Origin of the sequence: Pseudomonas putida S13.1.2, from assembly GCF_000498395.2 — a bacterium.
In the GTDB taxonomy this organism is placed as follows: Bacteria; Pseudomonadota; Gammaproteobacteria; order Pseudomonadales; family Pseudomonadaceae; genus Aquipseudomonas; species Aquipseudomonas putida_Q.
On record NZ_CP010979.1, the window covers coordinates 4287097 to 4344767 of the forward strand.

The 57671-nt window shown below is 57.7% G+C and carries 44 protein-coding genes, 8 tRNA genes, 3 rRNA genes and 3 pseudogenes (1 of these 58 running past the window's edge); 16 read left to right on the plus strand and 42 right to left on the minus strand.

Annotation, left to right across the window (positions count from 1 at the left end):
- Positions 1 to 101: 101 nt before the first annotated feature.
- Positions 102 to 764: an SLATT domain-containing protein gene (locus N805_RS30575; protein ID WP_155412703.1), complete on the plus strand. Its 663-nt coding sequence runs from the start codon at positions 102 to 104 to the stop codon at positions 762 to 764.
- Positions 765 to 872: 108 nt separating this feature from the next.
- On the opposite strand, the gene N805_RS18945 is transcribed toward N805_RS30575, so the two are convergent.
- The 5 genes and pseudogenes from N805_RS18945 to N805_RS18965 all read right to left on the minus strand — a co-directional run.
- The gene (locus N805_RS18945) at positions 873 to 1718 is read right to left on the minus strand and encodes a TIR domain-containing protein (protein ID WP_026034430.1); all 846 of its coding nucleotides are present in this window, start codon (positions 1716 to 1718) and stop codon (positions 873 to 875) included.
- Positions 1719 to 1980: 262 nt separating this feature from the next.
- Complete coding sequence (locus N805_RS30580; RefSeq protein ID WP_155412704.1) at positions 1981 to 3504, minus strand: hypothetical protein; 1524 nt, start codon at positions 3502 to 3504, stop codon at positions 1981 to 1983.
- 265 nt (positions 3505 to 3769) lie between these two features.
- Positions 3770 to 4045: a hypothetical protein gene (locus N805_RS18955; protein WP_019471217.1), complete on the minus strand. Its 276-nt coding sequence runs from the start codon at positions 4043 to 4045 to the stop codon at positions 3770 to 3772.
- Positions 4042 to 5022 (minus strand): integrase domain-containing protein, encoded by a 981-nt coding sequence (locus N805_RS18960; RefSeq protein ID WP_028614147.1) that lies wholly within the window; start codon positions 5020 to 5022, stop codon positions 4042 to 4044. The genes N805_RS18955 and N805_RS18960 overlap by 4 nt, the downstream gene beginning before the upstream one ends.
- A 1162-nt stretch (positions 5023 to 6184) precedes the next feature.
- Positions 6185 to 6814, minus strand: a pseudogene (locus N805_RS18965) (Fic family protein); the annotation flags it as partial.
- A gap of 1453 nt (positions 6815 to 8267) precedes the next feature.
- Between N805_RS18965 and N805_RS18970 the strand changes: the two are divergent.
- Positions 8268 to 8705, plus strand: coding sequence for a hypothetical protein (locus tag N805_RS18970; RefSeq protein WP_019471743.1), 438 nt, complete (start codon positions 8268 to 8270; stop codon positions 8703 to 8705).
- Positions 8706 to 8986: 281 nt separating this feature from the next.
- Here N805_RS18970 and N805_RS18975 read toward each other — a convergent pair whose 3' ends face one another.
- The 7 genes and pseudogenes from N805_RS18975 to N805_RS19000 form a co-directional block, all read right to left on the minus strand.
- On the minus strand, positions 8987 to 9967 hold the full coding sequence (locus N805_RS18975; RefSeq protein WP_019471742.1) for an IS5 family transposase: 981 nt from the start codon (positions 9965 to 9967) through the stop codon (positions 8987 to 8989).
- Between the two features lie 310 nt (positions 9968 to 10277).
- Positions 10278 to 11360: a reverse transcriptase family protein gene (locus tag N805_RS18980; protein ID WP_019471741.1), complete on the minus strand. Its 1083-nt coding sequence runs from the start codon at positions 11358 to 11360 to the stop codon at positions 10278 to 10280.
- A gap of 640 nt (positions 11361 to 12000) precedes the next feature.
- The gene (locus tag N805_RS18985) at positions 12001 to 12846 is read right to left on the minus strand and encodes a hypothetical protein (RefSeq protein WP_155412705.1); all 846 of its coding nucleotides are present in this window, start codon (positions 12844 to 12846) and stop codon (positions 12001 to 12003) included.
- Between the two features lie 557 nt (positions 12847 to 13403).
- A pseudogene (locus tag N805_RS30085) lies at positions 13404 to 14422 on the minus strand (integrase domain-containing protein).
- Between the two features lie 690 nt (positions 14423 to 15112).
- On the minus strand, positions 15113 to 16603 hold the full coding sequence (locus N805_RS18990; protein ID WP_019473264.1) for a tyrosine-type recombinase/integrase: 1491 nt from the start codon (positions 16601 to 16603) through the stop codon (positions 15113 to 15115).
- Positions 16604 to 16767: 164 nt separating this feature from the next.
- Positions 16768 to 16843, minus strand: a tRNA-Thr gene (locus N805_RS18995).
- Positions 16844 to 16913: 70 nt separating this feature from the next.
- Complete coding sequence (locus N805_RS19000) at positions 16914 to 17324, minus strand: pilin (RefSeq protein WP_016484801.1); 411 nt, start codon at positions 17322 to 17324, stop codon at positions 16914 to 16916.
- A gap of 216 nt (positions 17325 to 17540) precedes the next feature.
- On the opposite strand from N805_RS19000, the gene N805_RS19005 reads away from it, so the two are divergent.
- The 4 genes from N805_RS19005 to yacG are packed head-to-tail and all read left to right on the plus strand — an operon-like array spanning position 17541 to position 20438.
- Complete coding sequence (locus N805_RS19005) at positions 17541 to 18749, plus strand: type II secretion system F family protein (RefSeq protein WP_019473263.1); 1209 nt, start codon at positions 17541 to 17543, stop codon at positions 18747 to 18749.
- A 2-nt stretch (positions 18750 to 18751) separates the two neighbouring features.
- Positions 18752 to 19618, plus strand: a complete 867-nt coding sequence (locus tag N805_RS19010; protein WP_019473262.1) for a prepilin peptidase — start codon at positions 18752 to 18754, stop codon at positions 19616 to 19618.
- Complete coding sequence (coaE, locus tag N805_RS19015) at positions 19618 to 20241, plus strand: dephospho-CoA kinase (RefSeq protein WP_019473261.1); 624 nt, start codon at positions 19618 to 19620, stop codon at positions 20239 to 20241. The genes N805_RS19010 and coaE overlap by 1 nt, the downstream gene beginning before the upstream one ends.
- Positions 20238 to 20438 (plus strand): DNA gyrase inhibitor YacG, encoded by a 201-nt coding sequence (yacG, locus tag N805_RS19020; RefSeq protein WP_016501579.1) that lies wholly within the window; start codon positions 20238 to 20240, stop codon positions 20436 to 20438. The genes coaE and yacG overlap by 4 nt, the downstream gene beginning before the upstream one ends.
- 236 nt (positions 20439 to 20674) lie before the next feature.
- On the opposite strand, the gene N805_RS19025 is transcribed toward yacG, so the two are convergent.
- Complete coding sequence (locus tag N805_RS19025; RefSeq protein ID WP_019473260.1) at positions 20675 to 21358, minus strand: energy-coupling factor ABC transporter permease; 684 nt, start codon at positions 21356 to 21358, stop codon at positions 20675 to 20677.
- Positions 21359 to 21574: 216 nt separating this feature from the next.
- On the opposite strand from N805_RS19025, the gene N805_RS19030 reads away from it, so the two are divergent.
- The 3 genes and pseudogenes from N805_RS19030 (at position 21575) to N805_RS19035 (ending at position 23889) form a co-directional block, all read left to right on the plus strand.
- Positions 21575 to 22204, plus strand: coding sequence for a DUF1780 domain-containing protein (locus N805_RS19030; RefSeq protein ID WP_019473259.1), 630 nt, complete (start codon positions 21575 to 21577; stop codon positions 22202 to 22204).
- Positions 22205 to 22336: 132 nt separating this feature from the next.
- Positions 22337 to 22509 (plus strand): annotated as a pseudogene (locus tag N805_RS30095) (DUF3094 family protein).
- 84 nt (positions 22510 to 22593) lie between these two features.
- Positions 22594 to 23889, plus strand: a complete 1296-nt coding sequence (locus N805_RS19035) for an NAD(P)/FAD-dependent oxidoreductase (protein WP_019473258.1) — start codon at positions 22594 to 22596, stop codon at positions 23887 to 23889.
- A gap of 206 nt (positions 23890 to 24095) precedes the next feature.
- On the opposite strand, the gene N805_RS19040 is transcribed toward N805_RS19035, so the two are convergent.
- The 8 genes from N805_RS19040 to rluD all read right to left on the minus strand — a co-directional run bounded on the left by N805_RS19040 (position 24096) and on the right by rluD (position 29469).
- Positions 24096 to 24171, minus strand: a tRNA-Lys gene (locus N805_RS19040).
- Between the two features lie 5 nt (positions 24172 to 24176).
- Positions 24177 to 24253: transfer RNA gene (locus tag N805_RS19045), tRNA-Pro, on the minus strand.
- Positions 24254 to 24299: 46 nt separating this feature from the next.
- Positions 24300 to 24375 (minus strand) — tRNA-Lys (locus tag N805_RS19050).
- A gap of 6 nt (positions 24376 to 24381) precedes the next feature.
- Positions 24382 to 24458 (minus strand) — tRNA-Pro (locus tag N805_RS19055).
- Between the two features lie 3 nt (positions 24459 to 24461).
- Positions 24462 to 24537 (minus strand) — tRNA-Asn (locus tag N805_RS19060).
- A gap of 418 nt (positions 24538 to 24955) precedes the next feature.
- Complete coding sequence (gene clpB, locus N805_RS19065) at positions 24956 to 27520, minus strand: ATP-dependent chaperone ClpB (RefSeq protein WP_019473257.1); 2565 nt, start codon at positions 27518 to 27520, stop codon at positions 24956 to 24958.
- 249 nt (positions 27521 to 27769) lie between these two features.
- Positions 27770 to 28510: a peptidoglycan editing factor PgeF gene (pgeF, locus tag N805_RS19070; RefSeq protein ID WP_019473256.1), complete on the minus strand. Its 741-nt coding sequence runs from the start codon at positions 28508 to 28510 to the stop codon at positions 27770 to 27772.
- Entirely contained in the window at positions 28507 to 29469 is a 963-nt protein-coding gene (gene rluD, locus N805_RS19075; RefSeq protein WP_026034652.1) for a 23S rRNA pseudouridine(1911/1915/1917) synthase RluD, read from the minus strand. The genes pgeF and rluD overlap by 4 nt, the downstream gene beginning before the upstream one ends.
- 147 nt (positions 29470 to 29616) lie before the next feature.
- Between rluD and N805_RS19080 the strand changes: the two genes are divergently transcribed.
- Together N805_RS19080 and N805_RS19085 are read left to right on the plus strand one after the other, a co-directional pair.
- On the plus strand, positions 29617 to 30636 hold the full coding sequence (locus tag N805_RS19080; RefSeq protein WP_019473254.1) for an outer membrane protein assembly factor BamD: 1020 nt from the start codon (positions 29617 to 29619) through the stop codon (positions 30634 to 30636).
- 94 nt (positions 30637 to 30730) lie between these two features.
- The gene (locus tag N805_RS19085; protein WP_019473253.1) at positions 30731 to 30961 is read left to right on the plus strand and encodes a PP0621 family protein; all 231 of its coding nucleotides are present in this window, start codon (positions 30731 to 30733) and stop codon (positions 30959 to 30961) included.
- Positions 30962 to 31020: 59 nt separating this feature from the next.
- On the opposite strand, the gene thiO is transcribed toward N805_RS19085, so the two are convergent.
- The 5 genes from thiO to N805_RS19110 are packed head-to-tail and all read right to left on the minus strand — an operon-like array spanning position 31021 to position 33842.
- The gene (gene thiO, locus N805_RS19090; RefSeq protein ID WP_019473252.1) at positions 31021 to 32118 is read right to left on the minus strand and encodes a glycine oxidase ThiO; all 1098 of its coding nucleotides are present in this window, start codon (positions 32116 to 32118) and stop codon (positions 31021 to 31023) included.
- 54 nt (positions 32119 to 32172) lie between these two features.
- Entirely contained in the window at positions 32173 to 32562 is a 390-nt protein-coding gene (locus tag N805_RS19095; protein WP_019473251.1) for a type IV pilin protein, read from the minus strand.
- Between the two features lies 1 nt (position 32563).
- Positions 32564 to 33028 (minus strand): hypothetical protein, encoded by a 465-nt coding sequence (locus tag N805_RS19100; RefSeq protein WP_019473250.1) that lies wholly within the window; start codon positions 33026 to 33028, stop codon positions 32564 to 32566.
- On the minus strand, positions 33025 to 33663 hold the full coding sequence (locus N805_RS19105) for a PilW family protein (RefSeq protein ID WP_019473249.1): 639 nt from the start codon (positions 33661 to 33663) through the stop codon (positions 33025 to 33027). The genes N805_RS19100 and N805_RS19105 overlap by 4 nt, the downstream gene beginning before the upstream one ends.
- Positions 33660 to 33842, minus strand: a complete 183-nt coding sequence (locus tag N805_RS19110; RefSeq protein ID WP_019473248.1) for a prepilin-type N-terminal cleavage/methylation domain-containing protein — start codon at positions 33840 to 33842, stop codon at positions 33660 to 33662. The genes N805_RS19105 and N805_RS19110 overlap by 4 nt, the downstream gene beginning before the upstream one ends.
- A gap of 109 nt (positions 33843 to 33951) precedes the next feature.
- Between N805_RS19110 and N805_RS19115 the strand changes: the two genes are divergently transcribed.
- Positions 33952 to 34443, plus strand: coding sequence for a GspH/FimT family pseudopilin (locus tag N805_RS19115; RefSeq protein WP_028614146.1), 492 nt, complete (start codon positions 33952 to 33954; stop codon positions 34441 to 34443).
- A gap of 126 nt (positions 34444 to 34569) precedes the next feature.
- Here N805_RS19115 and ispH read toward each other — a convergent pair whose 3' ends face one another.
- From ispH to murJ, 6 genes are all read right to left on the minus strand, one after another.
- The gene (gene ispH / locus N805_RS19120) at positions 34570 to 35517 is read right to left on the minus strand and encodes a 4-hydroxy-3-methylbut-2-enyl diphosphate reductase (RefSeq protein WP_019473246.1); all 948 of its coding nucleotides are present in this window, start codon (positions 35515 to 35517) and stop codon (positions 34570 to 34572) included.
- Between the two features lie 14 nt (positions 35518 to 35531).
- On the minus strand, positions 35532 to 35969 hold the full coding sequence (fkpB, locus tag N805_RS19125) for an FKBP-type peptidyl-prolyl cis-trans isomerase (RefSeq protein ID WP_019473245.1): 438 nt from the start codon (positions 35967 to 35969) through the stop codon (positions 35532 to 35534).
- Entirely contained in the window at positions 35962 to 36477 is a 516-nt protein-coding gene (lspA, locus tag N805_RS19130; RefSeq protein WP_019473244.1) for a signal peptidase II, read from the minus strand. Before lspA ends, fkpB begins: the two co-directional genes overlap by 8 nt.
- Positions 36470 to 39301 carry an isoleucine--tRNA ligase gene (gene ileS, locus N805_RS19135; RefSeq protein ID WP_019473243.1) on the minus strand — a complete coding sequence of 944 codons (2832 nt, stop codon included), beginning with the start codon at positions 39299 to 39301 and terminating at the stop codon, positions 36470 to 36472. The genes lspA and ileS overlap by 8 nt, the downstream gene beginning before the upstream one ends.
- Entirely contained in the window at positions 39298 to 40248 is a 951-nt protein-coding gene (gene ribF / locus N805_RS19140; RefSeq protein ID WP_026034651.1) for a bifunctional riboflavin kinase/FAD synthetase, read from the minus strand. Before ribF ends, ileS begins: the two co-directional genes overlap by 4 nt.
- A gap of 118 nt (positions 40249 to 40366) precedes the next feature.
- The gene (gene murJ / locus N805_RS19145) at positions 40367 to 41905 is read right to left on the minus strand and encodes a murein biosynthesis integral membrane protein MurJ (protein ID WP_019473241.1); all 1539 of its coding nucleotides are present in this window, start codon (positions 41903 to 41905) and stop codon (positions 40367 to 40369) included.
- A 250-nt stretch (positions 41906 to 42155) separates the two neighbouring features.
- Here murJ and rpsT point away from each other — a divergent pair, with 250 nt between their 5' ends.
- Positions 42156 to 42434 carry a 30S ribosomal protein S20 gene (gene rpsT / locus N805_RS19150; protein ID WP_016484776.1) on the plus strand — a complete coding sequence of 93 codons (279 nt, stop codon included), beginning with the start codon at positions 42156 to 42158 and terminating at the stop codon, positions 42432 to 42434.
- Between the two features lie 224 nt (positions 42435 to 42658).
- Here rpsT and N805_RS19155 read toward each other — a convergent pair whose 3' ends face one another.
- From N805_RS19155 to N805_RS19200, 10 genes are all read right to left on the minus strand, one after another.
- A complete protein-coding gene (locus N805_RS19155) occupies positions 42659 to 44959 on the minus strand; it encodes a PqiB family protein (protein WP_026034650.1) in 2301 nt (766 codons plus the stop codon).
- Entirely contained in the window at positions 44952 to 45575 is a 624-nt protein-coding gene (locus N805_RS19160; protein WP_019473239.1) for a paraquat-inducible protein A, read from the minus strand. Before N805_RS19160 ends, N805_RS19155 begins: the two co-directional genes overlap by 8 nt.
- Positions 45562 to 46221: a paraquat-inducible protein A gene (locus tag N805_RS19165; RefSeq protein WP_019473238.1), complete on the minus strand. Its 660-nt coding sequence runs from the start codon at positions 46219 to 46221 to the stop codon at positions 45562 to 45564. The genes N805_RS19160 and N805_RS19165 overlap by 14 nt, the downstream gene beginning before the upstream one ends.
- A 159-nt stretch (positions 46222 to 46380) precedes the next feature.
- Positions 46381 to 46496: ribosomal RNA gene (gene rrf / locus N805_RS19170) — 5S ribosomal RNA — on the minus strand.
- 134 nt (positions 46497 to 46630) lie between these two features.
- A 23S ribosomal RNA gene (locus tag N805_RS19175) occupies positions 46631 to 49522 on the minus strand.
- A 244-nt stretch (positions 49523 to 49766) separates the two neighbouring features.
- Positions 49767 to 49842 (minus strand) — tRNA-Ala (locus N805_RS19180).
- Positions 49843 to 49866: 24 nt separating this feature from the next.
- Positions 49867 to 49943: transfer RNA gene (locus N805_RS19185), tRNA-Ile, on the minus strand.
- An 85-nt stretch (positions 49944 to 50028) separates the two neighbouring features.
- Positions 50029 to 51565, minus strand: a 16S ribosomal RNA gene (locus N805_RS19190).
- The 16S, 23S and 5S rRNA genes sit together here with 2 tRNA genes alongside, the layout of an rRNA operon.
- A 926-nt stretch (positions 51566 to 52491) precedes the next feature.
- The gene (locus N805_RS19195) at positions 52492 to 53985 is read right to left on the minus strand and encodes a CoA-acylating methylmalonate-semialdehyde dehydrogenase (RefSeq protein WP_012270363.1); all 1494 of its coding nucleotides are present in this window, start codon (positions 53983 to 53985) and stop codon (positions 52492 to 52494) included.
- Between the two features lie 73 nt (positions 53986 to 54058).
- Positions 54059 to 55405, minus strand: coding sequence for an aspartate aminotransferase family protein (locus N805_RS19200; protein ID WP_019472750.1), 1347 nt, complete (start codon positions 55403 to 55405; stop codon positions 54059 to 54061).
- Between the two features lie 115 nt (positions 55406 to 55520).
- Here N805_RS19200 and N805_RS19205 point away from each other — a divergent pair, with 115 nt between their 5' ends.
- From N805_RS19205 to N805_RS19215, 3 genes are all read left to right on the plus strand, one after another.
- On the plus strand, positions 55521 to 56441 hold the full coding sequence (locus tag N805_RS19205; RefSeq protein WP_026034606.1) for a LysR family transcriptional regulator: 921 nt from the start codon (positions 55521 to 55523) through the stop codon (positions 56439 to 56441).
- A 90-nt stretch (positions 56442 to 56531) separates the two neighbouring features.
- A complete protein-coding gene (locus N805_RS19210) occupies positions 56532 to 57194 on the plus strand; it encodes a TetR/AcrR family transcriptional regulator (protein WP_019472752.1) in 663 nt (220 codons plus the stop codon).
- Between the two features lie 9 nt (positions 57195 to 57203).
- A protein-coding gene (locus tag N805_RS19215; protein WP_019472753.1) for an IMPACT family protein crosses the window boundary here: on the plus strand, positions 57204 to 57671 show its 5' portion. The gene runs 117 nt beyond the window's last position; 468 of the gene's 585 nt are visible here — the first part of the coding sequence; it begins with the start codon at positions 57204 to 57206; the stop codon falls past the right edge of the window.

The window sequence follows — 57671 nt, forward strand, 5'->3', positions numbered from 1 at the left end:
AAAGTGTTATACCTCCTGTCGGCTCACCCAGTGAGTGCTGCAGGAGAGGATCTGACTGAAAACCTTAGGCGCCCCCACCTTACAATGTTTCAGGATGAACCATGTCAACGTACCTTAAAAGTCTTCAAGATGATGTCTGGCGGACATCCAGTTCCCGTTATCACGCTGCTCGTCGTTTGAAAAGGAAAGAAATTTTTTCAACGATAAGCTTGGCTTTCTTTTCTGCATTAAGCATTGCTTTAGCCGTCATACAGCAAACTTATTCTACTGAGGTAAGTGCTACACCTGGGCTGAACAACTACTTGACGTCCATTTCTATTCTATCTGGCATATTCATCCTTATTATTTCCCTAATGGAGTGGGGTGCCAGAAACGGGTCGAACGCAGATGCCCTTTACAAAAACGCGCAAGAACTGAATGCGCTTCGCAAAGAAATCAGCCTCGAAGCCTCTAGAGCGAATATATCTGAAGGCGATTCCTGGACATCCTCAAAAGAATATCTTCGCCGCTATGAGGAAGTTAAAAACCGCTGCGATATTAACCACGCACCCATTGACGATTTTTACTTTGTAAGCCAACACAGGAAATCACCAGAATTCGCGACAAAGAAAATTGAGTGGTATAGCGCTTACTGGACTTCATTCAGATGGCAGCTTTCTAGCATCTGGTATTACTTGATTCTCTGGTCCATTATTTTCATGTCTATGATCCCCGTAGTCACAAGTATCAATTTTATTTCTACAGCCTCATGCGGCAGCAGTTAAGGCTAGTTGAGACTGCAGAATGTATATCACCGACATCATCTACAAGCCTGCAAATTTGACGCCTGCGACACGCGTTTGAGTGCGTGGCGCGGCCGGGCTCTTGGCCGGTCAGAACGGTATGTCGTCATCAAATGAATCTGCGGGTTTTGAGAAAACCTTCTTAGCAGACCTCTTTTGCACGGCAGCTTTTACTTGATCTTCATTCGAAAGAATGAAATCAACTCCGTCTGACGTAACTGAATAAGTATAATATTCGTAGTCATACTCTTGATTGTATGAAACGGCTTTCTCGACAAGGCCAAGGCGCTCTAACTTAACTGCAGCTATGGTGAGGTGCGGATCGTTATTATCATGCCCAAATAATTCTTGCGCAGAAACACTCTGTGAAAAAGAAGATTTCTGGAATACGGCCATAAGAAACCGAAACTCATCATCTCCAATCACATAATCGAAGGCTGTTTTCTTTGTTCTTACTTTAATTATTTCAGAGTCTTCTGATGCCAGCCCTAGACGCTTTATTTCTTTACTAATCTTGATGCAGGGGGCATTAAGAGCCTGTGTTAAATCATTATCTGATCTATCGCCGTCATAGTCAGCAGGGGTGAGACCGAGCAAGTCTGTTGGAAAGTGCATGACAACCCCTCTCGGCTTAACAATGAAGCACCTTTCCCTACTCAAACTACCGATGAAAAGTCCAAGCTCGAACAAAACGTTATCACGAGCTACAACATGACTCTGCTCTCTGATGGTAGATACGTCATCGGGCGTGAATACAAAAACCGCAAAATCTACGGTTTTAGATTTAACCATTAATTCATCAATTGTGTATGACGACAGTCCAAAGCTGGCTTTCCAATGAACCAGTTCCACATCGTGGTCCAAGCATTCATTAATAGCGTTAGCTACGCCAAGCCCCTCAACAGATGATGCTAAGAACACTCTAGGTTTTCTCATTCTGGCACGCCTATCCTTACTAACCCTAACATTTTCTCCACGCTTGGCTGTCGTGTCAACCAGCAAAAACAAGAGGTAGCTTCAAGCTTAAATTTCGAGTGACATCAGTGAACGGGCCACCCACCTAGCTTTACTAGGGAGGCAGTAGCCCTGGTCGCTAGAGCCGCATCTAAATAACTACTAATAATAAAAACATTAGCTTGAGCTTCAGCATGCGCCCAAACATACTCCTCTTTCCCTACCAGATTTAAACACCTCAAAGTCATATGAAAGGCACAATTGAAGTTAAGAGCAATTTAAGCTCTTCTACCCAGCTTCGACTTTGCAAAGCCGTGATACCCATTGACAGAACGGCAACAAAAAGAGCCAAAACGGTTAAAACTTGTGTTTTCTTTTGCGCCTCTACGCTCTCACGAATGCTGATGATATTTGCTACTTGGTCAAAATGTTCTCGAATAGAATGTTCCTCCACAAGAATTGTATCGCTGTAATGGTCAGTGGCCTGCACAAAAAACCGCCGCAGCGATCGCAAGTCTTTCTTAGGTCCTCGACTTGGCGCACTGTAATCACCATATCGATAAAAAAAATTCGAAGAATGACTTGCGCGCCTCTTTAATTCCGATGCGATCACTGGTGCCCCTAGAGATTGATCAAAGAATTTTTGAATATCCTCAAGCACTCTCAACTGCTTTACCTTGCTGATCCTTGAGAGCCGTAAAGAGCTGCGACTGAGTTTAAGGGCTTTTAGATTCTCAGTGAGGTATCCAAGCACACTGTAGTTAGCCAGCACATCTGAAAACACTTCAACAGCGTAACTTACATACTTGCGCCCACCCTCACCATAGTGCTTGTAGTCTTGAGATTCAGTTTCCGCCTCGCAGATTGAGGAAATTAGATGTACTCCTTCACGCCGAATCCCACTTTTACCCAGAGTAAATTTTAGACCACCTTTAGAAGGTTTAGACCAAACCTCAGTAGGCCGCACGTTGAATACCAAGTCTTGCCATGACTCAAAGGGAGCACCGCGCCCCAAAAACAGTGGCTCTAGTTTTGTAACCACAAGTTCCGCTGTGGGCATCGCATCTGCAGATACCCCGCAAAAGTAACCAGGCATAGTCTTGCCGAACCACACCTTCGCCATTTCTTTAAATTCTGACCTAGCCCCCTCAACAGCCTCACGCTTCAAATCACGAGGGCCGCGACGAGAAATGACCCTCCCCCCCCTGAAGAAGCGACCTTTATATTCTTTCTTTAGCCCACAAAAATAGACATCCTTTAAACTCTCATTCAAAACAAAGGCAACCACTACACAGGTTATTGCCGGAGTAAATTGATGAATATCGACCTTCAGGAATCTCACTTCCTTCGGAAGGTCCATTTTATTATGTGTAAGAACAAACTCACGACTCTCTTTAGAGTCAGCTACAACCCCAATATTGTACCAAGCGTTGCCGCTGCCATACTCACGTTGCCTGCGCACCCAATCAGCCGCCGACTCGCGCCTTGGAAAACCAAGACCTGCGCTCCACTGGAGCTTATCTAGGCTTTCACATAAAGCGTCCACCTCACTAGGACCGTAAAATTCGGCAGCCCAAAACACCTCAACACGAGCTTCTTCATCTTGGTCAGGGAGAGTCTCAGCATTTTCCGCACGATCCAAGAGAGAATAACTTTCTCTATCTGAAGTAAAACGAGATACAAGATTTGGAAAGCACCATCTCACTCGCCAACTCAGCTGATTTCTAAGGCGCTGAACCGTTGATAAAACACCGAAGTCATTTCCCATCTACTGAATTTCCATTTCCGCGCATAAGTTTTTCCGATTATTGCAGAGCAAAGCCTTAAGACTTAATCACCCCTGGTTTCTTAGACACTCTCCAAGCTCCGAAGATCAAGTTTCTCATACTCTACTGACGGCAGCTCATGGTGCTGTGAATCCCCCTCGGCTTTTGATGATACTCGGTGAGCTCTTCCGGCCCCTATCTGCACTTCCTGAAGGGCAGCTATGGGTCGATTACTGTCAGTCCTGACTGTCAATATCAGATCCTCGCTCAGAGGTTGAACACCCATGTTTTTTGTAAACGGCGAACGAGTAACCGCACGGTCAGAAAATAGTAGTATCGCTTCATCCTGCTGTGTCGATCTAGGCGATGCTCTAGAAACCAAACCAAATGCTTTCTCTGCCAGGCCCAAGGGGTCTCTCGCTGCCAGCGACCTGCAATTTCAGACTGGATAAGCGTTGCCTGCCGCAGATGGCGTTCCCGCGTTGCACGCGACCCGGTCAGCACGCCAGCCAAGATCAACTCCATATCGAATGGTTTGCTCATGTCCGTCCTCCAATGTAGGCCGCGACCACGTCGATCCGACCGTGCCCCAGCTCGTGGCTGATTCGCCTCCGGGCCTCGCGATCAAGGTTCCTGTCAACCTGGCAGCATTGGCCATCGTTGATGGGCGCGCGGTGTTGAGTGATTTGCTCATAGCGCTCACATGCGTATGCCGCTCGTAGCTCATGGAATCCTTTGAGGTTGCGTGTGTGCAGGATGTCCCGCGCAGGGCGGATGATTTCTTGCAGAACATTGAGATAGCTTTCGTGTGGCGCAATCAGGTTACGGCTACCTGCAGGCGACAAATGCTCTGCAAACCCGAGTGCACCTCGAACATGGTCGTCCACCGCAATCCAACGTGGCGCAGAGGCGCCGGCGCGGCCGCCTTTGGTGCCATCCTGAATGTTAATTCTGCCTAGCTCGTTAGCCTCACGGCTTAGCCGTGGCAGGTCAGCCAAGATAGCCTCACGCAAGCGCATGCCGGTGGCTCGCGCCAACAGAACGATTGCAGCGGCCCGTTGCTGATGATTTCTGCAGAGCGCATTGACGATCTCTTTAACCTGGTCGCGTTCTTGGCCCTGCGGCACTGATTGGCGAATCCCGGTGCGCTGCACACCCAACGCCTTGCTCGGACTGGGTAACTTAACGTACTGATCACCGCGAAGCGCTGCCATAGTCCTGTTAACGCTGGATAGCCGGTTTTGTGCGGTGCTGATGGCGAGGTCACCGCGCTCAACCGCACCGCGCAGATACGCCGCAGAGGCGGTCAGCACCTTTCGATCGATTTGTCGCGCGTCATTGATACCGGGTCCCTGTTCGGAGCGGCACCACTTCACGAATGCCTGCCACCGATCACAGTGTGCCTTCACCGTGCCGTAGTGGCCGCTGCCGAACATGTCTTTCTGCGCTTGCGACCCTGCGTAGCTCAATTGCCTGCCGTAGCCGAAATTACGGCCATCGCGTCGACCCACCAATGCCATATCGCTCACCTCATTTTCTGCTCTCCAGTCCTCGCCCCACGTCATCCCGCCAAGAATGCTGAGTGTTATCAGGGATCAAGGCCCCTGCGACCTGTGGGGAGTGTCCTCTACGCGGGACTGGCGACTCCTTACGTCCGGGAGCAAGGGCATCTCATGATCTGGCCTCCTGAGCACCGTTACCGGTGGGCGGGTGGAGGCTGCATTGGCCGACGAGACCAGTGCCGCGAGATCCTGAGCCATGTGCAAGCAGCAATGCGATGACCGGGGCATGCCTGACTGTCAGTCAGGTGCAGTCCATTCCCTGGTCTGCGGCACCATCATCTACAAGGCTGTTGCTGGTGACATCGGCGTTTGTCACGCCGATTGTCACGAGTGGAGTAGCCGCAAAGCCATGTGCGATAAGGGCTGCAGCAGTGTTAGAAGCGCCCGTATTTTTCCAGGAGAAAGAGACGGGCACAGGTTGGCGCAATATTCGGCCAAGCGGATAGGTTGCTGCAGGGCCGAGAAGTGAAGAGGGAACATCTGGCGGACAAAAGCGGTGTACTGGAATAGGCGTCCATCACATGTGTAGTGAACGTGCGAGCTCCGGCTTGGGGAGTACACCAAAAATCATTGCCGGGGGGCTTTCAGGGCTCGTATCACAGGGTCGCTGACGAAATTGTTTTGGCATTGTTCTTATACGTGCGTACGGCGGGTCACTATCTCGGTGCATGGCACGCTTTTCACCCGTGTTCGCGGGCAAGCCCTAATACCAGTCAGTTAACGTTTTCTGGCTTGATTGGGGCTGCTTTGCAGCCCTTCGCGGGCTTGCCCGCTCCCACAGGGATCGCGCTAGCTTTTAGAAATTGAGCAAGACAGTTGGCTCACACAGGTACGGGGTAATGTTCCGGGTAGCGATACCTGTTCGACTGCCCGGCTGCGCATGCTTTGAAAAGCTGTTCCGAAGTATCTTGAAAGGATTTCGTGGGGAGAGGGAGCTGTGTTGCAGGGCACAGTTCAGCGGTGGAACAAGAAATTGCCAGGGCCGCCTTGCGGCCCTTTCGCGACACAAGGCCGCTCCCACACAGGGCGTGGAATATTCGAGGATCGTGCTTACATTCGAGCTCTAATGCTCACGAAAGGAGACGAATTCAAGCTGAATTAATGCCGATCTTGCGATTATTCAAGGCCTGTCGAGTGGCTCTGGAATGAACCCCTGCTCCCTCAGTGCCTTGATGACCCCACGCACCAGATAATTGTTGGAAAACCCAATGGTGTATTGCCTCGAACCTGGGTTGATCGGCAGCAGCATGCCTTGCTCTACCAGGTTCTTGATCTGATAAGGCCGTTGGTTAGCCGTGAGCGCGGGGAGTGCCTGAGCAATGTCACTCGATTTCACGACCTTCATCTTTATGACGCTGACCAGAATCTGTTTGTCGGTCTCGGTAATCCACTCCCGACTGCGTGCAAAACTCACCGCCGGCAACAGAATGCACTTCGTGAGGTAGCCATGGTCGGTGAGCTTGTCCACCTTCTCCAATTCGTCGCGGATACCCTGCAGCACATAGGTACACCATGCCTCCAGCCCTGCTGTGGTGCCAGTATCGGCAAGCCCCAGCATGGTGTAGTACTTGTCGCGGACATTGCAGAACACCGCGGTGGGGTTGAGTACCCGACCACCCGTGTTCACCTTGAAGCCGTACTTCATCAACAGCGCATAGGTCAGCAGCCTTACCACCCGCCCATTTCCATTGCCGAATGGGTGAATCCAACCGAAACGGTGGTGCGCCAGGGCGACCTTCATCAGCGCGTAATCATCTCTAAACGGGAAAATCATTATCTAGAAAATTTTCGGTTCTCACCCCGTAAACACTGGCCAAAACCTGATCGACAGCTAGCAATTATCTAAAAATACGTGCAACCCTAAGTGGAAAACTGCGAACCATAAACTCAAAAACACGCAGATCCGCGGGGAAAAAAGCGGGAACAAAAAAACCCGCACAAGGCGGGCTTCTATTGGTGCCAGGTAGCGAGAAATCGCCATAGGCCAACTGATTCTGGTGCGGAGACAGACGGACGGTTGTTGGTCGTGAGGGGCCGATTTTCGCGGGATTGGAATTTGGTGGATTTTTAGCCGTACCTCATAAAGTAACTATAAATAAATCAGCTAGCTATAGCCTTCAATGGAATCGAATTGGGAATTTGTGCGCTCTCGCCATCGATCCTCTGCAAGTTTTTTTCAGTGCGAATGAGATAAGATACTGATGGGCTCCATCGAATAATTTCGCATCACTACTAATACTAAATTGAGTATCGCTAAGCCTTTCAGAAGGGCACACCAAACTGTGGTAATGCTACCCATATAGACGGCTTAACATTCCATAACATACGATGTCGCCAGACACGGAATTGTGGCAGCACCGCAATCTATTAATCGATGCCCTCCAGCATTACACACCAAGAAGTATAAGATCAGTGCAGACCATCATGCATCAGGCCGAGATCCAATATGGTTAGCCCACCTGCTATGGGTTTCGCTAAAGGGATTCACTAAGGCTAACCGGTTCTCGCCCAATAGTCTATAAGTCTTCGCTATCGCATAAGTCGTTCCTGTAGAATGCTGCGAACTCTGAAATAATCTAAGCATCCGAGGGCGGCTGTTGGATTCCGCAGACTTCGCACAGCTCCTGATGACTCATTTGGCACTGACCTTTCTACCCATACCCGTTCGGCAAACACAAAAAACCGCCTGGTCCCCGGTGCACCTACCCTGCCAAGCCTACCTATTTAGCTGTTCCCGCCTGCGGGAGCAGAGCTGTGCTCAATCTACGGATTAGGCTAGAATACGGTTAAGAAACAGAGAGAAGCTGAATGACACCCGGGCTTAGCCGGCCTCAGCCGTGATCGAAAAGGGGAATTAGCTTGGATGTTGAGGGTCTACCGCAATGGCTGGTTACTTTGGGAGCCATTGCAGGATGCGTAAAGTTACATTTTTTTGCATTCAGCGGCGCTTTTGTGCTGTATGTAATGAATCGTCTAAATAATAGGCAGCCATTTTCCATTTTCGCAGCGCTAAACATAGATGTGGGCAACAATGGAAAACCAAAGACAATATTTAGCGACATGGTATTCTCATCTATGATTGGCGCCATCATTGTACTTCCACTAACCGGTCCTACAACGGTTAGCCAAGCGTTAGCAGCTGGATTAGGCCTGACAGGCATACTGTCAGCTTACTCCAAGTCAACAGGCAAGGAGGGGGATCAATGATCGATATGCGCGACTCAATTACTGACCTCGTTTCGACTCTTTACGAAAAGGCTGCAGAGTACACAGAAAGAGCGGCAGGCGAAGAAGCTGAAGGCAAGAGACTTATTTCCCTATCACTAATAGCCGGTGGCATAGCCGCTCTTGCTTCTTCTGGGATAGCGGCAGCAATTCCAGTTGCAGCGGGCATACTAACCGCTGGAAGCGTAGTGGGTTTAATTAAGCTTCGACGCAAACTGGAAGACGACCAACTATCTGCTCTATTAAAGTCAAAAGCCTTTCAAATCCAAGGCGATAAAGATATAAACAAATTAATAATAGACATCGAATCATTAAAAGCACAAATAGCAGCACTCGACATTAAGAACCAAGACATCAGCGAAATATCAAGCAAGGTTGAAATATCCTTACAAGAGATTTCTGAAATTAAAAAATAAAATAGGCCGCCCGTTCGGCGGCTTCGCGTTAAATCATGACACTCAGTTGTTAGTGATTCCTGGTTGGTCATATCGGCTTATGAAGCTTACCGGTGCTGACTCCCAAACGGGAACCTAACATTGCTATAAGCCTAGGGATGGTCTGAAGTAGCCATGTATTTCTGGCTGACTTCAGCCCCCGCCGGTTTTGAAAGCGACGAATCGATCAAAAACGATCAGGTCACCCGCTCATTTCTGTGTTTTTAGCCGCCACGAGCACCTCGCGGCAGCCATATCCCGCATTACAGGCGCACCTCTCCCGTATTGCTCAGTAAGTGTCGGCGTGCCATCCACAGGTTCGACAGCGCAAACAGTGTCACCAGTTGCACGGTGTTCTTCGCTAGACCACGGAAGCGCGTCTTCACATAACCGAACTGCCGTTTGATCACCCGGAACGGGTGCTCGACCTTGGCGCGCACTTGGGCCTTGGCCTTCTCGATCTTGCGCTTGGCTTTGTACAAAGGGCTGCGCTTACCCAGCTTCTTGTATGTACTGCGGCGGGCGGCGAACTGCCAGGTGACCTCTCGGCCTTCATGTTCAGGGCGTTTCTCGACGCCGGTGTAACCCGCGTCGGCGCCGACCATGTTTTCCTCGCCGTGCAGCAGTTTGTCGACTTGGGTGATATCCGCCACATTGGCCGCCGTGCCCACCACGCTGTGCACCAGACCCGACTCATCATCGACACCGATGTGCGCCTTCATGCCGAAGTAGTACTGGTTACCCTTCTTGGTCTGGTGCATTTCTGGGTCGCGTTTGCCGTCCTTGTTCTTGGTCGAACTCGGCGCATTGATCAGCGTGGCATCGACGATGGTGCCTTGGCGCAACGACAGGCCTCGATCACCCAGATAGCCATTTATCACGGCCAGGATGCCAGCAGCCAGTTCGTGTTTCTCCAGCAGACGACGGAAGTTGAGGATCATGGTTTCGTCGGGAATGCGCTCCAGCCTCAGTCCGGCGAACTGGCGCAGGATGGTGGTCTCGTACAGCGCTTCCTCCATCGCTGGATCGCTGTAGCCAAACCAGTTCTGCATCAGATGTACGCGCAGCATCGCCATCAACGGGTAGGCCGGACGGTCACCATCACCTTTCGGGTAATGTGGCTCGATCAGGGCAATCAAACCCTGCCACGGCACCACCTGATTCATCTCGATCAGGAACAACTCTTTGCGGGTCTGCTTACGCTTGCCGGCGTACTCGGCATCGGCGAAGGTCATTTGCTTCATCGGAAAACTCGGGGGTAGAGTCCGGACATTTTGCCAAAATCAGGAAGTCTTCTTCAGGATTTCCCTAGAGTGAGAATGAGAAAACAGAAAAAGAACTCCCACAAATGGCTGTATCTTATGGTGGCTCGCATACCACAATTGACATATCGGAGTAGCTTAGAGCTACGAGACAGACGAATTAGACTCCCCATCCGACCTGGTTTCTCCGGAGGCCTGGATCTTGGTGGGGAATAGGGAATAGACCCACATTAGCTATGAATCCGCCGCCTGTGGACTTCAGAGAAATCGGACGGGGATAATAGTGCAACCATTACTCAGCCGCCAACAGACCCACACTCCTGCGGGTTGACTTCCGTTTTAAAAGCACGTCAACTTTGCTATTCGAGAAATAGGAAAGAAGAATTTCTTTATATGAGAGTGCTTCTTCATTAGCGGGTTCAGCCTGCAACCAGAAATTAACCTTCCCCAGTATTGAGTCTAAGTAAAATGGATCTTTTATTTTCTGGCTTGAAATATGAGAAAGAAGGCCATACTTCTCAATATAAAACAGGTCTTGCTTTATTTTTCTTCTGAGCTCCCTAGTAATCCTTAGGCTTTCTCCCGAAACAGAAAGCCCCGTAACAACTCTCTTATTTTTATTTACTAAAAGCTGAGTTTTATTTGAGTTGATTTTTAATGCATATCTAGCGCATATAGACGCCACGAGCCCTGGGAAATAACTCGGTATGAGCTGAGCCGAAAAAGTAATATCATCAGCGTAGCGGGTATAAGCTATATCGCTTTTCGCCGCCAACTGAAATAACTTTTTATCCAGCCTGCGCAGAAGAATATTTGTCAAATACGGACTAGTTGGCGCGCCTTGAACAAGGCACCCATCATTACAACAAAGAGAGGCTAATGCGAACGAAACTTTCTTGCTATAACCAAGTCTTGAAAAAAAACTAACAACCCAGCCAATCTTAATCGACGGAAAAAAATTTTCGAAATCCATCTTCAATAGGCTAGAGCGATTTAAGTGAGGCGACGCATTGGTGAAAATAGATTTTCCACGTACATACCCATGCGCGCTTGGATGAACCTCACACTTAAGCAGTATGTTCTCGTAAATCCAGTTTTGACATTGCATAAGGCTTGGATAAGGAGCCTCGATAACCCTATCTCCTCCGGATTTCTTTTTTATCGTAAACTTCCGATAGAAGCTTGAGCCCCCATGGATCATTTTAAGTAGAGTATCGTACTTAATGCCAATGAGAAGAGAAAGGTGCTCGACCTCAAAAATAATTGGAGCGCCTGACTTATTTAGCCGGGCTATTTGATCCAAATATTTTTCGATCAGTTCGGGAATCACCCCCCGCTTTTCGAAAAAGCGCTTCCACTCATCAATTTTTTTCATAAAATGCCCGCAGATAGCTACCTGTTTTCCAATCCGCTTTTGCTTTTAGACTTGCGCTCTAAACCTTGAGGTGTGCGAAAGTGGGCGAAGCCCGCTTTCGTGCACCTCAAGGTTTGCGGAAACGCGAAGCGTTGTAGCATTGCAAGCGCCGGTATGCTTCATCGCCGGTGTTTGCAATATCGGTTATCATGAACCTTAACCTTGGGAGCGACTTCACTCCAGCATACTAGCTTCTGCGGGCAATCAGGAGGGTACTACAACCGCAAAAAAAAACAAGCCAAAAAATGCTTTTCTTACAATCAACTTAAGAACAGAAAAGCATTCGGCACATAAAATTCATCAGGTTCAATGATCTTACCGCACATCCCGCTTGGAACTTTTCTCCACTCTTTGTTTCCGGCCAAAACCCTTCCAGATCCAGCCATAAAAACTGAGCGTCCATCTGCAGTAAGGAATATTAGCGATCGCTCTTCAAACACTAGCCCCTTCGACACAAGAGAGCCAAACACTTTGAAGAATAACTCTGGGGATAACTTACTACGTTTCAATAGAGTATAGGGCTGCAGACCGTGCGCTGACTCGTATAGAGCTTTCATTACCACAAAGTCTCTTCGAGACGCTTCCAGGCTAGCGCATTTCATTAAGCATCCTCCATTGCCCTGTGAAGCATTGTTGATCTTTTGTTCGAGTCGTTATTGAAAGGCCACCAGAAAACAGGAAACACACTATTCGGAGTATTCGAGTTCTCACGGCAATAAGCAGCTTGAGCATCATTATAGCCCATACTTGGCATTTCAATGTCATTATAAGCTTTAGATAGATTGGCTTCGAGCTCGATCATTAAATTTCGATATTCGGCCGCTACAGTATCAGGGAATGAATCGTCAATCGCCTTACTTATTTCATGCTGCGCAGTTACATCAATACCTTCGGCTCTAATATTTTCAAGACCTCGCCGCGTAGAAACCAAAACTTTAACCGACACTGAAAAGCCTTCTACCTCGGCATTCTCAAAAACCTTATTAAGCTCTCTGCACCTACTTATCACAGTTTTACCCGAGCCAACAAAGTCATCAACAACAACAAGTCTTTTGCGGCCGGTAGTCTTATACTTCTTATACGCAGAGCCAAAACTAGAAACACCTGTAAAGCTGTTCCAGCCTGCCTTCGTGAATATGTACTTTAGATTATAAAGTAGCTCATGAGAGCTGTCTGGATTGGAGTCTGCCGCCATAGCTACAATCAACGCATCGTCTTCATAGTGCTCCTGCGCCATGACTTCCAATGCCAAATCAGAAAGCTTGCTATGATACTCCGTCAGCGACAGATAGAAAAAGCCACTTATAATGTTAACGAGCATTTCTCGAGAACGGCTGCACTTACACTCCTCATATAGCATATGAGTCATTTCGGGTATTTTTGAGCCAACCCAAGGTTGCCGCGCAACCAAACTAACTACCGTATTGAATGTTTCTTTATTATCCATTTTCTACGATAGCCGCTAATGTTTTAATTGAAGTGGATACCAGCAAAAAGCCACTATATCCTCAAGCTGGTGCGTTTTCAAGTTTTTTCTCATACGCCAATCCAAAGGCGCAACTCATTTCAGCGAAACTTATATCACAAATATAAAAACCAAAACCATTGTCAAAAATTCACTCCGCTAACTTTCGGCATTAAAGTACTGATATAATGCAACACCCCAAAGCAACTTACTAGCTAATACAATAAAAATTAGGAGCATAGAAAGCAGTAACCGATTTACTCACTCACGATCCGCCGGAACGATAATCCATGTCAATTTTTCGAACAGCGATTGGAGAACCATGTCTTTCCTAATCGACAAGCAAGCAGCGTTACCTTTAGTACATAGTAATACCGAGTCGTTTCACTATGCTGAGCCAGGCGAGTTTGAAAACACCAATTCAGGTGTTTTCTTTCTACATGCCCAGGGAGTCGCTCGGTGCCAGTGTTTTACAATCTCAGCCTGGATAATTTTCGCCCGGCGTATATGACGTTGGCGCGTTGCGTGACACCCCGTTACTACACCATCCGAGAATGATTCTCTGTCGAGGGGCTCACTAATCTCCGACCTCCAATGTAAGCAGAGACCACGTCGAACCGACCGTGCCCCAGCTCATAGCTGATTTGCCTTCGGAATTCGCGATCAAGGTGCCTATCTACCTCGTAACACTGGTCGCAGTTGATAGGCGCGTTATGTAGATTGATCTGCTCATAGCGCTCACATGCGTACGCCGCTCGTAGCTCATGGATGCCTTCGAGGTTATGTGCATGCGGGAAGCCCCGCGCAGGACGGATAATTTCTTGCAGGAGACTTAGGTAGCTTTCGTATGGCGCAATCAGGTTTCGGCTACCCGAAGGCGACACCTGCCGTGCAAAACCAAGCGCCCCGCGAACATGGTCGTCTACCGCTATCCAACGCGGGGCCGAGGCCCCGGCACGGCCGCTTTTGGTGCCGTCCTGAATGTTGATCCTGCTTAGGTTGTTAGCCTCACGGCTTAGCCATGGCAGATCAGCCAAAATAGCCTCACGCTAGCGCATGCCGGTGCCCCGCGCCAACAGAACGATCGCTGCTGCCCCTCTCTGATCACGGCTGCAAAGCTCATCGACGATCTGCTTAACCTGTTCGCGGTCTTGACCCTGAGGTACCGACTGTCGTCGCCCGGTACGCTGCATACCCAAAGCTTTGCTCAGGCTTGGCAACTTCACACACTGATCATCGCGAAGCGCCGCCATGGTTCTGTTAACGCTGGATAGTCAGTTTTGTGTGGTGCTGACAGCAAGGCCACCGCGCCCAACCACGTCGCGCAGATACGCCGCATAGCCGCCAATACTTTTCGATCAATCTGCCGCGCATCATTGATAACCGGCCCCTGATCTGAACGGCACCATTTCACGAATGCCTGCCAGCGATCACCGTGCGCTTTGACCGTGCCGCAATGACCGCCACCGAACATGGCTTTCAGCGCTTGCGGCCCTGCGTAGCTCAATTGCCTGCCGTAGCCGAAATTACGGCCATCGCGTCGACCCACCAATGCCATATCGCTCACCTCATTTTCTGCTCTCCAGTCCTCGCCCCACGTCATCCCGCCAAGAATGCTGAGTGTTATCAGGGATCAAGGCCCCTGCGACACGTCCGGGAGCAAGGGCATCTCATGATCTGGCCTCCTGAGCACCGTTACCGGTGGGCGGGTGGAGGCTGCATTGGCCGACGAGACCAGTGCCGCGAGATCCTGAGCCATGTGCAAGCAGCAATGCGATGACCGGGGCATGCCTGACTGTCAGTCAGTCAGGTGCAGTCCACTCCGTGGTCTGCGGCACCATCATCTACATCGCTGTTGCTGGTGACATCGGCGTTTGTCACGCCGATTGTCACGAGTGGAGTAGCCGCAAAGCTAAGTGGGATGAGGGCTGCAGCAGTGCTAGAAGCGCCCGTCTCTTTCCAGGAGAAAGAGACGGGCGCAGGTTGGCGCAAGATTCGGCCAAGCGGATAGGTTGCTGCAGGGCAGCGAAGTAGGAGGTGTTGTCTGGCGCACGAGGGCCAAGATGTGAAGTAGGCATCCATCACCGGGGAGGTGACCGGGCGAGCTGCCGGATGCGAATCGCCCTTGGGGAGAACCACCGCGGGAGCGGCGTGACCTTGAAGGTTCGGGCCACCTGGGGTGCTGTCATCGACAGCGCTTGCACGGCCAGTTCTACGCTTGTGGATAAACCCGGTCAAGGGCCGAAACTCAGGGCTCTTGGGGACGTGAAAAGCGGCTATCCACCGGTGGAATTCCGTGGTAAATCCCGGACAGCGTCGTGGCTTTTAGCTCTTCAAAGTGAGGTCCATCCAAACAGGGCGGCTTTGCAGCCCTGTTTGGATGGACCCGCGTGAAAGAGCAGCCAGAGCCGATCTTGCGATCGAATGCGCCATGACCATTTGGCAAGGCTGTGACGTTGTCGCCTACCGGATGGGCAAACTCATGCGGGGTGACATGGCCCGATCTGTTGGCATCGATGTAGTTACTCCACCACGCCATGATCAACCGACGCTGCTCCAGAAATTGGGCCTTGTGGATGTATGCAGCGCGCACGCGGTTACGCTCCTGATGGCTCATCTGCCGCTCAATCGCCGCGTCCGTCCACAGCCCCGATTCGAGCAACGCACTACAAGCCATGGTCCGGAAACCATGACCGCACACGTCCTTGGTGGTGTCGTACCCCATATTGCGCAGCACCTGGTTAACCGTATTTTCCGACAAGGGTTTCCAATACCTGTGGTCACCGGGCAAAACCAGTTCAGAGAAGCGATTCAAGCTGCGCAGCCGCTCAAGAATCTCGATGACTTGTGGCGACAGCGGCACTATCTGAATGTCCCCACTCATCTTGGTCCCGCGTGTGGAATAGCGGACGCCTTCAATCGGCTTGCGGGTATCGGGGATCTCCCACATCGCCCGTTGCAGGTCGAATTCATCCCACCGTGCAAAGCGCAGTTCGCTGGAGCGCACGAACACATGCAGCGTCAGCAGCACTGCGAGCCGGGTCAGCTCGCGACCGGTGTAGTTGTCGATTCGGCTCAATAATTCAGGAAGGCGGTTCAGCGAGAGCGCAGGACGGTGCTCGGTACGCGGCGCTTGAATCGAGCCGGCCAGATCGAGCGCTGGATTTTGAGTGATCTGCCGCGCCCGCTTCGCTCCCCGCATGATCGTGGATAGATAGTTCTGCACACGCAGCGCAACATCCATCGTGCCGCGATCCTTGATTCGCTGGGTGACCTCAAGCAGATCATGGGTGTCGAGTTCAGCGATAGGCCGCTGGCCGATCAGTGGAAATACATGCGTGCGCAACCTGCTAAGCACCGTCTTGGCATGGTTCTCAGTCCAGCGCCGGGACATTTCGACGTGCCACTCCAGGGCAACGGTTTCAAAGAGAAGGCTCGCACGCTGGGCAGCGATCTTGGCCTTCTGCTTTTCTTCCATCGGATCAAGGTTATCGAGCAACAAGGCCTTGGCCTCATCACGCTTGGTCCTCGCAACGGCCAATGAAACGATGGGGTACTTGCCAATGATCAGCGTGCCCTCCTTGCCGCTGGGTTTGAAATACCGCAGCCGCCAAGTCTTCGAGCCACTGGGCGCGACGTACAGGTACATACCCCCGCCGTCGAACAGTTTGTAAGCACGATCACGCGGTTTGGCCGTACGGCATTTGAGGTCGCTGAGCGGAGTGGCTAGCCGTGGCATAAGGGTACGTTCTCCATTCAGGAAAGACGCTGTACCCCAAAAACACCCCCGGTTATTGGGGATTTAGTTGGTTCCCGACGGAGGGTCGTGGAAACGAAAAACCGGCCAGAAGGCCGGTTTAGAGGGCTTCCAAAGCATTCGGCGGAATGCAGTGGAGCTGGATGTGGTGCCGGAGACAGGAATCGAACCTGCGACCTTCGCGTTACGAGTGCGCTGCTCTACCGACTGAGCTACACCGGCGTGTAGCGCAACGTACCACTGCTCACACCCGCAACGCAAACCCCTGTTTCCGCTAGTTATTGCCCTGCCCTCAAGCCCCCTTGCACCCCTTGGGCGCCAGGTCTTCCTCGATGTCGGTGGTGCACGCCCAGCCGCTGGCCGAACGGGTCAGGGTCAGTGCCTTGCCCAGCACGTTGGCCGGCGCATCCACCAGCGTGCAGGCAATGCTGCCGCTGCCATCTGCCGCCTTGCCGCTAGCGGTGATCGCACAATGCGCGGTCGCCGGCTGGCCACCCAGTTCGGCCACGGCCGCTACGTCTTTCCCGTCATTCAACCGCAGGTCCATCGCCGTCTTCAGCGCGCTGATTTCCAGCAGGCCGGCCGCGGCCTTGGAGCGTGCCTGGTGGTTGGTGTACATCGGTAAGGCGATGGTCGCCAGAATGCCGATGATCGCGACAACGATCATCAGTTCGATCAGGGTGATACCGCGTTGCCCTTTCATGAACATCTTTCCTTTTTGATTCGCTTACACATTGAGGTGGGTTGCGCCCCAACCGGCAGCGGCGCAGTAGGCCTGAACAGACACCTTTTGTCACCCCTGCCCGCTTGGGCGTCATCTTCGCTGAACTACTCTAGTGAGCATCACGGACGCGCGCCCTAGCATGGACGCGGCAAGCTGTTTCCAGGCTTGTCGCCGGGGCAGAAAAAGGACCTTTGCATGACTTCAACTTCACTGCTTTACCGCTGGCACGGCACCGACGCCAACGGCACGCCGGTCAGCGGCCAAACGCCTGGGCGCAGCCCGGCTTATGTACGCGCCGGGCTGATTCGCCAAGGCATCACGGTAGCCAGTTTGCGGCCGGCCAGCGGGCTGGCGTTCAGTTTGCCGAAGCGGCGGGTGAAGGCGGACCCGGCGGGGTTCAGCCGGCAGTTGGCGACGTTGCTCAAAGCCGGGGTGCCGCTGTTGCAGGCGTTCGAGGTGATGGGGCGCAGTGGTTGCGATGCGGCGCAGGCGGCGTTGCTGGTTAGATTGAAACAGGATGTGGCCTCGGGCCTGGGGCTGGCGGATGCGTTGCAGCGCCACCCGGTGTGGTTCGATGCGTTGTACTGCAACCTGGTGCGGGTGGGTGAGCAGTCCGGCACGCTGGACCGGCAGTTGGAGCAACTGGCGGGCATGCTGGAACAGCGCCTGGCGCTGCACAAGAAGGTGCGCAAGGCGATGGTCTATCCGCTATTGCTGTTGCTGACGGGGCTGGGGGTGTCAGCGATCTTGTTGCTGGAGGTGATCCCGAAATTCGAAAGCATGTTCTCGGGCATGGGCGCGGCGTTGCCGGCATTTACCCAATGGGTGATCGACTTGTCCACAGGGCTGAGCCGGTTTGCGCCGCTGTTGCTGGTGATGGGGGTGGTGCTGGGTTTTGCCGTGCGCCAGCTGTATCGGCAGCATGCGCCAGCGCGCCTGTGGATATCTCGGCGGGTGCTGGGCTTGCCGGTGTTCGGCAAGTTGCTGAGGGAGGCGGCGTTGGCGCGGTTCGCGCGTAGCCTGGCAACCTCGTACGGCGCCGGGGTGCCGTTGCTGGATGCGCTGGGCACGGTGGCCAGGGTGACGGGGGGCGAGCTGCATGAGCAGGCGGTGTTGCGGCTGCGCCAGGGCATGGCCAACGGGCAAGGGCTGAACCAGGCGATGGCGGGCGAGTTGCTGTTCCCACCGCTGCTGGTGCAGCTGACCGCCATCGGGGAGTCCAGTGGCACGCTGGACCAGATGCTGGAAAAAGCCGCCAGCCATTATGAGGAACAGGTCAGCCAGGCGCTGGACCAGTTGACCAGCCTGCTGGAGCCGGCCATCGTGCTGATCCTGGGCCTGCTGGTGGGTGGCCTGGTGGTGGCGATGTACCTGCCGATCTTCCAGTTGGGTAGTTTGATCTGAACATGACTTTATGGACTTTGCTGGCTGAGCAGCCGGCGTACTTCCTCACCCTGGCCACGGTGCTCGGCTTGCTGGTGGGCAGCTTTCTCAACGTGCTGGTGTATCGCCTGCCGATCATGCTGGAGCGCCAGTGGCAGCGTGAGGCGCAAGAAGTATTAGGGCTGCCGCTTGCGCAACACGAACGGTTCGACCTGTGCCTGCCGGCATCCCGCTGCCCGCACTGCGCGCATCAGATTCGCGCCTGGGAGAACATTCCGGTGCTCAGCTACCTGGCGTTGCGCGGGCGGTGCTCAGCCTGCAAAGCCCGTATCAGCCCGCGCTACCCACTGGTGGAGGTGGCCAGCGCGCTGCTGTCGCTGGTGGTGGCCTGGCGTTTTGGCGCTTCGGCCGAAGCCTTGCTGGCATTGCCGCTCACCTGGTGCCTGCTGGCCCTGAGCCTGATCGATGCGGACCACCAGCTGTTGCCGGATGTGCTGGTGCTGCCGATGCTGTGGCTTGGGCTGATCGTGAACGCCTTTGGCCTCTATGTGCCACTGGCCGACGCGTTGTGGGGCGCGGTGGCCGGGTACCTCAGCCTGTGGACGGTGTACTGGGTGTTCAAGCTGGTCACCGGCAAGGAAGGCATGGGCTATGGCGACTTCAAGCTGATGGCGCTGATCGGGGCCTGGGGCGGTTGGCAGGTGTTGCCGTTGACGCTGCTGCTGTCGTCGGTGGTGGGGGCGCTGGTTGGCCTGTGCCTGCTGCGTTTGCGCCGGCATGCGATGGGCACGGCGATACCGTTTGGCCCTTATCTGGCGATTGCGGGGTGGATTGCTGTGCTCTGGGGTGATGAAATGTACGCCTCATACATGCAACTGCTTGGATACTGATGGCCACTGCAGCCTTTACCCCCTGGATTCTCGGCCTGACCGGCGGCATTGGTAGTGGCAAGAGCGCCGCTGCCGAGCGTTTTGTCGAGCTTGGCGTGCACCTGGTCGACGCCGACCAGGCGGCGCGCTGGGTTGTCGAACCTGGCCGCCCGGCCCTGGCCAGCATCGTCGAGCGCTTCGGCCCAGGTGTGCTGCAAGCTGACGGCCAGCTTGATCGCGCCGCCCTGCGCCAGCTGATCTTCGCCGACCCGGCGCAGCGCAAATGGCTGGAGCAACTGCTGCACCCGCTGATCGGGCAGGAGATTTTCAGCTACCTGGCCAAGGCGCAGTCGCCGTATGCGGTGTATGTGTCGCCGCTGCTGATCGAATCGGGGCAGTACCAAAAGACCCAGCGCGTGCTGGTGATCGATGCGCCGCAGGAGCTGCAAATAGCCCGCACCCTGGCGCGGGACAACACCAGTGCCGAACAGGTGCAGGCGATTCTGCAGGCCCAGCTGGCCCGTGACGAACGCCTGCGCCATGCCGATGATGTGGTGGTCAACGACGGCGACCTGGCCGAGCTGCATGAGCAGATTGACCACCTGCACCACTTTTACCTGACTTTGAAAGGAGGCCAGCCATGAGCCAGCCGTTGACCGTCGATTGCCCTACTTGTGGCGCACCTGTGGAATGGGCCGAAAAAAGCGCGTTCCGGCCGTTTTGTTCGGACCGTTGCAAACTGATCGACCTGGGGGCCTGGGCAGCCGAGGAGCACAAGATTGCGGGGTCGGAAGAGTCCGAAGATGAGCTGTATTCTGGGGACCTGGAGCCGCGGCACTGAGCTGATTACAAGGTGGCTGCGCCGGCCCTTTCGCGGGTGAACCCGCTCCCACAAATATAGCGTGTGCCCGAAACGTGCGCGGTACCTGTGGGAGCGGGCAAGCCCGCGAAGCAGGCGGCGCAGTGGATGGCACGGGCTTCGCCCGTGTTCGCGGGCATGCCCGCTCCCACAGGTATGGCGCAGGGGTTGGAGGCGATGCGCCAGGTTTTAGAGGTGATGGCAGAGCCGCCGCATGATCACCGCTCATCTTCCTTCCAGGGCGCCTGCAGATACCGTGTGCGGTTGAAGGTTTCCAGCCAATCCGGGCAAAACACCACCAGTGCACTGATTACCATGCCGTTGATGAACGCCTCGGGGAACATCATCAGCCACAGGTAGCCGACAAAGTCGCTTAGCCACTCCGGCAGGGCAAAACGCCCGTCGAGCCACAACAACCCCAGCGCCGCAGGCACGCAAACCAGCACGGTGAGCGCTGCCGGGAAGAACCCCGAACAGAAGATATAAACGAACAGGTTTCGCGGCTGGGCACGCTCGACCACTATCGCGCACACCTCGGTAATCAGCACCGACAAGCCAATCAGCAACAAGCCATTCACCCCCAGCGCCGCCAGGTCCTGGCGCCCTAGCGCCAGCAAACCAAGCTGGGCCAGGAACCCGCCCAGCACCGCCAGCGGCCAGTCCAGCAACAGGGTGACCGCCGTCATGCCAATAAAGTGGTACGACACCCCGGTATCAAAATCGCGCCTCACCAGCCACAGCGCGAACAGGCAGAACACCGTGCCAAACAGCAAATGCTGGCGGCGCCGGTCGGTGAACAGTTCAACCCAGCGAACCCGGCTTACCGCCCAGATCAGCAACGGCACAAAACCCAGCCAGCCAAGGCTTAGCGTGGTGCCGGACAACACCTGCGCGCTGATCACCTGATCAATACCCCTTGCAGCCTTGTGGATAAGATGAGTCTACACCCATTCTCCCTTTCCTTCGGCAGCGGTGGGTTGGCGCCCTCATTCCATACAGCAAGCATCGGTCATGCCGGAAGAAATCGGGCGCACCTGTGCAAGCGTTGCCGGTACTGCGCTGATTCCCACGCTTAAACAGCATCTTACCGTCATCGATTAGCGGCTAAGCTTGTCTGCATGGATGACTCAGACTACCTGCGCCTGCTTACCATCCAGGCCGAACAAGCCAATGCCTTTCTCTCCAACGCCCGCAAGTGGGAGCGGGAGCGTTGGGTGTGCCAGCGACTGTTGCAGGGGTTGAACATCCCCTACCGCAGCGAAGACTTCACCCCGGCCGGGCAAGAGCCGCCCGATGTGCTGTTCCGCGACGCGGCCTTCGAGGTGTTTTTCGTGCTCGACGAAGGGCGTCGGCTGAACGATGAGTGGCGCGAAGAACTACAGCGCCGGCGCAGTGCGTTTTCACTGGCACAGCTGGTGCGCCGTGAAGCACGGCCGCGGCGCATCAGTGCCACCGAGCTGCTGGCGCGCCTGGCGCCGACCTTGCGCAAGAAAGCGCACAACTACCGGGAACGCGGGCTGGAGCTGAACGAGCTGGACATCATCGCCTTCGCCAGCCTCAAGCGCGAAGTGCTCGACCTCAACACCCACTTCCCGCCGCCCACCGAATACCTGCGCCAGGGCTGGCGCTCGTTGTCGCTGGTGGGGCCGACGTTTGCCCGGGTGCTGTTCGCCCACCCCGATGCGCCAGACTTCCTGCGCGGCAACCTGGGCCGCAGCATTGTCTTCGACGTGGGCATCAGTCTTTGATCCAGTGCAGCGAGTGTTTGCGATGGCGTACACTCGGCGCCAGGGATAGAAAGCATTATCATTTGTTTCAAGCGCCTGCGCGAACGCTGTAGCGTTTGCGCAGTCACAAACGTCTACCTGACGAGGCCCACCATGACCAGCCGCCTGAACCCGGAAGATCAGCGTCGTGTCGATGAGTATCTGCGAGCCCCCAGCACCAAGTCGAGCGCAGGCCATTCCGGCCGTGGCTGCTCCTTGTACTGGTGGTGGCCGTGACCATCGGGTTGGGTCTCATCAGCCGCCTGCTGAGTGGACTGGTGCTATGAGCTGCTTCGCGCTCGCCCTCCCCTCGTGCAGTTTGCGGCCGGCCCCCAGGGCCACGAATTCCGTAAACCTTATGAGATATCCCCATGACTCATCGCATCGTGATTGTCGGCGGCGGCGCCGGCGGCCTGGAACTGGCGACCCGCCTGGGTAAAAGCCTGGGCAAGCGCAAGCAGGCCGAAATCACCCTGGTCGACGCCAACCTCACGCATATCTGGAAGCCACTGCTGCACGAAGTGGCCGCCGGCTCACTGAACTCCTCGGAAGACGAACTGAACTACGTGGCCCAGGCCAAGTGGAACCACTTCAACTTCCAGCTGGGGCGCATGAGCGGCCTGGACCGTGAGGGCAAGCAGATTCAACTGGCTGCCACCCTCGATGATGAGGGCCGCGAGCTGCTGCCTGCGCGCACCCTGGGCTACGACACCCTGGTCATTGCCGTGGGTTCCAATACCAACGACTTCGGCACCTTGGGGGCGGCGCAGCACTGCCTGTTCCTCGACACGCGCAAGCAGGCCGAGCGTTTCCACCAGCAATTGCTCAACCACTACCTGCGCGCCCACGCCGGCGACGTGGCCAGCGAGCAGATCAGCGTAGCCATCGTCGGCGCCGGTGCCACCGGTGTGGAACTGGCGGCCGAGCTGCACCACGCCGCCCACGAGCTGGCGGCCTATGGCCTGGACCGCATCCAGCCCAAGGACATGCACATCACCCTCATCGAGGCAGGCCCGCGGGTGCTGCCTGCGCTGCCAGAGCGCATCAGCGTGCCAGTGCACAAGACCCTGGAAAAGCTCGGGGTGAAGGTGTTGACCAACGCTGCGGTCAGTGAAGTGACCGAGGACGGCCTGAAGACCAAGGATGGCGAAGTGATCCAGGCCAGCTTGAAAGTGTGGGCGGCCGGTATCCGTGCGCCTGGCTTCCTGAAGGAGATCGATGGCCTGGAAACCAACCGCATCAACCAGCTGGTGGTGCGCCCTACCCTGCAGACCACCCGCGACGACAACATCTTCGCCTTCGGTGACTGCGCTGCCTGCCCGCAACCGGGTAGCGACCGCAACGTGCCGCCACGGGCCCAGGCGGCGCACCAGCAGGCTTCGATGCTGGCGCAGAGCCTGAAGGCGCGGCTGGAGAACAAGACGCTGCCGACCTACGAGTACAAAGACTACGGCTCGCTGGTGTCGCTGTCGCGCTTCTCGGCGGTGGGCAACCTGATGGGTAACCTGATGGGCAGCGTGAAGCTGGAAGGCTGGCTGGCGCGGATGTTCTACGTGTCGCTGTACCGCATGCACCAGATGGCGTTGTACGGGTTCTTCCGCACGGCGCTGATGATGCTGGGTAGCAAGATTGGCCGGGGTACCGAGCCACGCCTGAAGCTGCACTGACAGGCACCCGCTCCTGCAGGCAATGCACTGACCTGTAGGAGCAGCCTTGTGCTGCGAAGAGGCCATTACCAGCAGAGAAAATCTTTTGCCGTACCGGCCCTTTCGCAGCACAAGGCTGCTTCCACAAGGGCCCGTGTTGCGGTAAGAGGTGGGATAAATTTGAGGCAAAAGAAAAAGGGCATCTCTTTCGAGATGCCCTTTATTCATGGTGGGTCGTGTAGGATTCGAACCTACGACCAATTGGTTAAAAGCCAACTGCTCTACCAACTGAGCTAACGACCCAAAAATGGTCGGGGTGAGGGGATTCGAACTCCTGACATCCTGCTCCCAAAGCAGGCGCGCTACCGGACTGCGCTACACCCCGGGTCTTTCAAAAAAAAGGGCATCTCTTGGAGATGCCCTTCTTTACATGGTGGGTCGTGTAGGATTCGAACCTACGACCAATTGGTTAAAAGCCAACTGCTCTACCAACTGAGCTAACGACCCGGAAAATGGTCGGGGTGAGGGGATTCGAACTCCTGACATCCTGCTCCCAAAGCAGGCGCGCTACCGGACTGCGCTACACCCCGAGATGGCTCCGCGACCTGGACTCGAACCAGGGACCCAATGATTAACAGTCATTTGCTCTACCGACTGAGCTATCGCGGAACTGAACTTCGGTACAACTTACCGATTTGCTACTCCGAAGACTGTGTTCGCTTCGGACTCTTTAGCTTCTTAGCTTACGCTTTGTCGCTGCTGAGGCCGGCTATTCTACATTCTTCGTTTTGCTTGTCAACCACTTTTTTTCATTCAACTTACTGATTTGTAAGTTGTTTTGCGGTCACCGGTGTTGCTGGTGATTCGCTTAGTGCCTGACAACGCGGCGTATATTAGGGTCACTCGAATTTTGATGCAAGCAAAAATTTCAAAAATTTCAGCAAGTTACCCTGAATTCCCCGAAAGCCCCGGTTTTACTGGGCTGTGCCGGCCTCTTCGCGGGTAAACCCGCCGCCACAGGGGCCCGACAGCGCCTGTGAGAAAGCAAAAAAAAGCCCCGCAAAAGCGGGGCTCATGGTGAAACACATTACCCAAAGACGATTTCGTCGCCTTCCACCGTGGCGGTAATCGACGTACCCGGCACAAACTGGCCAGCCAAAATCAGCTGCGCCAGCGGGTTTTCGATCCAGCGCTGGATAGCCCGCTTCAGCGGCCGTGCGCCGTACACAGGGTCGTAACCCACGGCAATCAGCTTGTCCAACGCCTCCGGGCTCAGGCTCAGCGACAGTTCGCGCTCCAGCAGACGGCTGCGCAGGCGGCCGAGCTGGATCTCGGTAATGCCGGCGATCTGCTCGCGGCCCAGTGGCTCGAACACCACCACTTCGTCGATACGGTTGATGAACTCCGGACGGAAATGCGCGCCCACTGCATCCATCACCGCCGCACGCTGTGCCTCGCGGTCGCCTACCAGTTCCTGGATCTGCGCCGAGCCCAGGTTGGAGGTCATCACGATCACGGTGTTGCGGAAGTCCACGGTACGCCCGTGGCTGTCGGTCAGGCGGCCGTCTTCCAGCACCTGCAGCAGCACGTTGAACACATCCGGGTGGGCTTTCTCCACCTCATCCAGCAGCACCACCGAGTATGGCTTGCGCCGTACGGCCTCGGTCAGGTAACCGCCCTCTTCATAACCTACATACCCTGGTGGTGCACCGATCAGGCGAGCCACGGAGTGTTTCTCCATGAACTCGGACATGTCGATGCGCACCATCGCCTCTTCGGTGTCGAACAGGAACTCGGCCAGCGCCTTGCACAGCTCGGTCTTGCCCACACCGGTGGGGCCGAGGAACAGGAACGAACCGCTTGGCCGGCTCGGGTCGGACAGCCCGGCACGCGAGCGGCGCACGGCGTTGGCCACAGCTGTAACCGCCTCGTTCTGGCCGATCACGCGCTGGTGCAGCAGCGCTTCCATTTTCAGCAGCTTCTCGCGCTCGCCTTCCAGCATCTTGGACACCGGGATGCCGGTCCACTTCGACACCACTTCGGCAATTTCTTCCTCGGTTACCTTGTTGCGCAGCAACTGGTTCTCGGTCTTGCCGTGCTGGTCGACCATCTGCAGGCTGCGCTCCAGGTCGGGGATTACCCCGTACTGCAGCTCGGCCATGCGGCTCAGGTCGCCTTTGCGACGGGCGGCTTCCAGTTCCTGGCGGGCCTGCTCGATCTTTTGCTGGATCTGCGCAGAGCCCTGCACTTCGGCCTTTTCCGATGCCCAGATTTCTTCCAGGTCGGAATATTCACGCTCCAACCGCTCGATTTCTTCGGTCAGCTTCTCGAGGCGTTTTTTCGCCGCTTCGTCTTCTTCCTTCTTCAGCGCCTGCGATTCCACCTTCAACTGGATCAGGCGGCGATCAAGGCGGTCGAGCACTTCCGGCTTGGAGTCGATCTCCATGCGGATGCGGCTGGCCGCTTCGTCGATCAGGTCAATCGCCTTGTCCGGCAGCTGGCGGTCAGTGATGTAGCGGTGGCTGAGCTTGGCGGCTGCGATAATGGCACCGTCGGTGATGGCCACCTTGTGGTGCACTTCATAGCGCTCTTTCAGGCCACGCAGGATCGCGATGGTGTCTTCCTCGCTCGGCTCCTCTACCAGCACCTTCTGGAAGCGGCGCTCCAGGGCGGCGTCCTTCTCGATGTACTGGCGGTACTCGTTCAGCGTGGTGGCGCCGACGCAGTGCAGTTCGCCGCGCGCCAAGGCTGGCTTGAGCATATTGCCGGCGTCCATGGCGCCTTCGCCTTTACCGGCGCCGACCATGGTGTGCAGTTCATCGATGAACAGGATGATCTGGCCTTCCTGCTTGGACAGCTCGTTCAGCAGCGATTTGAGGCGCTCTTCGAACTCGCCGCGGTACTTGGCACCGGCAATCAGCGCGCCCATGTCCAGCGCCAGCAGGCGCTTGCCCTTGAGGCCGTCAGGCACTTCACCATTGATGATGCGCTGGGCCAGGCCTTCGGCGATGGCGGTTTTACCCACGCCAGGCTCACCGATCAGCACCGGGTTGTTTTTGGTACGGCGTTGCAGCACCTGCACGGTACGGCGGATTTCGTCGTCACGGCCAATCACCGGGTCCAGCTTGCCTTCTTCGGCACGCTTGGTGAGGTCGACGGTGTACTTGTCCAGCGCCTGGCGCGACTCTTCGGCGTTCGGGTCATTCACTGCCGCGCCGCCACGCAGGTTGTTGATGGCGTTTTCCAGGGCCTTCTTGCTCACGCCCTGGCTCAGCAGCAGCTTGCCGAGCTTGCTGTTCTCGTCCATGGCGGCCAGCAGCACCAGTTCGCTGGAAATGAACTGGTCGCCCTTCTGCTGGGCCAGGCGGTCGGCCTGGTTAAGCAGGCGCGCCAGGTCTTGCGACATGTTCACGTCGCCGGTTGGGTTCTGGATTTTCGGTAGCTGGTCGAGCTCTTTCACCAGCGCTTGGCGCAGGTTGTTGATGTCGAAGCCAACCTGCATCAGCAGCGGCTTGATCGAACCGCCCTGCTGTTCAAGCAGTGCCTGCATCAGGTGCACGGGCTCGATGGCTGGGTGGTCCATGCCAACGGCCAGGGATTGAGCATCGGATATTGCTAATTGCAGCTTGCTGGTCAAACGGTCTATTCGCATGATGTACCTTCCTTTAAAGGGCAGGTCGGAGCGATGGACAGCGCCTGTTTATAAAGAAACCTGCCTGAGATGACCTTATAGATAAGGCTGATTCTGGAAGATTCAAGCGTAGCGGGGTTGACCGAAGTCAACCTGTTGGATTAACGGAGGCCATTCGCGGGCATGCCCGCTCCCACAGGTACACCAACAGTTTCAAAAGGTGTGGATTCTCTGTGGGAGCGGGCGAGGCCGCGAAGAGGCCAGTACAGGCTAGCGGGGTTGCAGCCACACCAGGGATGCGAAGCGCCCACCCTGCGGGGTACGGCGGTAGGAGAAGAACCGCGCATCACTGACCGTGCACAAGCCACCGCCATAAACAGCAGTCACCCCACAGGCAGCCAGGCGAATACGCGCCAGCTCATAGATATCCGCCATCAGCTTGCCCGGCCGTTCGCCGTCGACAAATGCCCGAGCGGCTTGCGGGTGCACGGCGGTGAAGGCATCACGCACTTCCAGCCCCACTTCGAACGCTTGCGGGCCAATGGCCGGCCCCAACCACACCAGCACTTCTTCAGGCGGCAGTGCCAGGCGGTCCAAGGTGGCTTCCAGCACGCCGCCAGCCAACCCGCGCCAGCCCGCATGCGCCGCCGCCACGCGAGTACCGGCCCGGTCGCAGAACAGCGCAGGCAGGCAATCGGCGGTCATCACGGTGCAGGCAAGGCCAGGCTGGTCGGTCCAGCTGGCGTCGGCCTCGGCCACCACGGCCGGGTCGGCATCCGCCACCACCAGCCCATGCACCTGCTTGAGCCAGGCCGGCTGGATGGCGAACGTGTCGCTAAGGCGGCGGCGGTTCTCGGCAACTGCAGCAGGGTCATCCCCTACGTGGTCGCCAAGGTTGAAGGTTTCGTAGGGCGACAGGCTGACGCCGCCCTGACGGGTGGTGACACAGGCGCGAACCGAGGCCGGGGCAGGCCAGTCGGGAAACAGCAGCGACTGCGTCAGGCCACTCATCCGATAAAGCTCTCGCGGTCTTCGCTCAGCAGCGACAGCAACCAGAGGAAGTCATCGGGCAGTGGCGACTCCCACTTCATGATTTCACCGGTAATCGGGTGAGCCAACGCCAGGAAGCGTGCATGCAGCGCCTGGCGCGGGAAGGTTTTCACGGCCTCGACCATGGTCGGGCTGGCAGCCGGTGGAATGCGGAAGCGCCCACCGTACGTCTGGTCGCCGACCAGCGGGAAGCCAACGTGGGCCATGTGCACACGAATCTGGTGGGTACGGCCGGTTTCCAGCTTTACCCGCACGTGGGTGTGCGAGCGGAAGCGCTTGAGCACGCGGTAGTGGCTGACCGCCGGCTTGCCGCCGTCGGTGACTGCCATGCGCTGGCGCATACCGCCGTGGCGGCCGATCGGGGCATCGATCTTGCCACCGGAAGTTACCACGCCGATCACGATGCATTCATATATGCGGCTGACCTTGCGCGCCTGCATCTGCTCGACCAGCCTGGTCTGCGCCTGCAAGGTCTTGGCCACCACCATCAGGCCGGTGGTGTCTTTATCCAGCCGGTGAACGATACCGGCGCGCGGTACGTTGACGATGTCTGGCACGTGGTGCAGCAACGCATTGAGCAGCGTACCACTGGCATGACCGGCGGCCGGGTGCACAACCAGCCCGGCAGGCTTGTTGATTACCATGATATGGTCGTCTTCGTAGACGATATCCAGTTCGATATCTTCTGCGATCCACTCGCCCTGGGCCTCTTGTTCGGCCTGCAGTGCCAGCAGCGAGCCACCATAGACGGTGTCTCGAGGGCGCACAACGGCGCCATCGACCGTCAGGCGGCCCTCTTTGATCCACGAAGTAAGCCGCGAACGCGAGTACTCAGCGAACAATTGGGCGGCGACCTGGTCGAGGCGTTGGCCGCCCAGTTCGGACGGTACCTCTGCGCTAAGTTGAATGATCTCGGACATGCTCGATTCGGCGGGCGCACAGCCTTTGGTTTCGGCTGCGAGCTTGTGGTTAAATACGGCTTCTTTTGTCCCGGGGTTGGCCGGGGCGCTCATCATAACAGGACGGCACCGCCCAAGACAGCGGCCGTCAAAGGGACGCAAGCCGCCATGCAAGTGAAACACCTGCTGCTGATCGCCATCCTCGGGCTTACCGCGGCCTGTTCCTCTAATAAAGAGGTCATTGACGAGAACCTCAGCGAAGCCGAGCTGTACCAGCAGGCGCAAGCTGACCTGGACAACTCCAGCTACACCAGCGCCGTGAACAAGCTCAAGGCCCTGGAATCGCGCTACCCGTTCGGCCGCTATGCCGACCAGGCGCAGCTCGAGCTGATCTACGCCAACTACAAGAACTCCGAGCCCGAGGCTGCCAAGTCGGCCGCCGAGCGCTTCATCCGTCTGCACCCGCAGCACCCGAACGTCGACTACGCCTACTACCTCAAAGGCCTGACCTCGTTCGACCAGGACCGTGGCCTGCTGGCGCGTTTCCTGCCGCTGGACATGACCAAGCGTGACCCGGGTGCCGCCCGCGACTCGTACAACGAGTTCGCCCAGCTGACCAGCCGCTTCCCCAACAGCCGCTACTCGCCCGACGCCAAGCAGCGCATGATCTACCTGCGCAACCTTCTGGCTTCGTATGAAATTCACGTGGCCGACTACTACCTGAGCCGCCAGGCTTATGTGGCCGCCGCCAACCGTGGCCGCTACGTGGTAGAAAACTTCCAGGAAACCCCATCGGTCGGCGACGGCCTGGCGGTAATGGTCGAGTCGTACCAGAAGATGCACCTGGACGAGCTGGCCGCCACCAGCCTGGAAACCCTCAAGCTCAACTACCCTGACCACCCGAGCCTGGTCGATGGCGAGTTCCAGCCCAAGCAGACCGAGTCTGACGGGCGCGGCTGGCTGTCCAAGGCCACCCTGGGCCTGATCGAAACCGATACCCCGCTGCCGCCGGGCGAAACCCGCGCCAACCAGGACGTGGTCAAGCAGTTCCAGGACGCGCGTGACGAGATGCCGCAAGAGCTGCTGCCGAAAGACGAAAACGGCGATCCGATCGTGCCGGAAGGCCCGAAACAAGCCGAAAATGACCGCTCCTGGTTCAGCTACATGACCTTTGGTCTGTTCGACTGACCCACAGCGGTACATGAAAGGGAGGCCTTGGGCCTCCCTTTTTTATTGGCCGCGCCCTAGACTGTCAGCTTCTTCAACCGACAAGCTGGACACCATGGTTCGCCTACTTTTCTGGATCGCCCTGATCGCCGCCGCGTTCTGGCTGTGGCGCAAGTTCAAAGTCAGCCAACAGTCGCACCCCGAGGCGAAGCTGGATGCGCCACTGCAGATGGTGCGCTGCGCCCATTGCGGCGTGCACCTGCCCAACGACCGGGCGCTGCAGCAGGGCAAAGAGTGGTATTGCAGCCAGGCGCACCTGCAACAAGGCCCAGGCCGACAAAACTGAATACAAAACCTTTGTAGGGGCGGCCTTGCCGGGGCGCTCCTACAAGGGATCGCGTAACTTCAGGCCAACCGCGTTGCTGGCGCATACGGCGCCGGGTCGATGATCGGCTCGGCCCCGGTCAGCAAGTCGGTAAACAGTTGGCACGAAGCTGGCGCCAGCACCAGCCCGTTGCGGTAATGCCCGCAGTTCAGCCACAGCCCCTTGTGCCCCGGCACGGGCCCGATGTAGGGGATGCCTTCTGGCGACCCCGGTCGCAGCCCGGCCCAGTGCCCCACCACGGTGGCCCCTTCGAGCCCTGGCAGCAATTCCACCGCCGAAGCCTTCAGACTCTCCAGTGCATCAGGGGTCGGGGTTTTGTCATACCCGGCATGCTCGAGCGTACTACCCACCAGAATGTGCCCATCCCGCCGCGGGATCGCATAGCGCCCCTTGGCCAGCACCATGCTCGGTAAAAAGTCCTCGGCGCACTTGAACAGGATCATCTGGCCCTTCACCGGCTCTACCGGCAGCTCAAGGCCCAAGGTACGCAACAGGTCGCCACTCCAAGCCCCGGCACTGAGCACCACCTCATCCGCCGCCAGCACGCCTTCAGCGGTCTGCACGCCGGTCACGCGCCCGCCCTGCTGAACGAAACCCGTGATCTGGCAATTTTCGCGCAAGGTGACGTTGGGCAGCGCCAGCAGCGCCGCCTTCAGCGACTTCACCAGGCGCGGGTTGCGCACGTTGGCTACACCGGCCATGTAGATGGCGCGCTTGAAACCCGGGCCCAGCACCGGCACCGCGTCGTAGGCCGCCGAGATATCCACGGCACTGAGCGGCCGCTGCTCACGTTCCGCCCAGGCCAGCGCTTCGGCTTCGTCATCCAGGTCGAGCCAGTACAAGCCCGTGGTGTGCACTTCGGGGTCGATACCGGTACTGGCGAACAAACGCTCGCCCAGCTGTGGATAAAAGTCCTGCGACCAGTGCGCCAGGGCGGTCACGGCCGGGCTGTAGCGCCACGGGTACAGCGGCGAAACGATGCCCCCACCGGCCCACGACGACTCACGCCCCACCTCACCCTGGTCACACACCACCACCTGCCCGACCTTGGCCGCCAGGTTGAACGCCGTCAGCAGGCCGATCACCCCGCCGCCGACCACCACTACTTGCTTGCTCATCTGTCGATCCAACACCTGAAGTAAAACCGCGATGCACCGGGCATCATTCAACCTTCAGCTCCCCCAGCAGTGCTCGCTGCCGCCAACGGCACCCGGATTGCGCTGCACGCCGGCGTGGTCCAGCTGGAAGTCGCCACAGCCATCCTGCGCCATCAGCCCATGCGGCAGCCGCCGTGCTCGCAGCGTGAAGGTGTCGCTGTCGCGCTGGGCCTGCAGGCTGTAATAGCGTGTACCGTCGGGCAAGGCCGGGTCGCCCTCGGCATATTGGCCGGTGCGCACGCGGTGGCGCTCCAGGCGCAAGGCAGCATCATGCAGCAGGCCAACCACTTCGCTGCGTGCGGCTCGCCGAAGCTGGTCGCTGTAACTGGGGTAGGCAATGGCTGCCAGAATGCCGGTCACGGCCAGCACAATCAACAACTCGATCAGGCTCAAGCCTTGCTGCATGTCAGTCTCCTCTCAGTCTTTGCCGCCAGGTGATGCGCCGGGTTGTGTCGCCGGCCACGGCGTAGACGGCTTCCAGCACGTGGCGTGACTGGGTTTGCTTGCTGACGGCAGTTATGCGGAACAGGGTGACCAGTTGCTCGTCTGGCATGTGCGCAGCGCGAGTGCTCGTGCCCAGGTTCTGTATATGGAAGTAACCGTTGTGGGTGCCCTGCCACTGCCCTGCCAGATCGTGCGGTCGGGCTGGTGGCAGGCACGCGCCACAAGGGTCAGGAGGTGCCCGCTCAAGTTCGTGTTTGCCTGCCTGCAACGCAGCCTCGGCCTCTTCGAACGCTTGCAGACCATCGCTCAGGTATCCCGTCATTCGCGTTTCCGCCAAGGCGTCGCGCAGGGCAGATGCTGCAAGCAGACCCAGCAGCATGCTCAGGACCAGGGCCAACAGAAGAACCACACCACGCTGGCGGCTCATGAAGCGGGTACCGGGTTGCGGAGTGCCACGCTCAGCGAGTGATGCTGCTCAAGCTGCAAGCTGGGTTCATACAATGTGAGTTGAAGATCGACCCGCTCCCCAGGTACATACCCCACTCGCAGCTCCCGTACATGATCGACCAGTGGCTGATTAATGTCGCCCCGCTTGAAGAAAAGCGTGGTGCCGCTGTGCACATAGTGGTGACGACTGACGGGCACAGCCATCAGTTTTTCATTGCCTTGTACTCGATGCTTATGAACCCTCACTTCGTTGGTACAGTTCGTTACCACCGTCCACTCCGGGTCGCCCGCATACCCTGGCAGCTCGGCGACAACCAGGCTCAGGCTTGACGTATCGGCCTGCAGTGGCCGGACAAAGGCAGGCTGCGCAGCCAAGTCCAGGAAGTCGCCAGGTTTGAGGCGCATACAGCCGAACATTCCGGCCATACGCACGTCCTGCGCCATGCGCAACAACGCCTGCCGCGCCTCATCATTCATGCGCACCGCGGTACTTTGCAGGCGCCAGGCCTGGTGAGCCGATGTAAAGACCTGACTAACCGCCGCCAGTAAGATCAAGCCGATACCCAGCGCCAGCATCAACTCAAGCAAGCCAAAACCACTTTGGGCGCGCCTCATCGACGCCCCCGTTCAAGCTCACTGTGCGCCGCCATTGCCCCCTGCCCGTCGCGGTGTGCGCTGGTCACAGCCTGCAATGCCTGCAGTTGCAGCCCCGCCGCTGCAAATAGACCTGCGGCCACTATCACCAGAGCCAATAACACTTCCAGGAGCGTCATGCCCCGTTGTCTTGCGTGCATCCCTGCACCTCCTGCGACTTTTCCTGCAATAGCCCTGAACCTGGCCGACTAGACCGCTTGGCCAGCGAACGTGAAGCTATAGCCAAGCACTTCCAGGGAGGAATGCACGGTGAAGCAACGAGGGGTAACACTGATACAAATGTTGTCGGCCTTGGCCGTGGCTGTCTTGCTGACACAGCTCGGCGTGCCGGCCTACGCCAGGATGAGCGACGACCTACACCGGGCAGCCGCTGCCCGTGATTTGGCACAGGCACTGCGCAGCGCACGCAGCCACGCCATGCTGCAAAGCCAACCGGTGCTGGTGCAGGCGCTGGACGGTAACTGGGGGAAGGGTTGGCGGGTGGTGCTGGAGCATAACCAGCAGCTGCTGCGCGAGCAGCGCCTTTCGAGGCCGCTCAAGATTACGAGCAATCGCGGGGAGCAGTTCAAGTTCAGTGCACTGGGCGTTCCAATGACGCTGAACAACAGCTGGTTGGGAACAACCCTGGAAGTGTGCGAACGCTCATCTGCCAGCAGCCGATATCAAGTGGTGCTGGCATCGACCGGGAGAGTCAGATTGCTTGCAGAGGACCGAAACAATACTCGCTGTGCAAGTACATAGCCTTGAGCCGACCTTGCCGGCCCTATCGCCGGCAAGCCAGCTCCCACAGGGATATCACTGCCTTCAAGGCTTGTGCAGTACCTGTGGGAGCTGGCTTGCCGGCGATGAGGCCAGTACAGGCTTCAGTCAGATCAGCGAGCGAACCCGCAGCTCTTTGGGCATCGAGAAGGTGATGTTCTCTTCACGCCCGTCCAGCTCTTCAGCGCCGGTAGCGCCCCAGGCCTTGAGCTGCTCGATCACGCCACGTACCAGCACTTCAGGGGCCGAAGCACCCGCAGTGATGCCAATACGCGCCGACTGTTCAAACCAGCCCTGTTGCATGTCCTCGGCACCGTCGATCAGGTAGGCCGGGGTGCCCATGCGCTCGGCCAGCTCACGCAGGCGGTTTGAGTTGGAGCTGTTCGGGCTGCCGACTACCAGCACCACGTCGCACTCGCCCGCCAGTTGCTTGACGGCGTCCTGGCGGTTCTGGGTGGCGTAGCAGATGTCGTCCTTGCGCGGGCCACCGATGTTAGGGAAGCGCGCACGCAGGGCGTCGATGACGCGGCTGGTGTCGTCCATCGACAACGTGGTCTGGGTCACGAAAGCCAGGTGGTCGGGGTCGCGCACCTGCAGCCTGGCTACATCATCTTCGTCTTCGACGAGGTAGATGGAACCACCGTTGCTGGCGTCGTACTGGCCCATGGTGCCTTCGACTTCCGGGTGCCCTTCGTGGCCGATGAGGATGCACTCACGGCCGTCGCGGCTGTACTTGGCCACCTCGATGTGCACCTTGGTCACCAGCGGGCAGGTGGCATCGAACACTTTCAGGCCACGGCCAGCTGCTTCCTGGCGCACGGCCTGGGAAACACCGTGGGCACTGAAGATGACGATGACATCGTCCGGCACCTGGTCCAGCTCTTCGACGAAGATGGCACCGCGGTTGCGCAGGTCTTCTACCACGAACTTGTTGTGCACCACTTCGTGACGCACATAGATCGGCGGGCCGAAGACTTCCAGCGCGCGGTTGACGATCTCGATCGCCCGGTCGACCCCCGCGCAGAAGCCGCGAGGGTTGGCGAGTTTGATTTGCATGCTCGGCTCCAGGCTTACAGGGCCTTCACCTCGAGGATCTCCACCTCGAAGGTCAGGGTCTTGCCAGCCAGTGGGTGATTGAAGTCGATGGTCACCTGGTCGTCATCGAACGCTTTGACCACACCCGGCAGCTCGGCGTTGGCGGCATCGTTGAAGATGATCAGCAGCCCGTCGGACAATTCCATGCCTTCGAAGTTGGACCGTGGCATGACCTGCACGTTCTGCGGGTTGGGCTGGCCGAAGGCGTTCTCCGGGGCCACCACCACTGTACGCTTGTCACCGGCCTTGAAGCCGAACAGCGCGCTTTCGAAGCCCGGCAACAGGTTGCCATCGCCAACCTTGAAGGTGGCCGGGGCTTTGTCGAACGTGCTGTCTACGGTGTCGCCGTTTTCCAGGTGCAGCGCGAAGTGCAGGGTGACTTCGGTGTTCTGGCCGATACGGGTGTCAGTCATGGACCGGATCCTCGGACTTCTTGCTCTTGAACATATCCAGCGCCAGCATCACCGCACCAACGGTGATGGCGCTGTCGGCCACGTTGAAGGCCGGGAAGTAATGGCGGTTCTGCCAGTGCACCAGGATGAAGTCGACCACATGGCCCAGCACGACGCGGTCGTACAGGTTGCCAATGGCGCCACCCAGCACCAGCGCCAGCGCCACGGCCAGCCAGGTCTCGTTGCGCCCCAGGCGCTTGAGCCACACCACCAGTACGGCACTGACCACCACGGCGATCAGGGCGAACAGCCAGCGCTGCCAGCCGGCACCATCAGCGAGGAAGCTGAAAGCGGCACCGGTGTTGTAGGCCAAGGTCCAGCTGAAGTAGTCAGGGATGACGACTATCTGCTGGTACATGGTCAGGGCGTTGTTGAAATACAGCTTGGTGGCCTGGTCGAGGACCAGCACCAGCAAGCTCAGCCAAAGCCATGCAAGGCGCCCGAAGCGCCCCACTGCCGGGTTAGGCATAGTGACGCACCTCGCCCGAGCCGGTCAGGTTGTCGACGCAACGGCTGCAGATTTCCGGGTGCTCCGGGTGGCTGCCGACGTCGGCGCGGAAGTGCCAGCAACGGCCGCACTTGGCATGGCCGGACTTGACCACTTTCAGCTTGAGGCCTTCGACTTCGGTGGCCACGGCGTCCGCCGGTGCCTGCACGAACGGCACCACGCTGGCGGCCGAGGTGATCAGCACGAAGCGCAGCTCGTCGCCCAGCTTGCCCAGGTCGGCGCTCAGGCCTTCGTCGGCGTACAGAGTGACTTCGGCCTGCAGGTTGCCGCCGATGACCTTGGCGGTACGCTGGTTTTCCAGCTCCTTGTTGACCGATGCTTTCACCGCCATTACGCGATCCCAGTAGGCGCGGTCCAGCTCGGTGCCTTCTGGCAGCTCGCTCAGGCCCTGGTACCAGCCGTTGAGCATCACCGACTCGTTGCGCTCGCCCGGCAGGTACTGCCAGATTTCGTCAGCGGTGAACGCCAGAATCGGCGCAATCCAGCGCACCAGCGCTTCGCTGATGTGGTACAGCGCGGTCTGGCAGGAACGGCGGGCGACACTGTTGGCGCCGGTGGTGTACTGGCGGTCCTTGATGATGTCGAGGTAGAAGCCGCCCAGCTCCTGCACGCAGAAGTTGTGCACCTTGGAGTAGACGTTCCAGAAACGGTACTCGCTGTAGTGCTCTTCCAGCTCGCGTTGCAGCAGCAGGGTACGGTCCACGGCCCAGCGGTCCAGTGCCAGCATGTCTTGCGGGGCCAGCAGGTCGCGGGCCGGGTCGAAACCGGACAGGTTGGACAGCAGGAAGCGCGCGGTATTGCGGATACGGCGGTAGGCGTCGGCGCTACGCTGCAGGATCTGCTCGGAAACCGCCATTTCACCGGAATAGTCGGTGGCCGAAACCCACAGGCGCAGGATGTCGGCACCCAGGGTGTTGTTGACCTTCTCCGGTTCGATGGTGTTACCCAGCGACTTGGACATCTTGCGGCCGTTCTCGTCCACGGTGAAGCCGTGGGTCAGCAGTTCGCGGTACGGCGCGTGGTTGTCGATGGCGCAACCGGTGAGCAACGACGAGTGGAACCAGCCACGGTGCTGGTCGGAGCCTTCCAGGTACAGGTCGGCAACCGGGCCGGTGGCGTGGCCGATGTCGTGCGAGCCGCGCAGCACGTGCCAGTGGGTGGTGCCGGAGTCGAACCACACGTCCAGGGTATCGGTGATCTTGTCGTACTGGCCGGCTTCGTCACCCAGCAGTTCGACGGCATCCAGCTTGAACCAGGCTTCGATACCTTCCTGTTCGACGCGCTTGGCCACAGCCTCCATCAGTTCGACGGTACGTGGGTGCAGCTCGCCGGTCTGCTTGTGCAGGAAGAACGGGATCGGCACACCCCAGTTGCGCTGACGCGAGATGCACCAGTCCGGGCGGTTGGCGATCATCGAGTGCAGGCGCGCCTGGCCCCAGGCCGGCACGAACTTGGTCTCTTCGATGGCCTTGAGCGCGCGCTCACGCAGCGGCTCGCCAGTGCTTGGCTGCTTGTCCATGCCCACGAACCACTGCGCGGTGGCGCGGTAGATCAGTGGGGTCTTGTGGCGCCAGCAGTGCATGTAGCTGTGGCTGATGGTTTCGGTGTGCATCAGCGCACCGACTTCGCTCAGCTTCTCGACGATGGCCGGGTTGGCCTTCCAGATGAACTGGCCGCCGAAGAACTCCAGCGACTCGACGTACACGCCGTTACTCTGCACCGGCGTGAGGATGTCGTCGTTGACCATGCCGTAGCGCTTGCAGGTGACGAAGTCGTCTTCACCGTAGGCAGGCGCGGAGTGAACCACACCGGTACCGGCGCCCAGCTCGACGTAGTCGGCCAGGTAGACGGGCGACAGGCGGTCGTAGAACGGATGGCGGAAGTTGATCAGCTCCAGCGCCGAACCCTGGGCAGTGGCGATGACCGCGCCTTCCAGGTTGTAACGCTTGAGGCACGACTCGACCAGCTCTTCGGCCAGCACCAGCAGACGCTCGCCGGTATCGACCAGGGCGTACTTGAACTCCGGGTGGATGTTCAGCGCCTGGTTGGCGGGGATGGTCCACGCGGTGGTGGTCCAGATTACGATGGCGGCTGGCTTGGCCAGCGCGTCCAGCCCGAAGGCGGCAGCCAGCTTGGCCTCGTCGGCAACCGGGAAGGCCACGTCGATGGTCTGGGATTTCTTGTCGGCGTACTCGACTTCCGCTTCAGCCAGGGCCGAACCGCAATCGAAGCACCAGTTCACAGGCTTGAGGCCCTTGAACACGAAGCCTTGCTTGACCATCTCGGCCAGGGCACGGATTTCGCCGGCCTCGTTGGCGAAGTTCATGGTCTTGTACGGGTTGTCCCAGTCACCCAGCACACCCAGGCGAATGAACTCGGTCTTCTGCCCTTCGATCTGCTCGGCGGCGTACTCGCGGCACAGCTCGCGGGTGCGGTCGGCAGACAGGTGCTTGCCGTGGGTCACCTCGACCTTGTGTTCGATCGGCAGGCCATGGCAGTCCCAGCCCGGGACATACGGCGCATCGTAGCCGGCCAGGGTCTTGGAGCGGACGATCATGTCCTTGAGGATCTTGTTCAGCGCATGACCGATGTGAATCTTGCCGTTGGCATAGGGCGGGCCGTCGTGCAGGACGAACTTGGGACGATCCTTGCCAATCTCGCGCAGCTTCTGGTACAGGCCAATGCTGTCCCAGCGCTGCAGGATCTGCGGTTCGCGCTGAGGCAGGCCGGCCTTCATGGGGAAGGCGGTGTCCGGAAGGTTAAGCGTGGCTTTGTAGTCGGTCATTTCAGGCTCTTCGTTAGCGGTTGAGCGTGCCAATGTGCACGTGCGGCGGCGATATCCGCATCGATCGCCGACTTCAGCGCCTCCAGGGAGGCGAATCGCTGCTCTTCACGCAGCTTGTGGTGGAACTCCACCGTCAGACGCCGGCCATACAGGTCGCCGGCATAATCCAGAAGATGAATCTCCAGGTGCGGGCGCCCATCACCGGCAACGGTGGGACGCACGCCAATATTGCCCACACCCGGCCAGGCCTTGCCGTCGATTTCGATGCTGGCCAGGTAGACCCCGGACAGCGGCACGCGGCGGCGCTTGAGCTGGATGTTGGCGGTAGGTGTGCCGAGCTGGCGGGCCAGCTTCTGGCCATGCAGCACGCGGCCGGTGATGCTGTACGGGCGGCCCAGCAGGTGCTCGGCCAGCTCGAAATTGGCTTCGGACAAGGCCTTGCGCACTTCGGTGCTGCTGACCCGCAGGCCGTCCTGGATCACCGTGTTGGCGGCCTCGACGGTGAAGCCGTACTGTTTGCCGGCCTCGATCAGGAAGGCGAAGTCGCCGGCGCGGTCGCAGCCAAAGCGGAAGTCATCACCCACTTCGAGGTGGCGCACGCCCAGGCCGTCGACCAGGATGGCCTTGACGAAGGCATCGGCGCTGAGCTTGCTCAAGCGCTGGTTGAACGCCAGGCACAGCACCCGGTCAATGTCCTCGGCGGCCAGCAGTTCGACCTTGTCGCGCAGGCGGGCCAGGCGCGCCGGCGCGGTATCAGGGGCGAAGTACTCGCGTGGTTGCGGTTCGAAGATCACCACGCAGGTCGGCAGGCCCAAGGCCTGACCGCGCTCGCGCAGGCGCGCCAGGATTGCCTGGTGGCCGCGGTGAACCCCGTCGAAGTTGCCAATGGTGGCGACACAGCCCCGGTGCTCGGGGCGCAGGTTGTGAAGACCTCGAACCAGCTGCATAACGCGCTTCTTGCTCATAAAGTGGCCGATTATAACCACACCCGGGCGCCGGTGACAGGCAGCAACGCCCAAGGGCGGCGTGGAATGCGAAAAACCGACGCCTGACCCGCCTGAAGCCTCAGTGCAGGGCCTTGCGGGCGAAATGCCGGGGCCGGAAGCCGCACAGGTACAGGCAGCCGAAATACGTCACGACGCCTGCCAGGATAAGTGCGCCAAGCCGCATGAAGCGCTCAAGCATGATGCCCTGCTCCCAGGCCGGCATATAGTGCATGCCCGCCAACAATACCGCCGACATCAGCACCACTGCCAAGACAAGCTTGAGCAGGAACATTGCCCAACCTGGCTGTGGCTCGAACAACTGCTGGCTGCGCAGCTTCCAGAACAGCAAGCCGGCATTCAGGCAGGCACCGAGGCTGATCGCCAATGCCAGGCCGGCGTGCGCAAGCGGGCCGACCAGGGCGAGGTTGAACAGCTGGGTGCAGACCAGGGTGAAAATCGCGATCTTCACCGGTGTGCGGATATTCTGCTGCGCATAAAAGCCGGGTGCCAGTACCTTGACCAGAATGATCGCCAGCAAGCCTACGGAATAGGCCACCAGCGCCCGCTGGGTCATGGCTGCATCGAACGCACTGAACTTGCCATATTGAAAGAGCGCAACGGTCAGCGGCTCGGCAAGAATGGCCAACGCCAGGGTGCACGGCAGCACCAGCAGGAAGCACAGGCGCAGGCCCCAGTCGAGGATCCGCGAGTACTCCTCGCGGTCCTTGTTGGCGTAGGTCTTGGCCAGGGTCGGCAACAGGATGGTGCCCAGGGCCACGCCCAGCACCCCTGACGGCAGCTCCATGAGGCGGTCGGCGTAATACATCCACGAGACCGAGCCGGCCACCAGGAAAGAGGCGAAGATGGTGTTGATGATCAGCGAGATCTGGCTCACCGATACCCCGAGAATCGCCGGCAACATCTGCTTCAATACCCGCCACACCCCCGCGTCCTTCAGGTTCAGACGCGGCAACACGAGCATGCCGATCCTCTTCAACGCGGGTAGCTGGTACAGCAACTGCGCCAGGCCACCCGCCAGCACGCCCCAGGCCAGGGCCATGATCGGTGGGTTGAAGTACGGCGTCAGCAGCACGGCGAAGGCGATCATCGCCACGTTCAGCAGGGTTGGGGTGAAGGCGGGTACCGAGAAACGGTTCCAGGTATTGAGGATTGCACCGGCCAGGGAGGACAGCGAGATCAGCAATATATAAGGGAAGGTCACCCGCAACAGCGCGGTGGTCAGCTCGTATTTTTCCGCATTGTCGACAAAACCCGGGGCTGTTGCCCACACCACCCACGGCGCCGCCAGGATGCCGATGGCAGTCACCAGGGCGAGGACCAGGGTCAGCAGGCCGCTGACGTAGGCAATGAAGGTGCGCGTCGCTTCCTCGCCCTGCTGGGTCTTGTATTCGGCCAGGATCGGCACAAAGGCCTGGGAAAACGCGCCCTCGGCGAAAATGCGCCGCAACAGGTTGGGCAATTTGAACGCGATGAAGAAGGCGTCAGTAGCGACGCCGGCACCAAAGATGCGAGCCAGGATGGTGTCACGCACGAAGCCCAGCACCCGGGAAATCATGGTGATCGAGCTTACTGCAGCCAGGGATTTGAGCAGGTTCATCGAAAAGATTCACGCCAAAGGCAGAGGACGCTGCCAGACAGCGTCCGAATGTGCGATACTCCCGCGCCTTCGCAGGGGAGCCAAAAATTCCCGAGTGTACAGGTCGCGCAGCAGAAAGGAATCTTTCCCTCTTGTTGGCGCACCGCTCGGCGGAACCTTGCAGGTGGCCTTGACAATCGATCTACTGATCGGCATGATTCGCGGCCTATTTTGTTTGCTATTTACCTAAAGTCTTTCGAGGAGCTCGACGGTGGCCAACACACCTTCCGCCAAGAAACGTGCAAAACAGGCTGAGAAGCGTCGCAGCCACAACGCCAGCCTGCGTTCCATGGTCCGCACCTACATCAAGAATGTAGTTAAAGCCATTGACGCAAAAGACGCCGACAAAGCGCAAGCCGCTTACGTTCTGGCTGTACCTGTAATCGACCGTATGGCCGACAAAGGTATCATCCACAAGAACAAAGCTGCTCGTCACAAAGGCCGTCTGAATGGCCACATCAAGGCGCTGAAAGAAGCTGCAGCTGCCTAAGCGACGCGCTATTCGAAAAACCGACCCTAGGGTCGGTTTTTTGTTGCCTGCGATTTAGACACCTGCGCCAACACGCTTTGTGTAGGAGCGGCCTTGTGTCGCGATCGGGCTGCACGGCAGCCCCAGCAATATCGGCATCGACGCTAATACCGAGGGGCCGCTGCGCAGCCCGATCGCGATACAAGGCCGCTCCTACACAAAGCAGGGCGGCGTTGGCCTTTGAGTTACTTGGCTATCTGAATCTTCGGCGCCCACTGCAGCCAGTCATCCTCGGCCTTGTCGAACAAGGCGAAGGTCTGCTGCGGCCGTGCCGGGTTGCCCATCTGCTCGCCATCCGGCGTTGCGAAGGCGATACCGCCATCGATCAGAGTCTCCACCGACTCGGTACGCACGGTAGCCCCCTTGAACAGCCCCCAGTCGAAACCGAAGCCACTGCTGTTCCAGAAGCGGCTGCCACTGCGTACCAGGGCTGCATAGCGCGGCTCGATGAGGATATGGATCAGCACGCGGTCAGCGCTCTGGCCCAACTCGAAGCCCGTCACCTTGCCAACCGCAACCTCTCGATAGGTCACTGGCACACCCGGCTTGATAGACCCACGCCGTGGGGCACTGAGCGTCAGTGGCAAGCCCACCTCAGGCCCAGCCACTTGCGGGGCATCGGCCAAGGCGATGAAATCGCGCTGCGGGCCACGGTCCTTGGTGGCCGGCTGCACCTCCAGGTACTGCCCGCCAATCAGGGTGTCGAGGTTCTCGGTGCGTACCAGGCCCAATGCTGGCTTGACCACCCAGAACTGCGTGCCGGCACGGGCAATACGGTTCGCCGCCTCGGTGATACGTGCCCGCAGCAGCACAGCCTGCAAGTCATCAGTCAGGTCGACGCTTTCGATACTGCCAACATCCAGACCACGGAAGCGGATCGGCGTACCCGGCTTCAGGCCATCTGCACGGCCTACACGGACGGTGATCAAGGTACCCGCACGGTTTACCGCCTCCTGGCTGTCATGCAGACGGAAGCGTGGGATGTGGCGCTTCAGCGCCACATCCGGGCGTGGCGTGTCGAACGCAATACCGCCGGCCATCAGCGTTTGCAGCGACTCACTCTTGATCTTGATGCCCGACAGGCCGCCCGTCAGGGTAATGCCACTGACGTTCCAGAAGCGCGACGAACCGTTAACCAGCTTTTCGTATTCCTTTTCGATATGCACACCGATCAGGATGCGGTTGCTGTTACGCGCAAACTGATAGCTCTGCACGCTACCCACCTTGACCTGGCGGTACATCACCGGGCTGCCGATTTCCAGCGAACCCAAGGTATCGGCAAACAACACCATGTGCAGGCCCGGCGCCTTGAGGTCGAGCGGCGGCGCCTTGGCACGGGCCTCGAACTCACGCTCGGGCCGCTCCCCTTTCTCACCCGGGCGAATGGCGATGTAGTTGCCTTTGACCAACGCTTCCAGGCCAGTGATACCTGCCAGGGAAATCGACGGCTTGACCACCCAGAACTGCGTGCCCTCGACCAGGTAGTCCTCGGTCAGCGGGTCCAGCGTCAGCTCGGCCGATGCACTGGCCAGGTTGTCTTCCATCTTCAGGGCTTTCAGCGAACCCACCTGGATGCCCTTGTACATCACCGGTGTACGGCCTGCTTGCAGCCCCTCGTAATCGCTCAGCTTCACCTTGACCCGGATACCAGCCTGGGCGGCGTCGAAGTCTTCATACAGGCGGAACGGCAGGCTCGGGTCGGTGGGTGGGCTGTCCTTGCGGTACTCCGGCGTGGCAAAGGCGATACCACCGGCCACGATGCTCGACAGCGACTCGCTGCGCACCTTCACACCTGACAGCGAAGCATCGATGCTGACACCGCTGGCGTTCCAGAAACGCGTGTGCTTGCGCACCAGGCTGGCATAGCCCGGCTCGATGAAAACCTTGATCTCGACGGTGCTCTGGTCCTCGGAAAGACGGTAGCTTTTCACCCGACCCACCTGGATCTGCTTGTAGAAAATCGGGCTATCACGGTTGAGCGAACCCAGCCTGTCGGCTTTGAGGATCAGATGCAGGCCAGGCTCCGAATCCGAGAGCGGCGGCGCCACCTTCAACGCGGTAAAGCGCTTGGTACGCTCCCCCTCGCCCGGGCTGACGGCGATGTAGTTACCCGATACCAGTGTTTCAAGGCCGGTAATACCCGCCAGGCTGACACTCGGTTTTACCAGCCAGAAGCGTGTGCCCTTGGTCAGGTGAGGCTCGGCGGCCTTGTTCATCTCGATGGTGGCGATCACCCCTTGGTTGTCGCCCTTGGCGTCGAGCACCAGGCTCTTCACTTTGCCTACCGGCATGCCCTTGTAGATGACTTCGGTCTTGTTGGCGACGATTCCTTCACCCGACTCGAAGCGGACTTCAATTTCTACGCCGGCCTCGCTGTAGGCCTGCCATGCGAGCCAGCCACCGATCATCAGGGCGATCAAAGGCAGGATCCAGATGGCCGACCAGTTCGAGGCTGGGCGGGTTTTAGCCGTTGGCAGGTCACTCATGGTCGTCATCCGACTCCGTGTTATCCCAAATCAGTCGGGGATCGAAAGTTAAAGCGGCAAGCATTGTCAGGATCACCACAGTTGCGAAGGCGACAGCGCCCAGATTGGCTTCGACACTGGCTATTCGGCCGAAATTCACCACTGCCACCAGGATGGCGATGACGAAGATATCGAGCATGGACCAGCGCCCAATGAATTCGATGAAGCGGTACATCAATATCCGTTGCCGCGCTGAAAGCGGCTGGTGACGCTGAACGGAGTACAACAGCAAGCCGATGCCCACCAGCTTGAACGTGGGCACCAGGATACTGGCAATGAACACCACGGCGGCAATGGGCACCATGCCGTGCTTGAGCAGGGTGATGACACCGGACATGATCGTGTCGGGGCTGCCCTGGCCGAGTGTACTCACGGTCATGATCGGCAGCAGGTTGGCCGGGATGTACAGGATCGACGCGGCAACCAGCAGCGCCCAGGTACGCACGATACTGTTAGGGCGGCGAGCATGCACAACGGCGCCGCAGCGCGTGCACGTCTGCGAAGTGCCATCTGGCACTCGCCTGTTCAGTTCATGACATTCATTGCAGACAACAATGCCTGCATCAATCGCCCGCATGCAGGTCCTCCCCCGATAGCGCACTCCAGATCTGGTGCGGTGACATCACCACTTCCAGCCATACCTGGACCAATAACAGGCTGATGAAGCAGAACAGCCCAAGGCCCACGGTGAGTTCGGCCAGGTCCACCAGCTTGACGATGGCCACCAGCACACCCATGAAATAGACCTCGAGCATGCCCCAGTCACGCAAGTGGTGATAGATGCGATAGAACAGCAGGCCGAAGTTGCGCCCCACGTTCAAGCGGATGCTCAGCAATACCGCCAGCTGGCAGAGCAGTTTTGCCAGGGGGATGGCCATGCTGCACAGGAACACCACCACCGCCACACCACGCATCTGCGAATTGTACAGGCCCAATACGCCACTCCAGACAGTATCGTCCGAGGTCTGGCCAAGCAGGTGCAGCTGCATGATCGGTAGAAAATTGGCCGGTATAAACAGCAACAGGGCGGTCAGTACCAGGGCCAGGCTGCGGTTGACTACATTGTGCCGGTGGGCATAGAGCTCGTAGCCACAGCGTGGGCATTGGGCTTTTTCATCGTGCTGGAGCACAGGCTTGCGCAGCAGCAGGTCGCATTCGTGGCAGGCGACAAGCTCCTCCAACGGCAATTGGGCCAGGGCTTGGGGTTCGTCAGGATTGGGCATATGGCGCTTCTGGATAGGTGCGTGAGCCTATTCTAGTGTTCTGGCTCAAATTGTGGGAGGCGACTTACCACAGATCCCTGTAGGAGCAGGGCCGGATTTTTTTGCCCACAAAGACAAAACCCCTACCTGCATGCGCAGATAGGGGTTTTGCGAAATGAATCTTGACGATGACCTACTCTCACATGGGGAGACCCCACACTACCATCGGCGATGCATCGTTTCACTGCTGAGTTCGGGATGGGATCAGGTGGTTCCAATGCTCTATGGTCGTCAAGAAATTCTGTAGCCAGAATGTCCAGATGGACAGCCCAGCGAATCCGGATATGCGATATTTGTGGTTCGTTGCGAACTTTCGGTTCGTGTCATCTTCACCACCGCAATCTGCGCTAGCAAATTGCTTGGGTGTTATATGGTCAAGCCTCACGGGCAATTAGTATTGGTTAGCTCAACGCCTCACAGCGCTTACACACCCAACCTATCAACGTCGTAGTCTTCGACGGCCCTTTAGGGGATTCAAGATCCCAGTGAGATCTCATCTTGAGGCAAGTTTCCCGCTTAGATGCTTTCAGCGGTTATCTCTTCCGAACATAGCTACCCGGCAATGCCACTGGCGTGACAACCGGAACACCAGAGGTTCGTCCACTCCGGTCCTCTCGTACTAGGAGCAGCCCCTCTCAAATCTCAAACGTCCACGGCAGATAGGGACCGAACTGTCTCACGACGTTCTAAACCCAGCTCGCGTACCACTTTAAATGGCGAACAGCCATACCCTTGGGACCGGCTTCAGCCCCAGGATGTGATGAGCCGACATCGAGGTGCCAAACACCGCCGTCGATATGAACTCTTGGGCGGTATCAGCCTGTTATCCCCGGAGTACCTTTTATCCGTTGAGCGATGGCCCTTCCATACAGAACCACCGGATCACTAAGACCTACTTTCGTACCTGCTCGACGTGTGTGTCTCGCAGTCAAGCGCGCTTTTGCCTTTATACTCTACGACCGATTTCCGACCGGTCTGAGCGCACCTTCGTACTCCTCCGTTACTCTTTGGGAGGAGACCGCCCCAGTCAAACTACCCACCATACACTGTCCTCGATCCGGATAACGGACCTGAGTTAGAACCTCAAAGTTGCCAGGGTGGTATTTCAAGGATGGCTCCATGAGAACTGGCGTCCCCACTTCAAAGCCTCCCACCTATCCTACACAAGCAAATTCAAAGTCCAGTGCAAAGCTATAGTAAAGGTTCACGGGGTCTTTCCGTCTAGCCGCGGATACACTGCATCTTCACAGCGATTTCAATTTCACTGAGTCTCGGGTGGAGACAGCGCCGCCATCGTTACGCCATTCGTGCAGGTCGGAACTTACCCGACAAGGAATTTCGCTACCTTAGGACCGTTATAGTTACGGCCGCCGTTTACCGGGGCTTCGATCAAGAGCTTCGCTTGCGCTAACCCCATCAATTAACCTTCCGGCACCGGGCAGGCGTCACACCCTATACGTCCACTTTCGTGTTTGCAGAGTGCTGTGTTTTTAATAAACAGTCGCAGCGGCCTGGTATCTTCGACCGGCATGGGCTTACGGAGCAAGTCCTTGACCCTCGCCGGCGCACCTTCTCCCGAAGTTACGGTGCCATTTTGCCTAGTTCCTTCACCCGAGTTCTCTCAAGCGCCTTGGTATTCTCTACCTAACCACCTGTGTCGGTTTGGGGTACGGTTCCCAGTTATCTGAAGCTTAGGAGCTTTTCTTGGAAGCATGGTATCAACCACTTCGTCGCCTAAAGGCAACTCGTCATCAGCTCTCGGCCTTGAAATCCCGGATTTGCCTAAGATTCCAGCCTACCACCTTAAACCTGGACAACCAACGCCAGGCTGGCCTAACCTTCTCCGTCCCTCCATCGCAATAACTGGAAGTACAGGAATATTAACCTGTTTTCCATCGACTACGCTTTTCAGCCTCGCCTTAGGGACCGACTAACCCTGCGTCGATTAACGTTGCGCAGGAAACCTTGGTCTTTCGGCGTGCGAGTTTTTCACTCGCATTGTCGTTACTCATGTCAGCATTCGCACTTCTGATACCTCCAGCAAGCTTCTCAACTCACCTTCACAGGCTTACAGAACGCTCCTCTACCGCATCACCAAAAGGTGATACCCGTAGCTTCGGTGCATGGTTTGAGCCCCGTTACATCTTCCGCGCAGGCCGACTCGACTAGTGAGCTATTACGCTTTCTTTAAAGGGTGGCTGCTTCTAAGCCAACCTCCTAGCTGTCTAAGCCTTCCCACATCGTTTCCCACTTAACCATGACTTTGGGACCTTAGCTGACGGTCTGGGTTGTTTCCCTTTTCACGACGGACGTTAGCACCCGCCGTGTGTCTCCCATGCTCGGCACTTGTAGGTATTCGGAGTTTGCATCGGTTTGGTAAGTCGGGATGACCCCCTAGCCGAAACAGTGCTCTACCCCCTACAGTGATACATGAGGCGCTACCTAAATAGCTTTCGAGGAGAACCAGCTATCTCCGAGCTTGATTAGCCTTTCACTCCGATCCACAGGTCATCCGCTAACTTTTCAACGGTAGTCGGTTCGGTCCTCCAGTCAGTGTTACCTAACCTTCAACCTGCCCATGGATAGATCGCCCGGTTTCGGGTCTATACCCAGCGACTAAACGCCCTATTAAGACTCGCTTTCGCTACGCCTCCCCTATTCGGTTAAGCTCGCCACTGAATATAAGTCGCTGACCCATTATACAAAAGGTACGCAGTCACCTAACAAGTAGGCTCCCACTGCTTGTACGCATACGGTTTCAGGATCTATTTCACTCCCCTCTCCGGGGTTCTTTTCGCCTTTCCCTCACGGTACTAGTTCACTATCGGTCAGTCAGTAGTATTTAGCCTTGGAGGATGGTCCCCCCATATTCAGACAAAGTTTCTCGTGCTCCGTCCTACTCGATTTCATTGATAAGAGATTTTCGTGTACGGGGCTATCACCCACTATGGCCGCACTTTCCAGAGCGTTCCACTAATCTCAAACCAACTTAAGGGCTGGTCCCCGTTCGCTCGCCACTACTAAGGGAATCTCGGTTGATTTCTTTTCCTCAGGGTACTTAGATGTTTCAGTTCCCCTGGTTCGCCTCTTGCACCTATGTATTCAGTACAAGATAACCAGCTTGTGCTGGCTGGGTTCCCCCATTCAGAGATCTCTGGATCACAGTCTGTTTGCCGACTCCCCAAAGCTTTTCGCAGGCTACCACGTCTTTCATCGCCTCTGACTGCCAAGGCATCCACCGTATGCGCTTCTTCACTTGACCATATAACCCCAAGCAATCTGGTTATACTGTGAAGACGACATTCGCCGAAAATTCGCACGTTGCTCTTTCGAGCAGAACTCACAAATTTTACCTTAGCCTGATCCACCAGCAGTGAAACTGGTGTTCAGTCTATTTCTATCACATATCCGAATTTTTAAAGAACGATCTGACAAAAGTCAGAAATCAACATTCATCAACGAATGTTCATTTCTAAGTTCTGACAAGTGACTGCGTACGGCGAAAGTGGTGGAGCCAAGCGGGATCGAACCGCTGACCTCCTGCGTGCAAGGCAGGCGCTCTCCCAGCTGAGCTATGGCCCCGTATTCTACGGCTAAACCATGTAATGGTAGGTCTGGGCAGATTTGAACTGCCGACCTCACCCTTATCAGGGGTGCGCTCTAACCAACTGAGCTACAGACCTATAACAGGGTCGCGTTACAGCATCGTCTTTTACAATGAATCAAGCAATTCGTGTGGGAGCTCATCAGCAGGCTGATGTCGTCGATTAAGGAGGTGATCCAGCCGCAGGTTCCCCTACGGCTACCTTGTTACGACTTCACCCCAGTCATGAATCACACCGTGGTAACCGTCCTCCCGAAGGTTAGACTAGCTACTTCTGGTGCAACCCACTCCCATGGTGTGACGGGCGGTGTGTACAAGGCCCGGGAACGTATTCACCGCGACATTCTGATTCGCGATTACTAGCGATTCCGACTTCACGCAGTCGAGTTGCAGACTGCGATCCGGACTACGATCGGTTTTGTGAGATTAGCTCCACCTCGCGGCTTGGCAACCCTCTGTACCGACCATTGTAGCACGTGTGTAGCCCAGGCCGTAAGGGCCATGATGACTTGACGTCATCCCCACCTTCCTCCGGTTTGTCACCGGCAGTCTCCTTAGAGTGCCCACCATTACGTGCTGGTAACTAAGGACAAGGGTTGCGCTCGTTACGGGACTTAACCCAACATCTCACGACACGAGCTGACGACAGCCATGCAGCACCTGTGTCAGAGTTCCCGAAGGCACCAATCCATCTCTGGAAAGTTCTCTGCATGTCAAGGCCTGGTAAGGTTCTTCGCGTTGCTTCGAATTAAACCACATGCTCCACCGCTTGTGCGGGCCCCCGTCAATTCATTTGAGTTTTAACCTTGCGGCCGTACTCCCCAGGCGGTCAACTTAATGCGTTAGCTGCGCCACTAAAATCTCAAGGATTCCAACGGCTAGTTGACATCGTTTACGGCGTGGACTACCAGGGTATCTAATCCTGTTTGCTCCCCACGCTTTCGCACCTCAGTGTCAGTATCAGTCCAGGTGGTCGCCTTCGCCACTGGTGTTCCTTCCTATATCTACGCATTTCACCGCTACACAGGAAATTCCACCACCCTCTACCGTACTCTAGCTTGCCAGTTTTGGATGCAGTTCCCAGGTTGAGCCCGGGGCTTTCACATCCAACTTAACAAACCACCTACGCGCGCTTTACGCCCAGTAATTCCGATTAACGCTTGCACCCTCTGTATTACCGCGGCTGCTGGCACAGAGTTAGCCGGTGCTTATTCTGTCGGTAACGTCAAAACACTAACGTATTAGGTTAATGCCCTTCCTCCCAACTTAAAGTGCTTTACAATCCGAAGACCTTCTTCACACACGCGGCATGGCTGGATCAGGCTTTCGCCCATTGTCCAATATTCCCCACTGCTGCCTCCCGTAGGAGTCTGGACCGTGTCTCAGTTCCAGTGTGACTGATCATCCTCTCAGACCAGTTACGGATCGTCGCCTTGGTGAGCCATTACCTCACCAACTAGCTAATCCGACCTAGGCTCATCTGATAGCGCAAGGCCCGAAGGTCCCCTGCTTTCTCCCGTAGGACGTATGCGGTATTAGCGTTCCTTTCGAAACGTTGTCCCCCACTACCAGGCAGATTCCTAGGCATTACTCACCCGTCCGCCGCTGAATCGAAGAGCAAGCTCTTCTCATCCGCTCGACTTGCATGTGTTAGGCCTGCCGCCAGCGTTCAATCTGAGCCATGATCAAACTCTTCAGTTCAATACTGCTTGGGTTTTTAAGAAACCCTAAACTTGGCTCAGCAATCTCAAATGACTATGTGATTTCTCGCATGGCCACTTGTGATGCTGATAATCTTTTTGACTATCAGTCCGTACTCACAAGCACCCACACGAATTGCTTGATTCGATTTGTTAAAGAGCGTTTGGTTAAGAGCTTTTCGTCTCAACCGAGGCGCGCATTCTACGCTTTCCTCAGAGTCTGTCAAGCGTTTATTTTGAAGTTTTTTGCGAGAAACTCGTTTAGCTTCAAACACTTAACTCGCTGCGATCTCTCGTAGCGGGAGGTGAATCATACAGCGTTTAGAAGCGCTGTCAACCACCGTTTCAACCGCTTGCGATCATTTGATCGTAGCCCTTCCAGCATCACCTTAACTACCTAACTCATTGAATCTCAAGGAGTTTGTCGTTCCGATGTCGCTGGAAGTGGGGCGCATTATAAGGGGATTCGAGAGGGCGTCAACCTTTAATTTCAAGAAACTGAAATATAAGCGGGAAATACCCTAGAAAGGCCACCAGGTGCCCGCCACAACACATTCTGCGCCTGTGAGATCGAGCGCCGCCCGCGCGGCGCATCGCCGGCAAGCCAGCTCCTACATTTGTTTCGGGCCAGTTACTCCTGCCTCCTCCGCACTCGCACCCTGGGTGTATGGCTGGAGGTTGCAGAGAAGCGGCGGCGCAACCTTCGATATCGAATGGAACAAACAAGGGCTCGCGCGCTAATGGCACAGGCTGAACTGGCCCGAAACAAATGTAGGGGCTGGCTTGCCGGCGATGCGCCGCGCGGGCGGCGCTCGATTTCACAGGCGCTGAAAGACCCAAGGCGAATACTGCTGAAATGCCCAAGGCGAACACCCCCAAAAACAAAGCGGGGAGGCCTATCGGCCTCCCCGCTTTTAGTTACCTGCCTTAAAGGCTAGGGAACGCAAACTGCGACGCTTCATGGCTGGCACGCTGTGGCCAGCGCTGGGTAATCGCCTTGCGACGGGTATAGAAGCGCACGCCGTCCGGGCCATAGGCATGCAGGTCACCGAACAGCGAACGCTTCCAGCCACCAAAGCTGTGATAAGCCACCGGCACCGGCAGCGGCACGTTCACACCCACCATGCCCACTTCGATCTCGTCGCAGAACAGGCGCGCCGCCTCACCGTCACGGGTGAAGATGCAGGTACCGTTGCCATACTCGTGATCATTGATCAGTTGCATGGCCTGCTCCAGGCTGTTCACACGCACCACGCACAGCACCGGGCCGAAGATCTCTTCCTTATAGATGCGCATCTGCGGGGTCACCTTGTCGAACAGGGTGCCGCCCACGAAGTAGCCATCTTCATTACCGGCCACACGCAAACCACGGCCATCCACCACCAGCTTGGCGCCAGCAGCAACACCGTCATCGATGTAACCCACTACCTTGTCACGGGCAGCAGCCGTAACCAGCGGGCCCATGTCCAGGCCGCACGAGGTGCCGGCACCAATCTTCAGTGCCTTGATTTGCGGTTCCAGCTTGGCAATCAGCGCATCGGCCACCTGGTCGCCCACGCATACCGCCACCGAAATAGCCATGCAACGCTCGCCGCACGAACCATAGGCCGCCCCCATCAGTGCGCTGACGGCGTTGTCCAGGTCGGCATCCGGCATCAGTACTGCGTGGTTCTTCGCACCACCCAAGGCTTGCACGCGCTTGCCGCGCTTGGTGCCTTCGGCATAGATGTACTCGGCGATCGGCGTCGAACCGACAAAGCTCAGTGCTTTTACTTCTGGCGCTTCGATCAGCGCATCCACCGCTTCCTTGTCACCGTGCACCACGTTCAGGATGCCCTTCGGCAGGCCAGCTTCCAGCAGCAGCTGGGCGATGTACAGGGTTGAACTTGGGTCACGCTCGGAAGGCTTGAGGATGAAAGCGTTGCCGCAGGCGATGGCCAGCGGGTACATCCACAGCGGCACCATGGCCGGGAAGTTGAACGGGGTAATGCCAGCGACGACGCCCAGCGGCTGGAAGTCGGACCAGGCATCGATGTTCGGGCCGACGTTGCGGCTGTACTCGCCCTTCAACACTTCTGGCGCTGCGCAGGCGAACTCAACGTTCTCGATGCCGCGCTTCAGTTCACCAGCTGCGTCTTCCAGGGTCTTGCCATGCTCTTCGCTGATCATTTGCGAAATCTTGGCTTCGTTCTGCTCCAGCAATTGCTTGAAGCGGAACATCACCTGGGCGCGCTTGGCCGGCGGGGTGTTGCGCCAGGCCGGGAAGGCCGCCTTGGCGGAGTCGATCGCTTCCTGCACGGTCGCGCGACTGGCCAACTCGACCTTGCGTACAGCCTGGCCGGTGGACGGGTTGAAGACATCGGCGGTGCGCTCACCTTTGGAAACCAGCTCGCCATGGATCAGGTGCTGAACAATGCTCATGCAAAACTCCAGATAAAGAAGGTAGAGGCAGGCGCGCGATACGTGCACGCGCCTGGCATCAAAATCGGAAAGATCAGTCGATCAGGTTCAGGTTTTCGCCGACGGCGTCGAACAGGCGATCCAGTTCCTGCGGCGTGGTGTTGAACGTTGGGCCGAACTGCAGGGTGTCGCCACCGAACCGTACATAGAAGCCTGCCTTCCACAACTTCATCGCCACTTCGTACGGGCGGACGATGGCATCACCGTCACGGGCGGCGATCTGGATGGCGCCGGCCAGGCCGTAGTTACGGATATCGACGACGTTCTTGGTGCCCTTCACCCCGTGCAGCAGCTTCTCGAAGTGCGGCGCCAGCTCGGCGGCGGACTGCACCAGGTTTTCCTTCTGCAGCAAGTCCAGTGCGGCAATACCGGCGGCACAGGCTACCGGGTGGGCCGAATAGGTGTAGCCGTGCGGGAACTCCACGGCGTATTCCGGCGTCGGCTGGTTCATGAAGGTGTGGTAGATCTCGCTGCTGGCAATCACCGCGCCCATCGGGATGGCGCCGTTGGTTACCTGCTTGGCGATGCACATCAGGTCCGGGGTAACGCCGAAGGCTTCGGCACCGGTCATCGCACCCATGCGGCCAAAGCCGGTGATCACTTCGTCGAAGATCAGCAGGATGTTGTGCTGGGTACAGATTTCACGCAGGCGCTTCAGGTAACCCTTCGGCGGCGGCAGTACACCGGCCGAGCCGGCCAGCGGCTCGACGATCACCGCAGCGATGTTGGAAGCATCGTGCAGCTCGATCAGCTTGAGCATTTCATCAGCCAGGGCAATACCGCCCTCCTCCGGCAAACCCTTGGAGAAGGCGTTCACCGGCAGCACGGTGTGAGGCAGGTGGTCGACATCCAGCAACTGGCCGAACATCTTGCGGTTACCGTTGACGCCACCCAGGCTGGTACCGGCGATGTTCACGCCATGGTAGCCACGTGCACGGCCGATGATCTTGGTCTTGGTCGCCTGGCCTTTCAGGCGCCAGTAGGCACGCACCATCTTCAGCGCGGTATCGGCGCACTCGGAACCGGAGTTGGTATAAAAGACGTGGTTCAGGTCACCCGGGGTCAGCTGGGTGATCTTCTCGGCCAGCTGAAACGACAGCGGGTGGCCGAACTGGAACGCCGGAGAGTAGTCCAGGGTACTCAGCTGACGGGTCACCGCGTCGGTGATTTCCTTGCGGGTGTGCCCGGCGCCGCAGGTCCACAAGCCGGATAGGGCATCAAAGATCTTGCGCCCCTGGTCATCGACCAGGTAGTTGCCTTCGGCCGCCACGATCAACCGTGGGTCGCGGTGGAAGTTGCGGTTGGCGGTGTAGGGCATCCAGTGGGCATCCAGCTTGAGCTGGCTGGCGATACCGGCGGGAGCGGTTTCGGGCATGTTCATCGGCGGTTCCTCGAAAGACGATTAGGCAACGATGGATGTTGTTGCAGCTAAATTGGCACGGCGATAAAGTCTGAAAAAGCCAACATTTCTAATCTTCAGACAGGCCGCGACTAAACTGATGAGCCGACGCCCCGATCCACTCGCCCAAGTCAGCGATTTCGACATCCGCCTGCTGAAGATCTACCGCAGCGTAGTCGAGTGCGGTGGCTTCTCGGCCGCCGAAAACGTGCTGGGCATTGGTCGCTCGGCCATCAGCCAGCAAATGAACGACCTTGAGCAGCGCCTCGGCCTGCGCCTGTGCCAGCGCGGCCGCGCCGGTTTCTCGCTGACCGAGGAAGGCCGCGAGGTCTACCATTCTGCACTGCAACTGCTCAGCGCCCTCGAAAGCTTTCGCACCGAGGTCAACGGCCTGCACCAGCACTTGCGTGGCGAATTGAACATTGGCCTGACCGACAACCTGGTCACCCTGCCGCACATGCGCATCACCCACGCCCTGGCCGAACTTAAGGACCGCGGGCCCGATGTGCGTATACAGATCCGCATGATCGCCCCCAGTCAGGTCGAACATGGTGTGCTCGACGGCAGCCTGCATGTCGGTGTGGTGCCCCAGACCAGCCCGCTGTCGGGCCTTGAGTATCAGCCGTTGTACAGCGAACGCTCGCTGTTGTACTGCGCCGTCGGCCACCCGCTGTTCTATGCCGATGACCAGCAGGTGGACGACGACCGCCTCAACAGCCAGGAAGCCATCACCCCCACCTTCCGCCTGCCCGCCGATATCCAGGCCCATTACCAGGCGCTGAACTGTACGGCCAGTGCTTCGGACCGCGAAGGCATGGCGTTTCTCATCCTCACCGGGCGCTACATCGGCTACCTGCCCGACCACTACGCCACGTTCTGGGTGCAGCAAGGCCGCTTGCGCGCCCTCAAGCCCCAACAGCGCTTCTATGACCTGAGCCTGAGCTGGGTAACCCGCAAGGGCCGGCGCCCCAACCTGGTACTGGAAAGCTTCCTGGACAGCCTGGCTGCGACACGTTGATGCCAGTCTGTGCCGCAAACGCTTGTCACTTCGGCGCAGGCAGGTAATCTTGTCCGACAGCCGCAGCCACTGACCCGTACGGAATCGTCCATGACCCTAGAAGTTCCTGCGCACCGCCTCTCCGCCTCGGGCAAGCCCGCGGGCCGCATCCGCCAGAAAAACGAACAGGCCATCATCCAGGCCGCAGAAGACGAGTTCGCTCGCCATGGGTTCAAGGGCACCAGCATGAACACCATCGCCCTCAAGGCGGAGCTGCCCAAGGCCAACCTGCACTATTACTTCACCAACAAGCTGGGCCTGTACATTGCCGTGCTCAGCAACATCATCGAGTTGTGGGACAGCACCTTCAACGCCTTGAGCGTGGAGGACGACCCGGGGCAAGCCCTGAGCCAGTACATCCGCACCAAGATGGAGTTCTCGCGGCGCAACCCACAAGCCTCGCGGATTTTCGCCATGGAAGTGATCAGCGGCGGCACCTGCCTGACCGAGTACTTCAGTGCCGACTACCGCGAGTGGTTCCGCGGCCGGGCCGCCGTGTTCCAGGCCTGGATCGAAGCCGGCAAGATGGACCCGGTAGATCCGGTGCACCTGATCTTCCTGCTCTGGGGCAGCACCCAGCACTACGCCGACTTCGCCACCCAGATCTGCCAGGTCACCGGCCGCAGCCGCCTGACCAAGCAGGACATGGAAGACGCGAGCAACAACCTTATCCACATCATTCTGAAGGGCTGCGGCATCAAGCCGGCTGTGTAACCGTCATTTATGCCTTCTACCCTGCTCGACCTCTGCGAATACCGCGAGGACATTCGCAAAAGCCGCTTCATCACCCTTGCCGGGCCGATCAGCAGTGCCGCCGATGCAATGAGTTTCATCGAACGCCACAGCGACCTGGCCGCGACTCACAACTGCTGGGCCTGGAAGCTCGGCGCGCAGTACCGCAGCAACGATGACGGCGAACCCGGCGGCACCGCAGGCCGGCCGATCCTGGCTGCCATCGAAGCGCAGGACTGCGACCAGGTCGTGGTGCTGGTGATCCGCTGGTACGGCGGCATCCAGCTGGGTACCGGTGGCCTGGCCAGGGCCTATGGCGGGGGCGCCAACAAGTGCCTGCAACAGGCGCCCAAGCGGCTGCTGGTGCAGCGCAGCGAATTCACCTGCAGCTGCAGTTTCAGCGAACTGGCGCTGGTGAAACTGCGCCTGGCAGAGGTAGACGGCCTGGTACTGGATGAA

What these genes read in the sequence shown, in the direction of transcription:
- N805_RS30575 (WP_155412703.1), top strand. Translation starts at nt 102, where the DNA reads ATGTCAACGTACCTTAAAAGTCTTCAAGATGATGTCTGGCGGACATCC.
- N805_RS18945 (WP_026034430.1), bottom strand. Translation starts at nt 1,718, where the DNA reads ATGAGAAAACCTAGAGTGTTCTTAGCATCATCTGTTGAGGGGCTTGGC.
- N805_RS30580 (WP_155412704.1), bottom strand. Translation starts at nt 3,504, where the DNA reads ATGGGAAATGACTTCGGTGTTTTATCAACGGTTCAGCGCCTTAGAAAT.
- N805_RS18955 (WP_019471217.1), bottom strand. Translation starts at nt 4,045, where the DNA reads ATGAGCAAACCATTCGATATGGAGTTGATCTTGGCTGGCGTGCTGACC.
- N805_RS18960 (WP_028614147.1), bottom strand. Translation starts at nt 5,022, where the DNA reads ATGGCATTGGTGGGTCGACGCGATGGCCGTAATTTCGGCTACGGCAGG.
- N805_RS18970 (WP_019471743.1), top strand. Translation starts at nt 8,268, where the DNA reads ATGATCGATATGCGCGACTCAATTACTGACCTCGTTTCGACTCTTTAC.
- N805_RS18975 (WP_019471742.1), bottom strand. Translation starts at nt 9,967, where the DNA reads ATGAAGCAAATGACCTTCGCCGATGCCGAGTACGCCGGCAAGCGTAAG.
- N805_RS18980 (WP_019471741.1), bottom strand. Translation starts at nt 11,360, where the DNA reads ATGAAAAAAATTGATGAGTGGAAGCGCTTTTTCGAAAAGCGGGGGGTG.
- N805_RS18985 (WP_155412705.1), bottom strand. Translation starts at nt 12,846, where the DNA reads ATGGATAATAAAGAAACATTCAATACGGTAGTTAGTTTGGTTGCGCGG.
- N805_RS18990 (WP_019473264.1), bottom strand. Translation starts at nt 16,603, where the DNA reads ATGCCACGGCTAGCCACTCCGCTCAGCGACCTCAAATGCCGTACGGCC.
- N805_RS19000 (WP_016484801.1), bottom strand. Translation starts at nt 17,324, where the DNA reads ATGAAAGGGCAACGCGGTATCACCCTGATCGAACTGATGATCGTTGTC.
- N805_RS19005 (WP_019473263.1), top strand. Translation starts at nt 17,541, where the DNA reads ATGACTTCAACTTCACTGCTTTACCGCTGGCACGGCACCGACGCCAAC.
- N805_RS19010 (WP_019473262.1), top strand. Translation starts at nt 18,752, where the DNA reads ATGACTTTATGGACTTTGCTGGCTGAGCAGCCGGCGTACTTCCTCACC.
- coaE (WP_019473261.1), top strand. Translation starts at nt 19,618, where the DNA reads ATGGCCACTGCAGCCTTTACCCCCTGGATTCTCGGCCTGACCGGCGGC.
- yacG (WP_016501579.1), top strand. Translation starts at nt 20,238, where the DNA reads ATGAGCCAGCCGTTGACCGTCGATTGCCCTACTTGTGGCGCACCTGTG.
- N805_RS19030 (WP_019473259.1), top strand. Translation starts at nt 21,575, where the DNA reads ATGGATGACTCAGACTACCTGCGCCTGCTTACCATCCAGGCCGAACAA.
- N805_RS19035 (WP_019473258.1), top strand. Translation starts at nt 22,594, where the DNA reads ATGACTCATCGCATCGTGATTGTCGGCGGCGGCGCCGGCGGCCTGGAA.
- clpB (WP_019473257.1), bottom strand. Translation starts at nt 27,520, where the DNA reads ATGCGAATAGACCGTTTGACCAGCAAGCTGCAATTAGCAATATCCGAT.
- pgeF (WP_019473256.1), bottom strand. Translation starts at nt 28,510, where the DNA reads ATGAGTGGCCTGACGCAGTCGCTGCTGTTTCCCGACTGGCCTGCCCCG.
- rluD (WP_026034652.1), bottom strand. Translation starts at nt 29,469, where the DNA reads ATGTCCGAGATCATTCAACTTAGCGCAGAGGTACCGTCCGAACTGGGC.
- N805_RS19080 (WP_019473254.1), top strand. Translation starts at nt 29,617, where the DNA reads ATGCAAGTGAAACACCTGCTGCTGATCGCCATCCTCGGGCTTACCGCG.
- N805_RS19085 (WP_019473253.1), top strand. Translation starts at nt 30,731, where the DNA reads ATGGTTCGCCTACTTTTCTGGATCGCCCTGATCGCCGCCGCGTTCTGG.
- thiO (WP_019473252.1), bottom strand. Translation starts at nt 32,118, where the DNA reads ATGAGCAAGCAAGTAGTGGTGGTCGGCGGCGGGGTGATCGGCCTGCTG.
- N805_RS19095 (WP_019473251.1), bottom strand. Translation starts at nt 32,562, where the DNA reads ATGCAGCAAGGCTTGAGCCTGATCGAGTTGTTGATTGTGCTGGCCGTG.
- N805_RS19100 (WP_019473250.1), bottom strand. Translation starts at nt 33,028, where the DNA reads ATGAGCCGCCAGCGTGGTGTGGTTCTTCTGTTGGCCCTGGTCCTGAGC.
- N805_RS19105 (WP_019473249.1), bottom strand. Translation starts at nt 33,663, where the DNA reads ATGAGGCGCGCCCAAAGTGGTTTTGGCTTGCTTGAGTTGATGCTGGCG.
- N805_RS19110 (WP_019473248.1), bottom strand. Translation starts at nt 33,842, where the DNA reads ATGCACGCAAGACAACGGGGCATGACGCTCCTGGAAGTGTTATTGGCT.
- ispH (WP_019473246.1), bottom strand. Translation starts at nt 35,517, where the DNA reads ATGCAAATCAAACTCGCCAACCCTCGCGGCTTCTGCGCGGGGGTCGAC.
- fkpB (WP_019473245.1), bottom strand. Translation starts at nt 35,969, where the DNA reads ATGACTGACACCCGTATCGGCCAGAACACCGAAGTCACCCTGCACTTC.
- lspA (WP_019473244.1), bottom strand. Translation starts at nt 36,477, where the DNA reads ATGCCTAACCCGGCAGTGGGGCGCTTCGGGCGCCTTGCATGGCTTTGG.
- ileS (WP_019473243.1), bottom strand. Translation starts at nt 39,301, where the DNA reads ATGACCGACTACAAAGCCACGCTTAACCTTCCGGACACCGCCTTCCCC.
- ribF (WP_026034651.1), bottom strand. Translation starts at nt 40,248, where the DNA reads ATGCAGCTGGTTCGAGGTCTTCACAACCTGCGCCCCGAGCACCGGGGC.
- murJ (WP_019473241.1), bottom strand. Translation starts at nt 41,905, where the DNA reads ATGAACCTGCTCAAATCCCTGGCTGCAGTAAGCTCGATCACCATGATT.
- N805_RS19155 (WP_026034650.1), bottom strand. Translation starts at nt 44,959, where the DNA reads ATGAGTGACCTGCCAACGGCTAAAACCCGCCCAGCCTCGAACTGGTCG.
- N805_RS19160 (WP_019473239.1), bottom strand. Translation starts at nt 45,575, where the DNA reads ATGCGGGCGATTGATGCAGGCATTGTTGTCTGCAATGAATGTCATGAA.
- N805_RS19165 (WP_019473238.1), bottom strand. Translation starts at nt 46,221, where the DNA reads ATGCCCAATCCTGACGAACCCCAAGCCCTGGCCCAATTGCCGTTGGAG.
- N805_RS19195 (WP_012270363.1), bottom strand. Translation starts at nt 53,985, where the DNA reads ATGAGCATTGTTCAGCACCTGATCCATGGCGAGCTGGTTTCCAAAGGT.
- N805_RS19200 (WP_019472750.1), bottom strand. Translation starts at nt 55,405, where the DNA reads ATGAACATGCCCGAAACCGCTCCCGCCGGTATCGCCAGCCAGCTCAAG.
- N805_RS19210 (WP_019472752.1), top strand. Translation starts at nt 56,532, where the DNA reads ATGACCCTAGAAGTTCCTGCGCACCGCCTCTCCGCCTCGGGCAAGCCC.